This window comes from Cupriavidus sp. 05L411 (assembly GCF_056398045.1).
In genome coordinates this window covers 115,344-172,517 of the sequence record NZ_JBFTOQ010000002.1, presented here as the reverse complement: position 1 = coordinate 172,517, position 57,174 = coordinate 115,344, and the positions used below count along the sequence as shown (strand labels likewise).

Below are 57,174 nucleotides of genomic sequence, written 5' to 3'. Positions count from 1 at the left end.
GCGGCAGCCTTGAGCGTGAACTTTTCGCCCACATTGGGTGCGCGGCCATTGGGCATGAAGGCCTCGGCGTAGCCAGGCTGGTCCTTGAGTTCCGGCACGGCGGCGGCCCATTTGTGCGCCACCACCGGCGGCACGGCGTAGCCGCGCTCGGCGATCTCGATGGCGGGCTCCATCAGTTCGGCAAAGGGCAGCTTGCCAAAGCGCTCATGCAGCGCGGCCCAGCCGGCGATCACGCCCGGCACGGTGACGGCGTCCCAGCCGCGCACGGGGCGCTTGGCGATGCCGTTGGCATCCGTGCCGTACTTGCTTTTGAAATACTCAGGGTTCCATGCCGCCGGCGCCACGCCCGAAGCGTTCAGGCCATGCATTTCCTTGCCGTCCCACAGGATCGCGAAAGCATCGCTGCCCAGGCCGCACGAGACCGGCTCGACGATGGTGATGGCCGCCGCCGCCGCGATGGCTGCATCGACCGCGTTGCCGCCCTTGAGCAGCATGCGCAGGCCGGCCTGCGCCGCCAGCGGGTGAGAGGTGGACACCACGTTGCGCGCGAACAGCGGGATGCGCACGGAAGGGTAGGGATTGGTCCAGTTGAAGTTCTGCATGCTTGTCTCGGTTCGATGCGCTGGCAGCGCTTGGCCGCAATGCCGCGGCGGGCTTGCCAGCGTACGTACGTTATTCCACGGTGATCTTGCGATCCTTGATCAGCTTACCCCAGCGCGCGCTGTCCTTCTTGACCATCGCGGCGAACTGGGCCGGCGTGCCGCCAACGGGTTCCGCGCCCAGCTTGCCCAGGCGCTCCTTCACGTCGGGCGCCTGGATCGCCTTGTTGAACTCGGCGTTGAGGCGGTTCACCAGCTCGGCCGGCATCTGCTTGGGGCCATAGATGCCGAACCAGGTATCGGACTCGAAGCCGGGCAGGCCGGACTCGCTGGCGGTCGGGATCTCGGGCGCCAGCGGCGAGCGCTTCAGGCTGGTCACGGCCAGCGCCTTGAGCTTGCCGTCCTTCACGTGCGGCAGGCCCGAGACGATGCTGTCGAACAGGATCTGCACCTTGTTGGAGATCAGGTCGGGTACGGCCAGCGCGGTGCCGCGATACGGGATGTGCGTGATGAATACGCCGGCCTGCGCCTTGAAGGCTTCGGCGGTCAGGTGCACCACGGTGCCATTGCCGCTGGACGCGTAGTTCAGCTCGCCCGGATGCTTCTTGGCGTAGTCGATCAGTTCCTTGACGTTCTTCACCGGCAGGCTGTTCGGCACCACCAGCACGTTGGTGGCGATGGCCACCTGGCCGATCGGCGTGAAGTCGGTCTCGGTGTTGTACGGCAGGCGCGTGTTGATGTACGGCCCGATCGAATGCGTGCTGGTAGTCGCGATCAGCAGCGTGTAGCCGTCGGCCGGGGCCTTGGCGGCCATGTCGGAGCCGATAGCGCCGCCGGCGCCGGGCCGGTTGTCGACCACGATCTGCTGGCCCATGTTGGTGCCCACTTTCTGCGCGATGGCGCGAGCCAGCAAATCGGTCGCGCCGCTGGCCGGGAACGGTACGATCAGGCGGATCGGCTTGTTCGGGTAGGTGTCGGCGAGTGCCGGGACGGCGCTCAGCGCAAGTCCCGTGGCGAGGCTCGTGCCAAAGAGGCGCAGCCAGTGTTTCATGGTGATCTCCGGATCGGGGAAGCAAGGCAAACGCAGGCCGGGGCCGGCCCTCGGGCAACACACCCCGCCGCGGATGCTGCCAGGCGGTGCTGCGGATCAATTATTCCGTGCAGGTCATCATAATGAAAGCTAATATTTCTTTCTTATGTCTAAAGGTTTTCTTAAGTCTTGGTGCGCCGTCTTGGTGCGTCGAACAGGACATAGGCCAAGCCACACACCAAGCCGCACATCATGACGTTCTCCCCATGAGCACCATCCGTTTCCTGCGCACCTTCGTTGCCGTGGCCGACCACGGTTCCTTTGCCGCCGCCTCCGAGCGGGTGGCCCTGACCCAGGCCGCGGTCAGCCTGCAGATGCGCGCGCTGGAGATGGAGCTGCGCCGCGAACTGTTCGACCGGGGCGGCCGGGTGGTGGCGCTCAATGCCGGCGGACGCGAGCTGTTGCCGCAGGCGCGCCGCATGCTCGCGCTCTACGACGAGATGCGCTTACCCCCGGAAGCGCCGGACGCGATGGCCGGCGCGGTAGCGGTGGGCGCGGTGGTGTCGGTCATGGGCGGCCTGTCGCATGTGGTGGCGCGCATGAAGCGCGAGTACCCGGCGCTGGACGTGCGCCTGGTCAGCGCCAAGTCGATCGAGCTGGCGGCGCAGGTGGAATCCGGTGAGCTGGACGCTGCGATGCTGGTGGAAGGGGCGGGCCGCCTGCCCGGCACATTGGTATGGACGCCGCTTTACCAGGAGCCGCTGGTGGCGATTGCCGGGCGCGATAGCTTGGGCGCAAACGCACGCGAAGCGCTGGCGGCCAACCCCTTCCTGCGCTTCGACCGCGGACAGCGCACCGGCATGCTGGTTGAGCGGGCGCTGCGCCGCGCGCATCTGCGCGTCAATGAGTTCCTCGAGCTGAACTCGATCGAGGCGCTCGTCGAACTGGTGCGCCAGCAGGTCGGTGTGACCGTGGTGCCCTTGCTGCAGCGTGCGCGCTGGCTAGAGGACGAAGCGCTGCGCATCCTGCCGCTGGAAATCGGCGGCGCGCCGGTGCTGCGCACCATCGGCATGCTGGAGCGGCGCGACCAGGCGCGCCGCCACGTCACGGCGGCCGTGCGGGATGCCTGCGCAGGTCTGTTCGATGCCCCTGGCGCTGGCGAAAGGCACCTCGGGGGGCCTTGACTCTGCCCCTAAGGGCAAGCCTTACCCTTTGAGGCGCTTGCGGCAAGGTTCGCGCCCAAGGTTCGCGCCATAAGCCAAGCCAGGGCAAGCCGCCGGATGCCACTGGCGTTTCGTACTTTCGTACCAATGCAAGGAGGAACGGGGATGTTTATCGGAGAAATTGCCAGGCGCACGGGCGCGTCGCCGAAGGCGATCCGCCACTACGAATCGCTTGGCTTGCTAGGGCAGGTCACGCGCGCCGGCTCATACCGCGTCTACGCGGACGACGCGGTCAGGCAGGTCGGGTTGATCCGGCAGGCGCAGGCCCTGGGCTTTCGCCTGGCCGAGCTGCTCCCGGTGATGGATGCGGGCGCGGGGGAGCCGGACTGGCACCGGCTCGTGCAGCAGGTCGACAGCAAGCGTGCGAGCCTGCGCGAGGAAATCCACAGGTTGCGCAAGCTGGACGCCGAGCTTGGCGAGATCGGCGCGGAAATCCGTGCGTGCCTTGGCCGTGGCGAAGCGCGCGAAGCGGCTAGCGATCCACCGCACGACGCAATGGCGTGCCCGCGGCCTTGACTCTGCCTTAAGGGGCAAGCCTTACCCTCGCGGCGTCAACCTTTTGTGGAGAGCATAGCGATGCGGCAGCGAGTACTGGTGATCATGGGTCACCCTTCGAACGATGGCTTGTGCGGCGCCATCGCCAGGACCTATGCGGCCTGCGCCGAAGCCGCGGGGCACGAGGTCCGGCTGCTCAGGCTGGATGTGCTGAAGTTCGATCCCATCCTGCATGCGGGCTACAACGCCATCCAGGGCCTCGAGCCCGATCTGGTCGAGGCACAGGAAGCCATGGCCTGGGCGGGACACCTTGCGTTCGTCTTCCCGATCTGGTGGGGCGGCCCGCCCGCCTTGCTCAAGGGTTTCCTGGACCGCGTGCTGCTGCCCGGCTTCGCCTTCAAGTACCGCGCCGGCAAAGCGTTTCCCGAGCAGCTCCTGAAGGGCCGCTCGGCGCATCTGCTGGTGACCATGGATACGCCACCCTGGTATTTCAAATGGATCTACCGCATGCCGGGCATCCGCCAGATGCGCAATACCACGCTGGAGTTCTGCGGGATCAAGCCGGTCAGCACCATGGCGTTCGGCCCGGTACTGGGCTCGCAGCCCGGGCAGAGGGATGCCTGGCTGGCGCGAGCCGGCGCGCTTGCCGCCAGCATCCGGGCGCCGCAGCGGGCAAGGCATGAAAAAAGGTGCCTTGCGGCACCTTGAGGGTCTTCTCTGGCATTGTCGCTCGCGGCCGGCACGGATACCGGCCGCGGGACTTGCTCTCTTATTCTTCCTGGAAAGCTTCCTCGCGCTTGTTCTTGATCGACGGCAGCGCCACGATCAGGACCAGCACGGCGGCTGCGATCAGCAGGCCGAGCGACAGCGGGCGCGTCAGGAACACGCTGAACTCGCCGCGCGACAGCAGCAGGGACCGGCGGAAATTCTCTTCCATCATCGGCCCCAGCACGAAGCCCAGCAGCAACGGCGCCGGCTCGCACTTGAGCTTGATGAACAGGTAGCCGATCACGCCGAAGGCCGCGGTCTGGAACACGTCGAACGTGGTGTTCTGGACCGAGTACACGCCGATGCAGCAGAACACCAGGATGGCCGGGTACAGGTAGCGGTAAGGCACCTTGAGCAGCTTGACCCAGATCCCGATCAGCGGCAGGTTCAGGATGATCAGCATGAAGTTGCCGATCCACATCGAGGCGATCAGGCCCCAGAACAGCGCGGGGTTGCTGGTCATGACCTGCGGGCCCGGCTGGATGTTGTGGATGGTCATCGCGCCCACCATCAGCGCCATCACGGCGTTGGGCGGAATGCCCAGCGTCAGCAGCGGGATGAAGGAGGTCTGCGCCGCGGCGTTGTTGGCCGATTCCGGACCTGCCACGCCTTCGATGGCGCCCTTGCCGAACTCATGCGAGAACTTCGAGGTCTTCTTTTCCAGCGAGTAGGCTGCAAACGAAGCCAGCGCCGCACCGCCGCCCGGCAGGATGCCCAGCGCSGAGCCCAGGAACGTGCCGCGAAGCACTGCCGGGATCATGCGCTTGAAGTCTTCCTTGGTCGGGAACAGGTTGGTGATGTGGTCCGTGAAGGTTTCGCGGGCATCTTTTTGTTCCAGGTTCGCGATGATTTCCGCGAAGCCGAACACACCCATGGCGACCGAGACGAAGTTCAGGCCGTCGGTCAGCTCAGGCACGTCAAACGAGAAGCGCGCTGCACCCGAGTTCACATCGGTGCCGACCAGGCCCAGCAGCAGGCCCAGCACGATCATGGCGATGGCCTTGACCAGCGAGCCCGAAGCCAGCACCACGGCGCCGATCAGGCCCAGCACCATCAGCGAGAAGTACTCGGCGGGGCCGAACTTGAACGCCAGTTCCGACAGCGGCGCTGCGAACGCGGCCAGGATCAGGGTTGCCACGCAGCCGGCGAAGAACGAGCCTAGGCCGGCGGTGGCTAACGCCACCCCCGCTCGCCCTCGCCTGGCCATCTGGTAGCCATCGATGGTAGTCACCACCGACGACGATTCACCCGGCAGGTTGACCAGAATGGCGGTGGTGGAGCCACCGTACTGGGCGCCGTAGTAAATACCGGCCAGCATGATGAGCGCGGCCACCGGCGGCAGCGTGTAGGTCACCGGCAGCAGCATGGCGATGGTGGCCAGAGGCCCCAGGCCCGGCAGCACGCCGATCAGGGTGCCCAGCACGCAGCCCAGGAAGGCGTATGCGAGGTTTTGCAGGGTCAGGGCGGTCGAGAAGCCCAGGCCCAGGTTGGCTAGTAGTTCCATATGGCCGTCTCCTTATCCTGCCAAGAATGCCGGCCACACCGGCATCTGAAGATTGATGCCGTAGACGAAGGCGCCCAGGCTGATGATCACCAGGACGATGGCATTGACAACGGCACCCTTCCAGCTGAATTCATGGCTGGCCATCGACGACACCAGCACCAGCACCAGCACCGACAGCACCATGCCCAGCGGTTTGAGCATCAGGCCGAACAGCACCACCGAACCCAGGATCCACAGCAAGGTCTTGATGTCCCAGCGTGCGAGCTGGTCTTCTTCCTTCTTGGCGGACAGGGAACTCCACAGCACCAGCGCGCCCAGCAAGGCGAGCACGATGCCGAGCCAGAACGGGAAATACCCGGGGCCCATCTTCGCGGCTGTACCCATGGAATACCCGCGTGCGACCCAGGAAAAGCTGAATCCGACCAGGATGAACATCAGGCCGGAGGCAAAGTCCTTTTGGCTACGAATGCGCAAAATGATTCTCCTCGAAAAAACTGCTTGAAATCCGTGCGGCGATGGATGTTGCGGTGCGTCAAAAACGCGCGCGCGACCGTCCCGCCGCTGGCAGGGAGGAAATTAAGGGGAAGACCTTTCAGCTACCTTTCAGATGTCTGCAAAAATGGTCAATCTGCGGGTATCTCCCTAGGAGACATCCAGGGGCCGCCTGCTTCGTTGCCGGGTGCCGCTTTCACGTCTGCGCGGCAGAGTGGTCATAGGGCTGCGCTATCATCAACGGCTGCACTGCCGTGGCCGATGCGTGCGCAGCCCGTGGCCGATGCGGCACGGCATGGAAAGGGAAAAGGGAAAGCCGTTTTGGAAAGCATTGACCATGTCATCCTGATCGGCGCCGTCGTGATGTCGCTGGGCATTGTGGTGGGCGCCTTCTCGGCGCGCGTGGGCGTGCCCTTCCTGCTTGTCTTTTTATCGGTCGGCATGCTGGCCGGCGTGGATGGCCCCGGCGGCATCCGCTTCTCCAATACCTGGCTGAGCTTCCTGGTCGGCAACCTCGCGCTGGCGGTGATCTTGCTTGATGGCGGCTTGCGCACCCGGCTGGCCACCTTCCGGGTGGCGCTGAAACCCTCGCTGTCGCTGGCGACCGTAGGTGTGCTGGTCACGACCGGCCTGGTGGGCTTGTTTGCCGCCTGGGTGCTGGAGATCGACTGGAAGCTGGGCCTGCTGCTGGGCGCCATCGTCGGCTCGACCGATGCCGCGGCGGTGTTCTCGCTGCTCAATACCAGCGGCATCCGGCTCAAGGAACGGGTGGCGAGCGTGCTGGAGATCGAATCCGGCAKCAACGACCCGATGGCCATCTTCCTGACCCTCACCCTGATCGACTGGATCGCCGCGCCTGCGGGCCTGAGCCCCGGCGCGCTGTTGTGGCGCCTGGTGGTGCAGTTCGGGGTTGGCGGATTGCTCGGATTAGGCCTGGGCTACTGCATGGCCAACGTGATGGAGCGCATCCGCGTGGCCGAAGGCCTGCAGGCCATCCTGCTGTGCTCGGGCGGCGCCATGGTGTTCGCCATCGTGCAGACGGCGGGCGGCAGCGGCTTCCTGGCCGTCTACCTGACCGGCATCCTGGTGGGCAATCGCGACCGCGCGGTAGGCCCCGACACCATGCGGGCGATGGACGGCATGGCCTGGCTGTCGCAGTCCGCGATGTTCCTGTTGCTTGGCCTGCTGGTGGCGCCGCACCGGATCTGGGAAGTGGCACTGCCGGCGGTGGCGGTGGCGGCATTCCTGATGCTGGTGGCGCGCCCGGCGGCGGTCTGGCTGGCGCTGCTGCCGTTTCGCTTCAGCGCCCGGGAGAAGGGGTTCGTGGCCTGGATGGGCTTGCGTGGGGCGGTGCCTATCGTGCTGGCGCTGTTTCCCATGCTGCAGGGCATGCCTGATTCCGGCTTGCTGTTTCGCATCGCCTTTGCGGTGGTGCTGACCAGCCTGCTTCTGCAGGGCACCACCGTGCCGCTGGCGGCGCGGCTGGCGCGCGTGCTGCGTCCCGCCTATCCAGAGCCGCTGGCCCGCTCGCGGCTGCAGGGCACCCATGCGCCGGCGCTGGAGGTGATGCAGTTCAGAGTCGAGGCCGATTCGCCGGCTGAAAACCTGCGCGCCGACCAGCTCGAATTGCCGCCCCGTTGCCGGCTGCTGACCGTGGTGCGGGACAAAGCGCTGGCTGCGCCCGATCAGACCGTGCTGCGGGCTGGGGATATGGTGTCGATCCTGGCGCCGGGGACCAGCGTGCCGATGCTGGCGCTGTTGTTCCATCGGCCTGGGCCGGCACCTGCCTGGGGCAAGGCTAGCCATGATTTCCTGCTGTCCGGGGAGGCCATGCTGCGGGATGTGGCGGGGCTTTACGGGACGCGGGAGTTGAGTCCTGCCGAGGCGGCACGGACCCTGGAGGCCGCTATGCAGGAGGCCTTTACATCACCACCAGTGGAGGGTGACGCCGTCGAGATAGCAGGGCTGAAGCTGACGGTGACGCGGATGGACGGGCCGCGGATTATTCAGGTGGGGTTGTTGTTGCCGCGGGATGGGGAGGCTTGATGTGGTGGCTGTAACTGGAGCGGAGAAATCAGTTTCAGGTTCAAGGGCTTGGCTTGGCTGCAACTGCAACTGCAGTTTCACCACCCCTGCGGGGCGGCGACCTACTTTCTCGTCTTGCCAAGAAAGTAGGCAAAGAAGGCGCCCCATACGGCATAGGTGAACCTCCACGGCTCGCTTCGCATCGCGTTTGGGTGATTCCCGCCCCTTCGGGCGGGAATCACGGCTACCACATTTGGTTGATCTTGCCGCTGGTTGGCACCCCTCTCCCCCTGAGGGAGAGACAGCCGTCGTCATGGCGCGCGGCTTTGGCCTGTTCGGCGGCATCGGCAAATGCTCCGGGGGTATCAATCCACCTTGGCGCCCGACACCTTCACGATCTGCGCGTACTTCTTCAGCTCGCGCTGCACCAGTGCGCCGAACTGCTCCGGCGTGGTCGGTGCCGGCTGGGCGCCGATGCGGGCCAGTTTTGCCTTCATGTCGTCGGTCTTGAGAATGGCGACGATCTCGTGGTTGAGGCGGTCGACGATCTCTTTCGGGGTGTTGGCCGGGGCGAACACGCCGAACCACGTGGAGATGTCGAAGCCTTCCAGGCCGAGCCCCTTGCCGGCTTCCGCGATAGTGGGCAGCTCGGGCAGGGCGGCGGCGCGGGTGGCGGTGGTGACGGCGAACGCCTTGAGCTTGCCGGCCTTGATGTTGGCCGAGGCGGAGGCGAGGTTATCGAAGATCATGTCGGTCTGGCCGGACAGCACCGACAGCTGCGCGGGCGAGGCGCCGTTGTAGGGGATGTGGACCATGCTGACCTTGGCCATGCTCTTGAACAGCTCGCCGGACAAATGTCCAGCGCTGCCGTTGCCGCCCGAGGCGTAGTCCAGCTTGCCGGGGTTCTTGCGCGCGTATTCCACCAGCTCACGCACATTGTTGATATGCAGTTCGGCAGCCTTGCCGGGATGCATGACGAGTACGTTGGGCACGTCGGCCACCAGCGTGATCGGGCTGAAGTCCTTTACCGGGTCGTACGGCATCTTGGCGAAGAGGCTGGGGTTGATGGCGTGGGTGGCCACGGCGCCCATCACGATGGTGTAGCCGTCGGCCGGCTGCTTGGCCACGTAGTCGGCGCCGATATTGCCACCGGCGCCCGGGCGGTTTTCCACCACCACGGGCTGGCCCAGGCTGTCCTTGAGCTTGTCGCCGATGGCGCGCGCCACCGTGTCCAGCGGGCCGCCGGCCGGGTAGGGCACGACGAACTTGAGCGGCTTGGCCGGGTAGGCGGCTGCCGCTGCGGCGGCCGGCGCGGCGCTAAATGCGATAAGGGTGCCAATAGCGGGCAGGGCGGCGGCGAGCAGCGCCGCGGCGAGTTTTTTCTTGAGCATGGAGATACGTCGGGTTGGATCGGGAATCTGGTGCACCAGGCGCTGCGGCCTATTTCATGCCGATGCCGCGCGCCATCATCACCGCGCACAGCGGCAGCAGGATCAGCAGGTGGGCCTGGATCATGACCCAGCGCCGCGCGGACTTCAGCTCGGTGGGCATGGGCACGAAGTCCGGCAGGCTGCGCGCCTGGCGGCGCCACCGCTGGATGGCGAAGGTGGGCGGCAGCGAGCACAGCGCGATCACCACGAACACGGTGATCTTGGCGTGGAACCACGGGTTGTGCAGGTAGAACGGCGCGCCCTTGGCGCCGTAGAACAGCCGCAGCAGGCCGGTTGCCAGCACCGCCATGGCAGTGAGGAAGTAGAGCAGGTCGTAGATCGACAGGCGCTTGAGCACGGGCGGCGTCATGCCGGGGCGCAGCACGACCGCTTCGGCGGTCATCAAGGCGATCAGCAGGAAGATGAAGGTGTAGTGCAGGAAGGCCAGCAGGGCGTCGGTCAGCATCCAAACTCCTCTTGTGGTCAGGCATGCGCCGTACGCCGGCGCGCGCGGGGTCAAGGTTCTCGCTTTTTTTTTGCTACGGCAACGGCTACGGCAACAACGACGGCAAAAACGATGGCAATTACAACGACGACAAACTTCAGCTTGCGCGCCCGCGCGCCGCCACTGCAGGCACACAGGCGGCAAGCACCTTACAGCACGCCCTTGGCGCGCAGCGTGGCAATCTGTTCCGGCGTGTAGCCCAGCATGTCGCCAAGCACCGCGTCGGTGTGCTCGCCCAGCAGCGGTGGGTGGCGCATGGCCTCGGGCGGCGTCGCGCTCATCTTGATCGGGCTGCCCACCAGCTTGACCTCGCCGGCGCTCGGGTGCGGCAGGTCCACGCGCAGGCCGCGCGCCTTGACCTGGGCATCCTCGAACACGTCATCCAGCGTGTTGATCGGGCCGCAGGGCACGCCGGCGGCTTCCAGGTCGAGGATCCACTGGGCGCGGGTGCGCGGCTTGACCATGTCGGCGAGGATCGGCACCAGCACGTCGCGATGCGCAACCCGCTGCGGGTTGGTGGCGAAGCGCGGGTCGTCGGCCAGTTCGGGGCGCCCGCCGGCAACGACGAACTTGCGGAACTGGCCGTCGTTGCCCACCGCTACGATGATCCAGCCGTCGGCCGCCTGGAAGGTCTGGTAGGGGACGATATTGGGGTGCGCGTTGCCCCAGCGCCTGGGCGCTTCGCCGCTGGCCAGGTAGTTGGTGTTCATGTTGGCCAGCATGGCCACCTGCACGTCGAGCAGGGCCATGTCGATGTACTGGCCTTCGCCAGTTCGCTCGCGGTGGGCCAGCGCGGCCAGCACGGCGATGGTGGCGTACTGCCCGGTCATCAGGTCGGAGATGGCCACGCCGGCCTTCTGCGGGCCGCCGCCGGGCAGGTCGTCGCGCTCGCCGGTCAGGCTCATGAAGCCGCCCATGCCCTGGATGATGAAGTCGTAGCCCGGGCGCGCCGCGTAGGGGCCGGTCTGGCCGAAGCCGGTCACCGAGCAATAGATCAGGCCCGGCTTGATCGCCTTGAGGGAGTCGTAGTCCAGGCCGTACTTCTTTAGCTGGCCGACCTTGTAGTTCTCCAGCACCACATCGCTCTGGGCGGCCAGCGCGCGCACCAGTTCCTGGCCCTCGGGCGTGCTGATATCGCAGGTCACCGAGCGCTTGTTGCGGTTGGCGGCCAGGTAATAGGCAGCTTCCGCGGTATCGCGGCCTTCGCCATCCTGCAGCCAGGGCGGGCCCCAGGTGCGGGTATCGTCGCCGGCGCCGGGGCGCTCGATCTTGATCACGTCGGCGCCGAAATCGGCAAGGTTCTGGGCGCACCATGGCCCGGCGAGAACGCGGGTCAGGTCGAGGACGCGGAGGTGGCTTAAAGCTCCCATGGGGTGTATTGCGGATCCGGCAAGGGGTGGGCGAGGGAAGGCCGGGCGGCCCCGCCGTCTGGTCTGGGTGGCGGCTTGCACGGCAATCGGAGGCTGGCGCGAAACCAGGCTCGGGGGCGTCCGGCTGGGACAGCCAGCACTTTACCACCGGCAGGCCGCCGGGAGCACATCGCGGCCGGCCCGGATCGCGGCGGGGCGCGGTGTTGCGGGCGGCGCAAGGCGAATCCCCGGCGGAATGCCGCGCGCTCAGGCTTCCCCGTATAATCAACGGTTTGCAAAACCATCTTGACCGACAGCGCCCTGCCACGACGTGGGACGCCCTTGCCCAGAACATGAAAGTCTCCGACATCCGCAGCAAGTTCCTGCAGTACTTCGAATCGAAGGGCCATACCGTGGTCCGCTCGTCCAGCCTGGTGCCGGGGAACGATCCGACGTTGCTGTTTACCAACTCCGGCATGGTGCAGTTCAAGGACGTGTTCCTGGGCACCGACAAGCGCCCGTACACCCGCGCGACCTCGTCGCAGCGCTCGGTGCGCGCCGGCGGCAAGCACAACGACCTGGAGAACGTGGGTTACACCGCGCGTCACCACACCTTCTTTGAAATGCTCGGCAACTTCTCGTTTGGCGACTATTTCAAGCGCGAGGCGATCCAGTACGCGTGGGAGCTGCTGACCAAGGTCTACCAGCTGCCGGCCGAAAAGCTGTGGGTCACGGTGTACGCGGAAGACGACGAAGCCTATGACATCTGGGCCAAGGAAGTCGGCGTGCCGCCCGAGCGCATCGTGCGCATCGGCGACAACAAGGGCGCGCGCTACGCCTCCGACAACTTCTGGCAGATGGCCGACACCGGCCCCTGCGGCCCGTGCTCGGAAATTTTCTACGACCACGGCCCTGACGTGTGGGGCGGCCCCCCGGGATCTCCCGAGGAAGACGGCGACCGCTACATCGAGATCTGGAACCTGGTGTTCATGCAGTTCAACCGGGACGAGCAAGGCAATATGCCGCGCCTGCCCAAGCCCTGCGTCGACACCGGCATGGGCCTGGAGCGCATCGCCGCGGTGCTGCAGCACGTGCACAGCAACTATGAGATCGACCTGTTCCAGGCACTGATCAAGGGCGCTGCGCGCGAGACCGGCACCACCGATCTCAACAACAACTCGCTGAAGGTCATCGCCGACCACATCCGCGCGTGCTCCTTCCTGATCGTCGACGGTGTGATCCCTGGCAATGAAGGCCGCGGCTACGTGCTGCGCCGTATCATCCGCCGCGCCATCCGCCACGGCTACAAGCTGGGCCGCAAGACCCCGTTCTTCCACAAGCTGGTGGGCGATCTGGTGGGTCAGATGGGCGAGGCCTATCCGGAACTGTCCGACGCCGAATCGCGCGTCGTGGAAGTGCTCAAGGCAGAAGAGGAACGCTTCTTCGAAACCATCGAGAACGGCATGTCCATCCTTGACTCGGCACTGGCCGACGTCAAGGCCAAGGGCGGTACCGTGCTCGACGGCGAACTTGCCTTCAAGCTGCACGACACCTTTGGCTTCCCGCTGGACCTGACGCAGGACGTGTGCCGCGAGCAGGAAATGACGGTGGACGAAGCCGCCTTCGACGCGGCCATGAACCGCCAGCGCGAGCAGGCCCGCGCCGCCGGCAAGTTCAAGATGGCGGCCGGCCTGGAGTACAAGGGCGACAAGACCACCTTCCACGGCTACGAAAAGCTGGGCGTGGATGGTGCGAAGATTACCGCGCTGTATGTGGACGGCGCATCCGTCGACACGATGCAGCCCGGCCAGACCGGCGTGATCGTGCTGGATAACACGCCGTTCTACGCTGAGTCCGGCGGCCAGGCCGGCGACCAGGGCGAACTGAAGAGCGGCAGCGCAGTATTCAGCGTGGTCGATACCACCAAGGTGCAGGCCGATGTGTTCGGCCACCAGGGCACCCTGGCGGGCGGCGCGCTCAAGGTGGGCGACAGCGTCACCGCGCAGGTGGATGCGCCGCGCCGCGCGCGCACCGTGCGCAACCACTCGGCCACCCACCTGATGCACAAGGCATTGCGTGAAGTGCTGGGCAGCCACGTGCAGCAGAAGGGCTCGCTGGTCGACGCGGACAAGACCCGCTTTGACTTCTCGCACAACGCGCCGATGACCGACGAGCAGATCCGTCGCGTCGAGGAGATCGTCAACGCCGAGATCCTGCAGAACGCAGCCACCGGTGCTGAAGTCATGCCCTTCGACGACGCGGTCAAGAGCGGTGCGATGGCGCTGTTCGGCGAGAAGTACGCCGACGACGTGCGCGTGCTGTCGATCGGCAGCTCCAAGGAACTGTGCGGCGGCACCCACGTGACCCGCACCGGCGATATCGGCGTGTTCAAGATCGTGGTGGAAAGCGGCGTGGCAGCGGGCATCCGCCGCGTCGAAGCCATCACCGGCGACAACGCGCTGCATTACCTGCAAGCATTGGACGCCAAGCTGAACGAAGCCGCCGCCGCGCTCAAGGCGCAGCCGTCCGAACTGGTGCCGCGTATCGGGCAGGTGCAGGAACAAGTGCGTGCGCTGGAGAAGGAACTGGAGCGCCTCAAGAGCAAGCTGGCTGCTTCGCAAGGCGACGAGCTGGCGGCGCAGGCCATCGACGTCAAGGGCATCAAGGTGCTGGCCGCACAGCTCGACGGCGCCGACGTCAAGACGCTGCGCGAAACCATGGACAAGCTCAAGGACAAGCTGGGCACCGCGGCCATCGTGCTAGGCGCGGTGGCCGACGGCAAGGTCAGCCTGATCGCTGGGGTGACCGCCGATGCCACCGCCAAGGTCAAGGCCGGCGAGCTGGTCAACTTTGTCGCGCAGCAGGTCGGCGGCAAGGGCGGCGGCCGTCCGGACATGGCGCAAGCTGGCGGCACGGAGCCGGCCAACCTGCCGCAGGCGCTGGCGGGTGTCGGCGAGTGGGTCGCGGGCAAGGTTTGAGGCAGATCTGAGGCATTCGCCGAAGCCGAGGAACGGGCCAAAACCGCGTGCCATGACGACGGCTGTCTCTCCCTCTCCCCTCAGGGGGAGAGGGCCGGGGAGAGGGGTGGCTTAGCTAGGGGCCACTTGAAGCGAAGCCCATGGTTGTTTCCAACATGGCGGCGTGACGAGCGCCCACCCTCTCCCCCAGCCCCTCTCCCGCAGGCGGGAGAGGGGAGACCACCTGCACAGATTCACCTTTGTCAGCAGTCTGAGGCGCCCCAGGCGCCTTTTTTCACGTCGACTCGCGGCTCAGCTTCCCCACCAGCGTCAAGATGTCGATGGGCAACGGAAACACGATCGTCGAGCTCTTGTCGCCGGCAATCTGCGTCAGCGTCTGCAGATAACGCAGTTGCATCGCTTGCGGTTCCCTTGCCAGCATCTGCGCGGCTTCCAGCAGCTTCACCGAGGCCTGCAACTCGCCCTCGGCATGAATGACCTTGGCGCGCCGTTCGCGTTCGGCCTCGGCCTGGCGCGCGATGGCGCGGATCATGGTTTCGTTGAGGTCGACGTGCTTGATCTCCACGTTGGAGACCTTGATGCCCCAGCTATCGGTCTGGGCATCGAGCGCTTTCTGGATGTCGATGTTGAGCTGCTCGCGCTCGGCCAGCATCTCGTCGAGCTCATGCTTGCCCAGCACCGAGCGCAAGGTGGTCTGCGCCAGCTGGCTGGTGGCCTCGAGGAAGTTCGCCACCTGGATGATGGCGCGCTCCGGGTCGATCACGCGGAAATACACCACCGCATTCACCTTGACCGACACGTTGTCGCGCGAGATCACGTCTTGCGGCGGCACGTCCATCACCACCGTGCGCAAGTCCACGCGCACCATCTGCTGCACCGCCGGGATCAGGATCACAAGCCCCGGGCCCTTCACTTTCCAGAAGCGCCCCAGCATGAACACCACGCCGCGTTCGTACTCGCGCAGCACGCGGATCGAGGAAACAATGAGCAAGGCAATGATGAAGACCAGACCGCCTGCGCTGAATCCAAATGCCATGATCATGCTCCTTGGGTGGGTGGGGGAATCGGGGTGGCGCTTGCCTGCGCGCCGTCCATGGCGCGGACCTCGAGCAGCAGCCCGTGGCGTCCGATGACCAGCACGCGCTGGCCGTGCGTCATCGGCATGGCACTGTGCACCTGCCAGCGTTCGCCGCGTATTTCGGCCCAGCCGTCATCCCACAGATCCTCCAGCACCACGCCGGGCATGCCGATCATCGCGTCGCCGCCATTGATCGAGGGCATGCGACGGGCGCGCCAGAGCAGCGTCCAGACGGCGAACAGGAACACCGCGCTGGCCAGCGCCAGGCTGCCGATCAGCCACAGCGGAATGYCGAAGCCGGGCACATTTGTATCGATCAGCATCACCGCGCCGAAGATAAAGGCGATGATGCCGCCCACGCCCAGCGCGCCAAAGGTGGGCAGGTATAGCTCCGCCACCATGCAGCCGATGCCCAGTGCGATCAGCCCCAGGCCCGCGTAGCTGACGGGCAGCATATGCAGCGCGAACAGCGCCAGCAGCAGGCAGATCGCGCCGCCAATGCCGGGCACCACCATGCCCGGCGTGGAGAACTCGAAGATCAGGCCGTAGATGCCGGCCATCATCAGGATCAGCGCCACGCTGGGATCGGTGATGACCTCCAGGAAGCTGTCGCGCCAGTCCGGCTCCAGCACCTGCACCGGCGCGTGCGCCGTGCGCAGCACGCGCTCCGCGCCGGCGGCCTGGATGTGCTTGCCGTCCACGGCGCGCAGCAGTGCAGGCAGGTCGGGCGCGATCAGGTCGGCGACCTTCTGCGCGACGGCCTCGCTGGCCGACAGGCTGACCGCCTCGCGCACCGCGCGTTCGCCCCACTCGGCATTGCGCCCGCGCAATTGCGCCAGGCCACGGATATAAGCCGAGGCGTCGTGCATCTGCTTGCGCTCCATGGTGTCCTGCGGCGGCGCGCCGGCAGGGGCGGAGGCTGGGGCCGCCTCCGGTTTTTGCGGCCCGCCAATGCCGATCTGCACCGGGCTGGCCGCGCCCAGGTTGGTGCCTGGCGCCATCGCGGCGATATGGCTGGCGTAGAGGATGTAGGTGCCGGCGCTGGCCGCGCGCGCGCCGCCCGGATAGACATAGCTCGCCACCGGTACCGGTGAGGCCAGGATGCCCTGGATGATCTCGCGCATCGACAGATCCAGCCCGCCCGGGGTGTCCATTTCCAGCACGATCAACTGCGCGCCGGCATCGCGCGCGCGCGCCATGCCGCGCTCGATGAAGCTCGCGCTGGCCGGGCCGATCGCGCCTTTGAGCGGGATGACGAAAACGGGCGGGACGGCGCCGGCGGGCGCGGGCGCGCTCGCCTGCGCATTGGCCGGCGTGGCGGGGACCAGCGGTGTCGCCACCAAGGCAACGAGGGCTAGCCAGAAGGCCGTTGCAAGCCATCGCAGGAGCATCGGGACATGCTTCATGGCAATGACGCCGGCACGTGGAGTGCAAACGCGGCGCCACTTCCAGTGTAGGCGACCGGGCACATCTTGCCCGGTGTGGCGGCAGCTGGTGGACTCAGGCGGCCGCGGCCAGTCCTGACCGCGGGGCGCGGAACGTGTCGGCCAAGGCGCCCAGCGCAGTATTGGCCATGGCCGGATGCCAGGCCAGCAACGTAGTGACTTTCCCGGCTTGGCCGAGGTCGTGGAGGCTGATCTTGGGCAGGTCGCGGTACAGGCCAAGTACCGAGTGCGGCACAATCGCCACGCCAATGCCGGCTGCCGCACAGGCAATGATGGCGTGATACGAGCCCAGCTCCAGCACCCGGCGCGGCGGGCTGCCGCTGGCGCCGAACCAGGCTTCGAGCCGCCCGCGGTAATTGCAGCCGGACTCGAACGACAGCATGGTGCGGGTTTCCAGGTCGGCCGCGCTGTGGATGGGGGCATGGTGCTCGCGGGCGATCAGCACCAGTTCTTCCTCGAACGCCGGCAGCCACGCCAGCGCCGGATCGTCCAGTGGCTGGGCCACAAAGGCGCAGTCCACCTCGAAGCGCGCCAGCGCCTGCAAGGCCTGGCGCGTGGGGCAGGTCACCAGCTCCAGCTCCACGTCCGGCCACGCCTGGTGATAGGCGGCCAACACGGCGGGCAGGCGGCTGGCCGCCGTGCTCTCCATCGACGCGATGCGCAGGCGGCCTTGCGGCCTGGCCGGCAGCACGGCCTGGCGGGCTTCTTCGGCCAGGTCCAGCACACGGCGGGCGTAGTCGAACAAAGTCTGTCCGGCCGGCGTCAGCACCATGCGCTTGCCGTCACGCAGGAACAGATCGACCCCGAGCGAGGCCTCTAGCTGGCGGATGCGGGTGGTGACGTTGGACTGCACGCGGTGCAGGCGGGTGGCGGCGCGGGTGATGCCGCCTTCCTCCACGACGGAGCGAAAGATTTCCAGGGAAGCCAGGTCCATTGCGATTCCCTTACGGGTGTGATGATGCCGTGACGACGAACAAACGATCATCTCTGGAAAAGATGATTGAGTTCTCAATTATTCATTTTTCGGTTCGCTGCTCGGAGCGTAGCATGCGCCTATGAAATCCACATCCACACTGGCACCCCCCGACGCCGCCGCGCCGGCGCAGGCACAGCCTGGCGTCTGGGCCGTGGCCCTGGCGGGGCTGGTGGCGCTGGGCGTGGCGATGGGCGTTGGCCGCTTCGCCTTTACGCCGCTGCTGCCCATGATGCTGCACGACGGCAGCGTCACGCTGGGCGAGGGCGGCTGGCTGGCCACGCTGAACTACCTGGGCTACTTCGCCGGCGCGGCCGCTTGCCTGTTCATCCGGCCCGACCCGGCGCGCATGGTCCGGCTCGGCATGGCGGCTACCGTCGTGCTGACGTTTGGCATGGCTGCGCCCGGCGGCATGGCGGCCTGGGGCCTGTGGCGCGCCGCGGCCGGCGTGGCCAGCGCGATGGTCATGGTCTACGGCTCGGCCTGGTGCATGCACCGGCTGGCCGAACTGGGCCGGGCGTCGCTGGGTGGCGTGATTTTTTGCGGGCCGGGCATCGGCATCGTCATCACCGGCGTTTCCGTCTTTGCCATGGTGAGCGCCGGCTGGCGGGCCAGTTGGGGCTGGCTGGCCTTCGGCGTGCTGGCGGTGCTGCTGGTCAGCGCGGTCTGGCAAGTCTTCACACCCGCGCCGCGCACCGCGCACGCAGCCGGCCCTGCCGCACCGGCGCAAGCGGCACCCCGGCTGGGCCGCGAGACCTGGCTGCTGACCTTCGCCTACGGCCTGGCGGGCTTCGGCTACATCATCACGGCCACGTTCCTGCCGGTGATCGCGCGCCAGGCCATGCCGGGGTCGCTGTGGGCAGACCTGTTCTGGCCCATCTTCGGCGTGGGGGTGACCATCGGCGCTTTCGTCGCCTCGCGCGTCAGCACGGAGCGCGACAATCGCCGGCTGCTGGCCTTTACCTATGTGATGCAGGCGATCGGCGTGGCCATCGCGGTGGTCTGGCCAACGGTGGCGGGTTTCGCGCTGAGCAGCATGCTGGCCGGGTTGCCGTTCAATGCGCTGGTGTCGTTCGCCATGCGCGAGGCGCGCCGGTTGTGGGGCACACAGGCGCAGCGCCTGATGGGCTTGATGACCGCCAGCTACGGCCTCGGCCAGATCGTCGGGCCGCCGCTGGCCACGGCGCTGGTGGCACGTACCGGCGGCTTCGCCGCCTCGCTTGGCTGCGCAGTGGCGGCCCTGTTGCTGGGTGGCGCGATCTTCGCCTGGATGAGCCGGCAACAACGCAGTTAATCCGGCCTCTCCAAGGCGCCGGGGCGCGTCCTGACGCAGCGCCTGCCTTGCGCTACAGTATCGCCTTTGCCGCCCCCGGCGCCGGTTGGCTGAACCGGCGCGCGGCACCCGCGCGGCGCAGGAGCCGAACCATGTCCTTTGCCTTGCAGCCCGCCCGTGCCGCGGGCGCCACTCAACCCGTCACGCAAGCCGAGTCGCGCATGCGCGTCGACCTGGCGGCGGCTTACCGCCTGTGCGCCCGGCAGGGTTGGGACGACCTCATCTACACCCATATCTCTGCAGCCGTGCCGGATGAGCCCGATCACTTCCTGATCAATCCGTTCGGCTTCGCCTTCGACGAAATCCGCGCCAGCGACCTGGTCAAGATCAATGGCCGCGGCGAGGTGGTGGGAGACAGCACCCATGCGGTCAACGTCACCGGCTTCGCGCTGCATGGCGCGGTGCATGCTGCACGCCCCGACGCGGTGTGCGTGATGCACCTGCACAACAGCGCTGGCGTGTCGGTATCGGCCCAGGCCTGCGGCCTGCTGGCGCTCTCGCAGCACGCTTTGCGCTTCTATGGCCGGATTGCCTATCACGACTACGAAGGCCTGGCGTTCACGCCCGCCGAGGGCGCGCGGCTGACCGCGTCGCTCGGCCGGCATCCCGCCATGCTGCTGCGCAACCATGGCACGCTGACGGTTGGCCGGACCGTGGCCGAGGCGTACGTGCTGATGGCGACGCTCATCAAGGCCTGCGAGATCCAGCTTGGCGCGCAGGCTGGCGGACAGGTCGTGCAGCCGCCGCATGCGCTGGCACAACGGGCGTCCGAGCAGCTTGACGACGGCGGCGCCGTCGAGGGCGAACTGGAATGGCCGTCGCTGTTGCGCAAACTCGATAGAATCGATGCTTCGTACCGCGATTGACTTTGACGGGTGCTGGCAGATCCCTCCGCGCATCGCCAGGGCAATCCGCAACGGACCACGAAAAACAAAACGACAACAGGAAACAGGAAACAAGCCATGCCGACCTACCACGTAGAACTCTTCGAAGGCCGCACCATCGAGCAAAAGCGCAAGCTGGTCGAGGAAGTCACCCGCGTCACCTGCGAGACGCTCGGCTGCTCGGCCTCGGCCGTGGATATCATCATCACCGACATCAAGCGCGAGAACTGGTCCACCGGCGGCCAGCTGTGGGCTGACAAGAAGTAAGCCACGCGCAGCTACGCAACAGACAGCCCCATAGCAGAAACCGCCCCGGGCCAAAGGCCACAAGCCCCGACGCCCATGGCACGCGCCACGCCACCCGCCACGGATCTCCCATGCAGCATTTCGCCTCCGACAACTACGCCGGCTTCTGTCCGGAATCGCTCAAGTATTTCCTCGAAGCCAACGGCAGCGGCCACGAGCAGGCCTATGGCGACGATTCGTGGACGCAAAAAGTCTGCGACCGGATCCGCGACCTGTTCCAGACCGATTGCGAGGTATTTTTCGTCTTCAACGGCACCGCGGCGAACTCGCTGGCGCTGTCCGCGCTGTGCCAGTCCTACCACTCGGTGATCTGCCATGAACTGGCACATATCGAGACCGACGAGTGTGGCGGCCCGGAGTTTTTCTCCAACGGCTCCAAGCTGCTGACCGCGCCTGGCGCCAACGGCAAGCTCACGCCCGATGCGGTGGAAGCGCTGGTGACGCGCCGCTCCGATATCCACTATCCCAAGCCCAAGGTGGTGTCGCTGACGCAGTCGACCGAGGTCGGCACGGTGTACACGGTGGAGGAAGTGCGAGCCATTGCCGCCATCGCCAAGCGCCGCCACTTGCGCGTGCACATGGACGGCGCGCGCTTTGCCAATGCCGTGGCATCGCTCGGCGTGCATCCGTCGGAGATCACCTGGCGCGCAGGGGTGGACGTGCTGTGCTTTGGCGGCACCAAGAACGGCCTGCCGGTGGGCGAGGCGGTGGTGTTCTTCGACCGCAAGCTGGCCGAGGACTTTGCTTACCGCGTCAAGCAGGCCGGGCAACTGGCGTCCAAGATGCGTTTTATCTCGGCCCCGTGGCTAGGCTTGCTCGAGAACGATGTGTGGCTCGGCAACGCTCGCCATGCCAACGCCATGGCGCAGTTGCTGCACGAGCGAATCGCCACCATCCCCGGCGTGCGCATCATGTTCCCGACCGAGTCCAACGCCGTCTTTGCCGAGCTGCCGCTCGCGGCCATCGAGGCGCTGCGTGCCAAGGGCTGGCGCTTCTATACGTTTATCGGTGCCGGCGGCTGCCGCTTCATGTGCTCGTGGGACCTGCAGCCGGAAACCGTCGAGGCGCTGGCCGCGGATATGCGCGTGGCCTGCGGCGCGTGAATGCCGCCGCCCTTATAAAATGACAACATAACAAGACGACAAAAAAGGAGCTCCCGCATGGCCGTTTACCGATACTGTCCGCAATGTGGCTCGCCGCTGGAATTGCTGCCGCATTCCGGCCGCGAACGTGATGCCTGCATCCAGCCAGAGTGCGGCTTTGTCCACTGGAACAATCCGCTGCCCGTGCTGGCCGCGGTGGTGGAATATGAAGGCAAGCTACTGCTGGCGCGAAATGCCGCGTGGCCGGAAAAAATGTTCGCGCTGGTGACCGGCTTCATGGAGCGCGACGAGACGCCGGAGCAGGGCGTGGCGCGGGAGCTCAAGGAAGAAACCAACCTGGACGCGCACTCGGTATCGCTGATCGGCGTGTACGAGTTCATGCGCAAGAACGAGCTGATCATCGCCTACCATGTGCAGGCGAGCGGCACCATCGCGTTGTCCGAGGAGCTGGCCGACTACAAGCTGGTGGCGCCCGAGGATATGCGGATCTGGTCGGCGGGCACGGGCTTCGCGGTGGCCGACTGGCTGGCCTCGCGTGGCCATCCGGTGCGGTTCTTCGATCGCCAGACTGGCGAGGACATTCCCGACCCGCGCCGGCGCGATGGCCTGGGACAGCCGGGCATTTCGCTACAATACCGGCCATAATCATCAGTCATCGATGTGACAGCGGCAGGCACGGTCCCAATGGCCTATGGCTACTAACGGCCACAACGGGCCATGCCGGGCCCTGAGCGCACAGAACCAAGGAAGAGAGGAATGGAGTTCCAGAAAGAAGTGGATGCGCGCGGGCTGAACTGCCCGCTGCCGATCCTGCGCACCAAGAAGGCGCTGGCTGACATGCCCAGCGGCGATGTTCTCAAGATTCTCGCCACCGATCCTGGCGCCACACGGGATTTCCAGGCGTTTGCCAAGCAGACCGGCAACGAGCTGCTGTCGCACCAGGAAGTGGACAAGGTCTTCGTGTTCTACATGCGCCGGCGTTAAATCAACGACAGCTTGACGCGGGCGCGCCCCGCGCCAAATGAAAAAAGCCGCATTTCTGCGGCTTTTTTCTTGGTTCCAGATCTTCAGGTACTCAGATGCTATTGGTGCGCGCGCGCAGGTAGGTGCTGAATTCGTCCATCACCTCCGGGTGCTTGAGCGCAAACTCCACGGTGGCCTTCAGGTAGCCCAGCTTGCTGCCGCARTCGTAGCGCACGCCCTTGTAGCGGTAGGCCAGCACCTGTTCCTGGCTGAGCAGGGACTGGATSGCATCGGTGAGCTGGAACTCGCCGCCSGCRCCCGGCTTGAGGTTGCGGATATGRTCGAAGATSCGCGGSGTCAGGATRTAGCGTCCAACCACGCCCAGGTTGGAAGGTGCGTTCTCCGGCGCTGGCTTCTCGACGATGTCCGACACCTTGATCACGCCTTCGTCCCATTCGCGGCCATCCACCACGCCGTAGGAGCGGCTCTGCTCCGGCGCGATCTCTTCCACGCCCAGCACCGAGCAGTTGTAATGGCCGTACAGGTCCACCATCTGCTTCATGACCGGCGGATCGCCATCCAGCAGGTCATCGGCCAGCATCACGGCGAACGGTGCGTCGCCCACCAGCTTTTCCGCGCAGAGCACGGCGTGTCCAAGGCCGAGCGCCTCGGGCTGGCGCACGTAGAAGCACTCCACGTGCGACGGCTTGATCGAGCGCACCAGGGTGAGCAGGGCCTGCTTGTTCTTTGCCTCGAGCTCCGCTTCGAGCTCATAGGCCTTGTCGAAGTGATCTTCGATGGCGCGCTTGGAGCGGCCGGTGACGAAGATCATCTCGGTGATGCCGGCAGCCATGGCTTCTTCCACGGCGTACTGGATCAGGGGTTTGTCGACCACCGGCAGCATTTCCTTCGGGCTTGCCTTGGTAGCCGGCAAAAAACGAGTGCCGAGACCGGCTACCGGGAAGACAGCCTTGGTGACGCGGGTTTCCATATCGGTTTTCCTTATCAATTCGGTGTAGACAACCCTGCTGGTGATGCAAAGCTCATGCCGGCAAACGCTGTAGTTGATCCTGCAGCTTGACCAGCGTCTGTTCGAAATCCGACAGACGCTGGGTTTCTTGCGCGACGACGGCGGGCGGTGCCTTGGCGACGAAGCTCTCGTTGGACAGCTTGCCACGGCACTTGCCGAGTTCGGCGCTGATGCGCTCTATTTCCTTGGACAGGCGCACGCGTTCCGCGGCCACGTCGATTTCGATCTTCAGCAGCAGATGGTTGCCGCCGACGATGGCCACCGGCGCGCCGGCACCTTCCGCCATCAGGGCATTCTGATCTTCGAATACCTTGACCTCCGAAAGTTTCGCCAGCGCCTGCACATAAGCCTGGGCCGACGTCAGGAACGCGCTGTCGCCCTCAGCGTACAGCGGAATGCGCTGGGCCGGCGAGATGTTCATTTCGCCGCGCAGGTTGCGGCAGGCGTCGACCACGGCCTTGAGCTGCGCGGTCCATTGCTCGGCGGCCTCGTCGATCTTTGCCATGGCGGGCAGGGGATAGGCCTGCAGCGCCAGCGTCTCGCTGCCGTCGCCCTTGGCGCGTCCGGCCAGCGGCGCTACCTTCTGCCACAGCTCTTCGGTGATGAAAGGGATGATCGGGTGGGCCAGGCGCAGCACGGTTTCCAGCACGCGCAACAGCGTGCGGCGGGTGGCGCGCTGCTGCGCGGGCGTGCCATTCTGGATCTGGACCTTGGCCAGTTCCAGGTACCAGTCGCAGTACTCGTCCCAGACGAACTTGTAGATGGCGCTGGCGATATTGTCGAAGCGGTACTCGGCAAAGCCCTTTTCCACTTCGGCTTCCACGCGCTGCAGCAGCGACACGATCCAGCGGTCCGGCTGCGAGAAATGCAGGTAGCCGTCGGGGCCGCAGTCGTTGCTGCACGGGCCCATGCCGCAGTCGTGCCCTTCGGTGTTCATCAGCACGAAGCGCGTGGCGTTCCACAGCTTGTTGCAGAAGTTGCGATAGCCTTCGCAGCGGCCGGTGTCGAAGTTGATGTTACGGCCCAGCGTGGCCAGCGAGGCGAAGGTGAAACGCAGGGCATCGGCGCCAAACGCCGGAATGCCCTCGGGGAATTCCTTCTTGGTCTTTTTCTCGATCTTGGGCGCGTCCTTGGGACGGCGCAGGCCGGTGGTGCGCTTCTTGAGCAGCGGCTCGAGCTCGATGCCATCGATCAGGTCGACCGGATCCAGGGTGTTGCCCTCGGACTTGCTCATCTTCTTGCCTTCCGAATCCCGCACCAGACCGTGCACATAGACGGTATGGAACGGCACCTTGCCGGTGAAGTGCTTGGTCATCATGACCATGCGCGCCACCCAGAAGAAGATGATGTCGTAACCGGTAACAAGTGCCGACGACGGTAGAAAATGTTGCAACTCCGGCGTCTCGGCGGGCCAGCCCAGCGACGAGAAGGGCACCAGGGCCGAGGAGAACCAGGTGTCGAGCACATCGTCCTCGCGGCGCAGCGGGCCGGTGCTGCCGGCTGCGCGCGCCTGGGCCTGCGCCTCTTCCTCGGTACGGGCGACGAAGCACTTGCCGGCCTCGTCGTACCAGGCCGGGATCTGGTGGCCCCACCACAGCTGGCGCGAGATGCACCAGTCCTGGATGTTCTCCAGCCACTGGTTGTAGGTGCTGTTCCAGTTATCGGGGATCAGCTTGATCTCGCCGCTCTGCACGGCGTCCAGCGCCACTTCGGCAATCGAGCGGCCCGGGTGGAAGGTGCCTTCCGGCGCCGGCTTGCTCATGGCGACGAACCACTGGTCGGTCAGCATCGGCTCGATGGCGCTGCCAGTGCGCTCGCTGCGCGGCGTCATCAGTTTGTGCTTCTTGACCTCGGCCAGCAGGCCCTGGGCATCCAGGTCCACGACGATGCGGGTGCGCGCCTCGAAGCGGTCCAGGCCGGCATAGGCGGCGGGCGCGTCGGCGACGATCTTGGCGTCGAGCGTCAGGATGGACAGCTGCGGCAGCTTGTGGCGCTGGCCAACCGCATAGTCGTTGAAATCATGGGCGGGCGTCACCTTGACCACGCCGGTGCCGAATTCGCGGTCGACGTAGTCGTCGGCGATCACCGGGATATCGCGGCCGGTGAGCGGCAGGCGCACAAACTTGCCGATCAGGTGCGCATAACGCTCGTCCTCCGGATGCACCATCACGGCCACGTCGCCCAGCATGGTCTCGGGGCGGGTGGTGGCCACCGTCAGGTGGGTCAGGCCGTGCACGGTATCGGCTTCGGCCAGCGGATAGCGGATGTGCCACATCGAGCCATCTTCCTCGACGTTGTCCACTTCCAGGTCGGACACCGCGGTGCCCAGCACCGGATCCCAGTTGACCAGGCGCTTGCCGCGGTAGATCAGGCCTTGCTCGAACAGGCGCACGAAGACTTCGGTGACCGCCTTGGACATCTCCGGCGACATCGTGAAGTACTCATGGCTCCAGTCGATCGAGGCGCCCATGCGGCGGATCTGGCGCGTAATCGTCGAGCCCGACTCTTCCTTCCACTCCCACACCTTTTCGACGAACTTCTCGCGGCCTAGCGCATGGCGCGATACGTCTTGCGCTTCCAGCTGGCGCTCCACCACGATCTGGGTGGCGATGCCGGCGTGGTCGGTGCCCGGCACCCACAGGGTGTTTGCGCCGCTCATGCGGGCATGGCGGGCCAGGCCGTCCATGATGGTCTGGTTGAAGGCATGGCCCATGTGCAGCGTGCCGGTCACATTGGGCGGCGGCAGCTGGATGCAGAAGTCCGGACGGTCCGGGTCGAGGGTCGGCTTCGCGATGCCGCGCTTCTCCCACTCTGGGCCCCACTTGGCCTCAATGGCGGCGGGTTCGAAGCTCTTGGCAAGGGACTGGTCTTGGGCGGTCATGCTCGGATGTCGATGATTACGTCGGATTCTGCGGGCCAGGCGGGCAGGGGCAACGCGCCGGGAAAACATCAAATTATAGGGGAGGCGGGTGGGGGGCGCGCGATTTCGGCCCGGGCTCGGCCGCGCGGCGTCATTTTGCAGGTGCTTTGTCCTGCCTGAAAGTGCTCTGCTTACCTCTCGCGAGGGGATCCGCCGCGCTTTTTTGCGCCATTTTGCGTGGTTCCCGGCCCGCTGCCGGACGATCCCCCTGTCCGGCGGCCGGGGCCGCGCGGGCACGGGGGGCGCCCCGGTATAATTCGGGGCACTCCACAAGGCCTCCCCGATGTCCGACCTGCTTGCCAATCTCAATGCTGAACAACTAGCCGCCGTCACTTTGCCTGACGAGCCGGCGCTGATCCTGGCTGGCGCGGGCAGCGGCAAGACGCGTGTGCTGACCACCCGCATCGCGTGGCTGATCCAGAACGGCCGGGTGTCGCCCGCCGGCCTGCTGGCGGTGACCTTTACCAACAAGGCCGCCAAGGAAATGATGACGCGGCTGACGTCGATGCTGCCGATCAACACGCGCGGCATGTGGATCGGCACCTTCCACGGGTTGTGCAACCGCATGTTGCGCGCGCATTACCGCGATGCCGGCCTGCCGCAGACCTTTGCCATCCTCGACAGCCAGGACCAGCTCTCCGCCCTCAAGCGCCTGCTCAAGTCGCTGAACGTGGATGACGAGAAGTACCCGGCCAAGAACCTGCAGTACTTCATCAACAACGCCAAGGAGCAAGGCCTGCGCCCGGCCGACGTGGAGGCCAACGACGACTTCAACCGCCGCTTCGTCGATCTCTACGCCGCCTACGATGTGCAGTGCCAGCGCGAAGGCGTGGTCGACTTCGCCGAGCTGCTGCTGCGCTGCTACGAGCTGCTGCGCTACAACGACGCGATCCGCCAGCACTACCAGCACCGCTTCCGCCATGTGCTGGTGGACGAGTTCCAGGACACCAACGTGCTGCAGTACCAGTGGCTCAAGATGCTGGCSGGCTTCGGCACGCAGAACCCGGCSGCGGTGTTCGCGGTSGGCGACGACGACCAGAGCATCTAYGCGTTCCGTGGCGCCAATGTCGGCAACATGCGCGATTTCGAGCACGAGTTCCGCGTGCGCCACATGATCAAGCTGGAGCAGAACTACCGCTCCCACGGCCACATCCTGGATTCGGCCAACCACCTGATTGCCCACAATTCGCGCCGCCTGGGCAAGAACCTGCGCACCGATGCCGGCCACGGCGAACCGGTGCGGGTGTACCAGGCCGGCACCGACGGCCAGGAAGCCGGCTGGATCGTGGAGGAAATCCGTGACCTGATCGCGCAGGGCATGAGCCGCTCGGAAATCGCCATCCTCTACCGCAGCAATGCACAGTCGCGGGTGATCGAGCACGCGCTCTTCTCGGCCAGCATTTCCTATCGCGTGTACGGCGGCTTGCGCTTCTTCGAACGTGCCGAAATCAAGCACGCGCTGGCTTACCTGCAGTTGCTGGAAAATCCGCGCAACGACGCTGCCTTTGGCCGCGTGGTGAATTTCCCCACGCGCGGCATCGGCGCTCGCTCGCTGGAAGCCCTGCAGGATGCGGCGCGCCAGTACAACTGCTCGCTGGCCGAAGCCGTGGCCTTCRTGCCCGGCAAGGCCGGCAGCACGCTGGGCGCCTTTGTGCGGCTGATCGAGCAGATGCGCGCCGAGACGCGCCGCATGACGCTGCCGGAAACCGTCGAGTACGTGACCAACACCAGCGGCCTGATCACGCACTATCGCGCGGAAAAAGAAGGCCAGGACCGCATCGAGAACTTGCAGGAACTGGTGACGGCGGCGCAGGCGTTCGTGACGGAGGAGGGCTTTGGGCTGGACGCGCTGGCCAGCGCGATTCCGGTCGGGCGCGATGGCGCGCAGCCGCTGCCCGCGCTGGCCGAGGGCGACCAGGCCCAGCAGGTGCTGGATCCCGAGGCGCTGCCGGCGGTGATGACCCCGCTGGTGGCCTTCCTCACCCATGCCTCGCTGGAAGCCGGCGACAACCAGGCGCAGGCGGGCCAGGACGCCGTGCAGATGATGACGGTGCATGCCGCCAAGGGGCTGGAGTTCAACGCGGTCTTCATCACCGGGCTGGAAGAAGGGCTGTTCCCGCACGAGAACAGCGCCACCGAGGCCGACGGGCTGGAGGAGGAGCGTCGCCTGATGTACGTGGCCATCACGCGTGCGCGCGAGCGGCTCTATCTCTCGTTTGCACAAAGCCGCGTGCTGCATGGGCAGATGCGCTACCACGTGCGCTCGCGCTTCTTCGAGGAGTTGCCCGAGGAATCGCTCAAGTGGCTGATGCCGCCTGCGCAGGCCTATGGCGGCGGCGGTTCACAGCGCCGCCAGCAGAACGAGGGCGGCTGGGGCCGCGACTGGTTCAAGAAGGCGGAGGACGTTCCCTATTCGGGCACCCAGCCTACCGGCGGCATGGACACCGGCAACGGCTATGCGGACGCCAAGCGCCAGGCCGGCTCCGGCTTGCGTATCGGCCAGAGCGTGTTTCACAACAAGTTTGGCGAAGGCGTGATTGCCGGGCTCGAAGGCGAGGGCGATGCCGCCCGCGCGAATATCAAGTTCAAGCGCCACGGCGCCAAATGGCTGGTGCTGTCGGTCGCCAAGCTGGACCCGATCGACTGAGCGGACGGGCGGTCAGGCAGCGTGACGGAGATTAGTCCAGCTGGATGTTGCCTTCCTTGATCACCTTGCCCCATTCGGTGGTCTGGGCCTGGACGAACTTCGCCGCCTCGGCCGGCGTGCCGGCCACGATCTCCCCGCCCAGGCTGGTCACGCGCTCGCGATTCTCCTGCAGGTTGATGACCTTGCGGATCGCATCCGACAGGCGCTTGACGATTTCCGGCGGCGTGCCCGCCGRCAAGAACACACCATTCCACTCGTAGACCTCATAGTGCGGCACGCCTGCCTCGGCCAGCGTCGGCGTGTCCGGCAGGATGGCCGTGTGCCTGGCGCCGGTCACGCCCAGCACGCGCAGCTTGCCCGCGCGCACATGCTGCAGGCCCGACGCCGTGTTGGCGAAGAACACCGGCACCTGCCCGGCAATCACATCGGCCATGGCCGGGCCGCCGCCCTTGTATGGTACGTGCAGCAGGTCCAGCTTCATGCGCTGCGCGAACAGCGCGCCCGCCAGGTGCTGGGCCGAGCCGTTGCCCGAGGACGCATAGGCAATGCTCCCCGGCTTGGCGCGTGCCATCGCGATCAGCTCCTGCGTGGTCTTGGCCGGGAACCGCGGGTTCACGACCAGCATGTTGGGATACAGCGCCAGCACCGAGACCGGGATGAAGGACTTGACCGGGTCGTAGGGCAGCCGCTTGTAGAGCGAGGGGTTAGCGGCAAACGAGGCGGCGTCGAGCAGCACCGTATAGCCGTCCGGGGCGGACTTGGCGACCAGGTCCGTGCCGATCTGGCCGCCTGCGCCGGGCCGGTTGTCCACCACGATGGTCTGGCCCAATTCCTGGCCCAGGCGCGGCGAGATCAAGCGGGCCATGGTGTCGGCACCGCCGCCGGGCGCATAAGTGACGACCAGCCGGATGGGCTTGGCCGCGGGCCAGGCCTGTGCGTGCGCAAGGCTGCTGGTGCCGGCGGCGAGCCAGCACAGGGCGGTGGCGCAAAGACGGATCGGGAATCGCATGGGTCTCCTCGGAATGTGTAGGTCTGGGGGCTGCGCCGGCCCGCGCTTGCGGCGGCGCGCGCGGGTTCAGCGAACTTCGGCGCGATAGTGGAAATCGTCGGCATTGCCCAGCGTCTGGCGGAACTCCACGCGCCGGCCCGCCAGGTCAAATGCCACGCGGCTGACCGCCAGCGCGGGATGGCCCACTGGGAGGCTCAGCTGAGCGGCCTCGCGCGCGCCAAGCCGGGTGAAGCGCAGGTCGTCGACAGCGCGGCCGACCGTGACGCCGCAACGCTCGGCATACATTGGGTAGAGCAGGGGCGCGAACTCGGCCGGCTTGAGCGTGGCCAGCGCGCCGAACAGCGGCGCCGGCAGCCAGATGGTCTCGAGCAGGCGGACCTGGCCTTCCCAGCCGCGCTGGCGCAGTACGCGCAACACCGGTGTGCCCGCAGCCAGGCCAAGCTGCACGGCGACATCCGCCGGCGCCGCCAGCGTGCGCAGCGACACGATGCGCGATTCGGGAATCTCCGAGCCGGCATCGCCAAAGCGGAAGAACCGCGCCATGGTGGCGCCGGTCAGCGCGCCGCGCACAAAGGTGCCTCGGCCATGCACGCGTTCCAGCAAGCCTTCGTCCACCAGTGCCTGAATGGCGGCGCGCATGGTGCCCAGCGCCACGCCGTAGTGCTCCGCCAGTGCGCTCTCGGCCGCAATGGCGGTGCCGGAAGCCCATTCGCCGGCCAGGATGCGGCCCTTGAGCGCGGTCGCGATGCGGGCCCAGCGTGGTGCCGCCAGGCTGGCTGGCGTGGCGTCGAGGCCGGCTCCCGTCGGGGCGGGCAGGGCGGAACGGTCTGGCATTCGTGTCTCCATGCGTGCCCCGGCGGCGGTGCCTTTCCGGGGAGAGAGTGGACTCTAGTCATCTATAGGACTAGAGCATAGAATGGAGGGGCGCAGGTGTCAACCGGCGCTACCATTCATGGCGGCATGCGCCGTTCCTTGGGCCTGAACATGTTCCAGATTGATTCCCATTTTCACGTGTTTTCCGCTAATGCCCCCGCCGTGGGCGGGGCGCGCTACCGGCCCGCCTACGGCGCCAGCCTGGCGCAGTGGCAAGCCATCTCCGGGGCCCATGGCGTGCGCGCGGGCGTGGTGGTACAGCCAAGTTTTTTCGGCTGCGACAACAGCGAGCTGGAAGCAGCGCTGGCGGCTTCGCCCGCGCTGCGCGGTGTTTGCGTGGTGGGCCCGGAGGCATCCGCTGGCGAGCTGGCGCGGCTGCACGGCCTGGGCGTGCGCGGCCTGCGCTGGAATATGGTGGGGCGGCACGACGACGCATCATGGCGCGATGCGCGCTGGCCCGCGCTGCTGGAGGCGGCCCACGCGCTGGGCTGGCACCTGGAGCTGCACACCGATCCGGGCCGGCTCAACGAGCTGCAGGCCTGGTTGCCGGCGGTGCCGATCGCATTGGTGCTGGATCATTTCGGCAAGCCCGCGCCCGGCCCGCAGGCAGACATGCCGATGCTGGCTTGCGCCGCACACTGGCGTGGGCAGAGGGAGGTCTACGTCAAGCTGAGTGCGCCGTATCGCGTGGCGGCGGACCTGGCCGGCGTGGTGGCTGGCTGGCACCACTGCCTGGGCGAGCAAGGCTTGCTATGGGGATCGGACTGGCCTTGGACCAATCACGAGGCCGAGGCCGGCTATGCCGGCCTGCAGCGCAAGGTGTGGGAGTGGCTGGGCCCGCTGTGCGAGGCGCCGGACCGCAACGCGGCCCGGCTGTTCGGCCTGCGAGCCGCGTGACCCGGGTGACCGGCGTGACCCGCCTTCAGGCGGCCAGGTCCGGCCTGCCGGCGGCTTCTTCCGGCACGACATTGAAGCAGCCGCGGTAGGTGGCGTAGAACGAGCAATACATGATCGCCAGCATCAGCAGCGAGTACGGCGTGACCAGGAAGGACAGCACCGCTTCAGCCCCTAATGCGCCGAACAACGCCTCCAGGAAAAAAGGCACCGCCACCAGCAGGACCGCGAACACCACGCCATAGGCCAGGAACGCGCCACGGTTGCGCCAGCACGCGGTCCAGCTGAAGAACAGTGCTTTGACCGGCGGCACGTTGTGCCACGCGGTGAGCAGCGGCGCAAACCAGAACAGCATGGCAATCGGCGTGTACAACGCGGCCCCGATCATCAGCGCGAAGTAAAGCTGCCGCACGGATTCCGCTGACGGCGCTTCTTCCTTGAGCAGGATCGGCACCAGCGTGCTGATGTCCACCAGGCTGCCCGCGATGAGGCTCAGCACGAAGACCAGGCCTGCGTAGATGCCACCCAGCACCAGCAGGTTGCGGCTTGCCTGCTTGCCGTTGCCGCGAAATCCCGCCAGTAATACGGTCGGCAGCACGCGCTTGTTCAGGATCACCTCGCGGCAGGCGGTCATGATGCCGACCGACAGGCCCGGGGTGACTACCAGCAGCGCGATGATGCCGATCAACGGCACGAACACGGCCAGTTGCGCCGCGATCAGGTAGACAAATAACAGCATCAGGAAGGCGAGCGGGTTCTTGCGGAACAGCCAGACACCCTGGCGGAACCAGACATAACCTTCCTTGGCGGAGACTTCCAGTAATTGCATGACGGTCAGGTCCAGGGCAGCGCGGCGGCTTCGATGCGCCGGCGCAGGATGCGTTCAAAGTGGGTCGGGTCATGCGGTTGCAGCATGTCGGCCTCGCGTGGCAGGTAGAAGTCCCACAGGCGGGAAATCCAGAAGCGCAGTGCGCCAGCGCGCAGCATGTCGCGCCAGTGCTGCGCCTCGATGGGGCCCAGCGGCCTCACGGCATGATAAGCCCGTAGCAAGGCCTGGCAGCGGGCGGCGTCGAGCGCGCCGCTGGCCAGGTCGATGCACCAGTCGTTGACGGTGACGGCCAGGTCGAACAGCCACTTGTCGTTGCCGGCGAAGTAGAAATCAAAGAACCCCCCCAGTTTCTCCTGCCCGGCGGGGCCGTCCTCGAACAGCGCGTTGTCACGGAACAGGTCGCAATGGCAAGGGCCGCCGGGCAGCGCCGCGTAGTCCGCGCCGCCGAAGAAAGCGGTCTGGTGGGCCAGTTCCTCGCGCAACAACGCTTGCTGGCCGGCATCCAGGAAGGGCAGGATCTCGCCTTCCGTTTGCTGCCACCACGGCAGGCTGCGCAGGTTGGGCTGCTGGCGCGGATAGTTCTGGCCGGCAAGGTGCATGCGGGCCAGCATGTCGCCGACTTGTGCGCAGTGCCCCACGCCTGGCGCTAGCTGCGAGCCGCCCGGCAGGCGCGTGACGATGGTCGCCGGCTTGCCCTTGAGGGCCCGCAGGATCTCGCCGTCGCGGCCCGGGATGGGCGCTGGCACCCGGATGTCGTGCGCGGCCAGGTGGGCCATCAGGTGCAGGTAATACGGCAGTTGCTCGAACGTCAGGCGCTCGAAGATGGTCAGCACGTACTCGCGCGTGACCCCATCCTGTTCCATGGTCAGGAAGAAATTACTGTTCTCGATGCCCGAGGCAATGCCGCGCAAGTCGCGCATTTCGCCCAGGTTGTAATCAAGGAGCCAACTGGCGATCTCGTCCGGCGAGACCGTGGTGAATACGGCCATACTCTTTGTGTGAATCGAAACGGATGGCGGCGGGCGCAAGCAGAGCTTGGCTTTCGCGGCATGGATGCCGGAAGCGCCGGCGCGGCCCCGCCGTGATCATCTGGCGGGGTCGTGTGAAATCGGAAAACAGAAAACAAGAAGCAGAAAGCGAAAACCAGGACCCGCGAGCCGGCGTGCTAAAACCCGGCACGCCGATGCTCAGAATTGCAGCACTTTGACCGATGGCACGCGGTTCGTGTCGTGGTCCCGGATCTTCGGCGAGCTGTCTTCCGGCTTGCTCATCTGGTATTTGGTGCCCATGCCGGACTTGACCTCGATATCGGTGGCCTGGCCTTTGTTCTTGTATTCCCGGATCTGGGTGCCATCCCGCTCATTGAGCTGGAAGCTCGGTTCGCGCGGCTGGTTCAGCTGGGTCTTGGCCGGCGAGGTGATCGGCCGGTCGTTGATCTGGTTCAGCTCTTGCTGGGTCAGCGCGCCGCCTGCCTGCTCGGCCGGCTGCGCCATCACCGCGGCCGGGGCGCCAAGCGCCACCAATGCCGCAAAAGCCAGCGCGCGCAGGGCGGCCGGACGGGGGGCTCCAAGCGGCTCCGGCGCTTGCGCGCGGGCGGTGGCCAGGAGTGAGGGGGAGGTCATTGAAGGCTCCTGCGCGGTGCAGCAGGCCGGGGGCATGCTGCGCCACAAATGGCGCTGCAGCCCGGCGGCGCCGGGCTTTGGCAGTGTGTCAGGCTTCCATTCTAGCAATTCCTGCCCGCGCCGGGCCCCCCGCGGTGACCCTGCGGGCACCTTTGCGGGGCGGGCGGCGCGTCCGGAAGCTGCCTGGCGGGCTTGTTCTACCTGGCTTACAGGTAGAACATCTCTTCCTTGGGCGGGATCGGGTTGTCGCCACCGCGCTGCTCGTAGTACTCATATACCGCTTCGAGCACTTCGTGCGGCTCGTCCACGATCTTCATCAGGTCGAGGTCATGCTCGGCGATCAGGCCCATCGGCAGCAGGGTGAAGCGGAACCAGTCAAGCAGGCCCTTCCAGAAGCGGCTGCCGAACAGCACCACCGGCACGGCGCGGGACTTGCCGGTCTGCACCAGCGTCAGTACTTCGGCCAGCTCATCCAGCGTGCCGAAACCGCCCGGCATCACGATAAAGGCGTCCGAATTCTTGACGAAGGTGACCTTGCGCGTGAAGAAGTGGCGAAAGCGCATGGCGATGTCCTGGTAGGGATTGCCTTGCTGCTCGTGCGGAAGCTCGATGTTCAGGCCTACGCTGGCCGACTTGCCCGCGTGGGCGCCCTTGTTGGCCGCCTCCATGATGCCCGGGCCGCCGCCCGAGATCACCGCGAAGCCGGCGTCGGAGAACAGGCGGGCGATCTCGATGGTGCGCTGGTAGTAAGGCGAATCCTCGCGCAGGCGCGCGCTACCGTAGATCGATACCGCCGGGCGGATCTCCGAAAGGTACTCGGTCGCCTCGATGAACTCTGCCATAATCGTGAACATTTGCCACGAAGCGCGCGCCTTCTTTGCAGTCGCGCGGTCTTCGTCGGCCAGCGCACGCAGGCTGGGAATCATCTTGCGTGGGTTGGCGCGGATGCCGGCGGCGGGAGACGTATCTCCCGGGCCATCGGCAGCGGTGCTGACCGTCACGTTCACGTCCATATCGGCCGCGGTGGTAATACTGCCTTGCGCGGCCTGCTTGAGGGCCGCCGCCGGGTTATCGGCGCCGGCTGCGTCGGAAGGGGGGGCGGCGTTCGCACCGCCTGCGGCGGCACCAGTCAATTTTGAGTCCATGGGAATGTCGGATAGTCCAAAAACACTCTTGCTCGTCGATGGGTCGAGCTATCTGTATCGTGCGTATCACGCTCTGCCGGACCTGAGGAACGGTGAGGGCCTGCCCACAGGGGCAATCTACGGCATGATCAATATGCTGCGCAAGCTGCGCAGCGATTTCCCGGCAGAGTATAGCGCCTGCGTGTTCGACGCCAAGGGTAAGACCTTCCGCGACGACCTGTATCCGGCCTACAAGGAGCATCGCCCGTCGATGCCCGAGGACCTGGCCAAGCAGATCGAGCCGATCCACGAAGCGGTGCGTGCGCTGGGCTGGCCCATCGTGGTGGTGGAAGGCGTGGAGGCGGACGACGTGATCGGCACGCTGGCGCGCCGGGCCACCGCCGAAGGCATGCGCACGGTGGTTTCCACTGGTGACAAGGACCTGGCGCAGCTGGTCGACGACCATGTCACGCTGGTCAACACCATGAGCGGGGAAATTCTCGACCCGCCCGGCGTGGCCGCCAAGTTCGGCGTGCCGCCGGCGCGCATCGTCGACTATCTCTCGCTGATTGGCGACGCCGTGGACAACGTGCCCGGCGTGCCCAAGGTGGGCCCCAAGACCGCGGTCAAATGGCTGACCGAGCACGGCACGCTCGACGATGTCATGGCCAATGCCCCCGGCATCAAGGGCGTGGTGGGCGAGAACCTGCGCAACACGCTGGCGTGGCTGCCCAAGGCGCGCGAGCTGGTGACGGTCAAGACCGATTGCGACCTGACTAGCTCGTTGGCCGACTTCCACCAGCTCGAGGGTGGCAGCGAGGACAAGGACAAGCTGATTGACTTCTTTGCGCGCTATGGCTTCAAGACCTGGCTGCGCGAGGCCACCGGCGAGAGCCTGCCCAACCCGCGCGCCCAGGCACGCGCAAGCGCGGCGGCGCCCGCGGCTGGCGGCGCCGCGGCGGGAGCCGACGCGGGTCCGGCCCAGGGTGGCCTGTTCGACAGCGCCCCGGCCCCGGCCCAGATCCGCTACGAAACCGTGGCCACCGATGCGGCGCTGGAGGCCTGGATGCGGCGCATCGAAACCGCGCCGCTGGTGTCCATCGATACCGAGACCACGTCGCTGGACCCGCTGCAGGCCCAGCTGGTCGGCATCTCGCTGTCGATCGAGCCGGGTGAAGCCTGCTATATCCCGGTGGCGCACCGCGGCCCGGATGTGGTGGGCCTGGAAGCCAATGGCCAGCTCACGCGCGAGGCCGTGCTGGCGCGCATGCGCGCCTGGCTCGAAGACCCGTCGCGCGGCAAGGTCGGCCAGAACCTGAAGTACGATTCCCATGTCTTTGCCAATCACGGCGTCAGCCTGCGCGGCATCGTGCACGACACCATGCTGCAAAGCTACGTGCTGGCGTCCCACCGCAATCATGGCATGGACAGCCTGGCCGAGCGCCTGCTCGGCCTGAAGACCATCAGCTACGAGGAAGTGTGCGGCAAGGGCGCGAGCCAGATCGGCTTTGACCAGATCGACATCGCGCGCGCCACCGAGTACGCGGCCGAGGATGCCGACGTCACGCTGCGCCTGCATCGCAACATGTATCCGCAGGTCGAGGCGTTGCCGGGGGTGCATTACGTCTACGAAAAGATCGAGATGCCGGTCTCGGTGGTGCTGCAGAAGATCGAGCGCAACGGCGTGCTGATCGACGCCGAGCGCCTGGGCGCGCAAAGCACGCAGCTCGGCCAGCGCATGCTGGCGCTGGAGCAGGCCGCGTACGAGGCTGCGGGCCAGCCTTTCAACCTGGGCTCGCCCAAGCAGATCGGCGAGATCCTGTTCGGCCAGATGAAGCTGCCGGTGGTCAAGAAGACCGCCAGCGGCGCGCCGTCCACCGACGAAGAGGTGTTACAGAAGCTGGCCGAGGATTACCCGCTGCCCAAGCTGCTGCTGGACTACCGCGGCCTGGCCAAGCTCAAGTCCACCTACACCGACAAGCTGCCGAAGATGGTCAACCCGGCCACTGGCCGCGTGCATACCAGTTACGGGCAGACCACCGCGGTGACCGGCCGGCTGGCTTCCACCGAGCCCAACCTGCAGAACATCCCGGTGCGCACCGAGGAAGGGCGGCGCATCCGCGAGGCCTTTATCGCCGGGCCGGGCAACGTGATCGTGTCGGCCGACTACTCGCAGATCGAGTTGCGCATCATGGCTCATATCTCTGGCGACGAGAACCTGATGCGCTCGTTCGCCGAGGGCGAGGATGTGCACCGTGCCACCGCCGCGGAGATCTTTGGCGTGGCGCCGGATGCCGTCAGCAGCGAGCAGCGCCGCTATGCCAAGGTCATCAACTTCGGCCTGATCTACGGCATGAGCGCTTTCGGCCTGGCCGGCAACCTTGGCATCGAGCGCGAGGCCGCCAAGCACTACATCGACCGCTATTTCATGCGCTATCCCGGCGTGGCGCGGTACATGGAAGAAACGCGCCAGACCGCGCGCGAGCAGGGCTTCGTCGAGACCGTGTTCGGCCGCCGCCTGTGGCTGCCGGACATCAATGGCGGCAACGGCCCGCGCCGCCAGGGCGCCGAGCGCGCCGCCATCAACGCGCCGATGCAGGGCACGGCCGCCGACCTGATCAAGCTGTCGATGATCGCGGTGCAGGACTGGCTGGAACGCGATGGCCTGGGCACGCGCCAGGTCATGCAGGTGCACGATGAACTCGTGCTGGAAGTGCCGCAGGCCGAGCTGGAACTGGTCAAGGTGAAGTTGCCGGAACTGATGTGCAACGTGGCCGAACTGCGTGTACCGCTGGTGGCCGAGGTTGGCGCCGGCAGCAACTGGGAGGAGGCGCACTAAGCTTGCGGGGCGGCCTTCGTGGCCGCCCCGGGATTGCACCCGTCCCGGTATTCCTGCATCCTGGTTTCGATTGAAGCGACCGCTGAATCGGTGAATGGCGTCTTGCCAGTTGTGCTGCTGTGCAGCAGACTGATGAAACGCCGAGGTCACTGGCTCGCGTCAGGCCCCGCAAAAGAATATCGACGACACTGGGTAGATCATGAGCACAGAGGGAAGGGCGCATCGCATCATCGTAGTCGGAGGAGGAGCAGGCGGGCTGGAGCTGGTCACGCGGCTGGGCGACAAGCTCGGCAAGGGCGGGGCCGCGCAGGTGGTACTGGTGGACCGCTCCCCCACGCATATCTGGAAACCGCTGCTGCATGAAGTTGCCGCCGGCAGCATGGATCCTCACACCCATCAGCTTGAATACGTGGCGCAGGCCCGCTGGCATCATTTCGAATTCCAGCAAGGCGAGCTGACCGGCATCGACCGGGATCGCAAGACGATCTCGGTGGCGGCCTGTGTCGATCTCGACGGCACGGAGCTCTTGCCCGCACGCGATCTTTCCTATGACACCCTGGTGCTGGCGATTGGCTGCGTCACGCATTTCTTCGGCGTGCCTGGCGCTGCCGAGAACGCCATCGCGCTCGACACCGTGGACCAGGCGGAGCGCTTCCGCCGCAAGCTGATCTCGGCCTGCGTGCGCGCCCAGAACGGGCGCGGGCGCATCGGCGAGGACGGCCGCCCGCGCGTGGACGTTGCCATCATCGGTGCCGGCGCCACCGGTGTCGAGCTCTCCGCCGAGTTGCGCAATACCGCGCACGTGCTCAGCGCCTACGGGCTGCATCAGCTCGATCCGCGCCGCGATGTGCGCATCCACGTGGTCGAGGCCGGCCCGCGCATCCTGCCCGCGCTGTCCGAGCGCGTGTCCACCGAAACCACCAAGCTGCTGCACAAGCTCGATATCGAAGTCCTCACCGCTGAGCGCGTGACCGAAGTCACCGGTGACGCGGTGCTGACCGCCAGCGGCAAGCGCATCGACGCCGACCTGACGGTGTGGGCCGCCGGCATTACCGCGCCGGCGGTGCTGTCCACCCTGGGCCTGCCGGTCAGCCGCATGGGCCAGATCATCGTCAAGCCCACGCTGCAAAGCGAGGCCGATCCCGATATCTTTGCCTTTGGCGATTGCGCCAGCTGCCCCTGGCCAGAGAAGCAGGGCGCGGTGCCCCCGCGCGCGCAGGCCGCGCACCAGCAGGCCACGTTCCTCTACGGCGCGTTGCGCGCGCGCCTGGACGGCAAGCCGCTGCCGTCGTTTGGGTTCAAGGACCTGGGCTCGCTGGTGTCGCTGGGGCATTTCAGCGCGGTCGGCAGCCTGATGGGCGGCCTGATCGGCGGCTCTATGTTTATCGAAGGGCTGATGGCGCGCGTGATGTACAGCTCCCTGTACCGCATGCACGTCATGGCGTTGCACGGCGCCGTGGGCATGGGACTGGATACCGTGACCCACTGGCTGCGCAGCAAGACCAGCCCGCGCGTCAAGCTGCACTGACACGGGCCGGTGCGGGGCGAATCGCCCCGCTTGCCGGCTGCGTGCGCTGAACTCCATGTTTGCTTAGAATCGGATCTCGCCACGGCGGCGGTGCCACCCCGTGCGCTGTCCATCCAGATTCGCCATCCACGCCAGACAGGAGACCGCATGCTGAAGCCAGAAGTTGAAAGCCTCGTACCCAGCCAGTCCTTTGACCGCCGCGCCTTCGTCAAGACGGCGCTAGGTTCGGCTTTTGCCGCAGCAGCCTTGCCCGTGATGGCACAGGCCATCAAGACCGATTTCGCAGGCCTTGCCGCCGGCGAGGTGACGATTCCCTCGGGCGGCTTCAACATGCCGGCGTACCGCGCCCAGCCGGAAGGCAAGACCAACCTGCCGGTGGTTCTGGTGGTGAGCGAGATCTTCGGCGTGCATGAGCACATCGCCGACATCTGCCGGCGCTTTGCCAAGCTGGGCTACCTCGCCATCGCGCCGGAGCTGTTCGCGCGCCAGGGCGACCCGAGCAGCTTCGGCACCATCCAGGAATTGCAGGCGAAGCTCATTTCCAAGGTGCCCGACGAGCAGGTGATGGGCGATCTCGATGCTGCCGTGGCTTGGGCCAAGGGCAACGGCGGCAATACCAGCCGGCTCGCCATCACCGGCTTTTGCTGGGGCGGGCGCATTACCTGGCTGTACGCCGCGCATAGCCAGCAGATCAAGGCCGGTGTGGCCTGGTATGGCCAGCTGGTAGGCGAGCCAACCCCGATCAAGCCGCGCAACCCGATCGACCTGGCCGGCCAGCTCAAGGTGCCGGTGCTGGGCCTCTACGGCGGCAAGGACACCGGCATCACGCAGGAACAGGTCGAGAAGATGAAGGCGGCGCTGGCGGCATCGAGCGACCCCTTTGCCAAGGCTTCCACCTTCGTGGTCTACCCGGAATCCGGCCATGCCTTCAACGCGGACTACCGCCCGAGTTACCGGGAAGCCGATGCCAAGGACGGCTGGCAGCGCTGCCTGGCCTGGTTCAAGCAGCACGGGGTTTGAGGCGCGGCCCGCCCTGGCGCGCGTTTGCAGCAGGGCCCGGCATCGCCACGCCCGCGGCACAAGGCCGACTTGTGCCGCGGGATTTGCAAAACCGGCTGCAATCTACGTACAATGCGGGCTTCGTTTCTTGCAACAGTGTTGCGTTTGAGGTCGATGCCGCTCTCCAAGAGCGGAATACCGATCCCAGGAGCCCATCATCGATTCCACGCTTGTCTACATCCTGCTTGCCGCCACCATCTCGGGGGTGGGCAGTATCTTTGGCGCGGCGCTGTTGTCGCTGACCGTGGCTTCGCGCGTGGTCGAGCGCATGGTGAGCTTTTCGGTAGGGGTGCTGCTGGCCACGGCGCTGCTGCATTCCCTGCCCGAGGCGTTCGAGTCCGGCGCCGATCCGCGTGCCTTGTTCGGTACCTTGCTGGCCGGCCTGCTTGGCTTCTTCCTGCTGGAAAAAGTCGCGCTGCTGCGCCACTCGCATCATCACGAGGGCGATGGGCACCACCATCACCACGGCCATGACCGAGAGGAAGCTGGTCGTAGCGGCATGACCATCCTGGTCGGCGATACCTTCCACAATTTCGCCGACGGCATCGTGATCGCCGCGGCCTTCCTGGCGGATCCGCATATTGGCCTGGTCACCGCGCTGGCCATCGCCGCGCACGAGATCCCGCAGGAGGTGGGCGATTTCATCGTGCTGCTCAACGCCGGGTTCTCGAAGGCGCGCGCCTTTGCCTTTAACCTGCTGTCCAGCCTGGCGGCCATCGCCGGCGGCGTGGTGGGGTATTACCTGCTCGACCAGATGAGCGGCTGGATTCCCTACGTGCTGGTGATTGCCTCAAGCAGCTTCGTCTATATCGCCGTCAGCGACCTGATGCCGCAGATGCAGCGCAAGCCGCGCTGGCGCGAATCGATCATCCAGGTCGTGCTGGTCGCCACCGGGATCTGCGCCATCTTCTTCATCACCAATGGCGTGCACGAAGCGCATGGCCATGGTCATGGCCATGCACATGGCGTGGCGGCTGCCGCCAGATAAGCTGGCCCGGGCGGCTTGCGCCGCTCGCCATCAGGACCCGCTTGCCACTGGCCGCGCCGGGTCGGCGCACCACTCGCTCCACGAGCCCGGATAGAGCGCGGCGCCCGGCATGCCCGCCACTTCCAGTGCCAGCAGGTTGTGGCAGGCGGTCACGCCCGAGCCGCACTGCATGATCGCTTCGCTGGCCGGCTTGCCGCCCAGCACTTGCCCGAACTCCTGGCGCAACGCGCTAGCCGGCTTGAAACTGCCGTTCCCCCCCAGGTTGTCCTTGAAGAAGCGGTTGGCGGCGCCGGGGATATGCCCACCCACGGGGTCCAGCGTTTCGTTCTCGCCACGGAAGCGGTCTGCCGCACGGGCGTCCACCACCAGCCGGGTCGGGTTTGCCAGGTTCGCCAGCACGGCGTCGGCGTCCACCGTGGCCACCAGCGCCGCCTTGCGCGTCAGGTTGCCCGGGGTTTCGGGCTCCGGCGTGTTGCCCGCCTCGAGCGGCAGGCCTGCCGCCACCCACGCATTCTTGCCGCCATCCAGCACGGCCACCGCGCTGTGGCCCAGCCAGCGCAGCAGCCACCAGGCGCGCGCCGCATACATGCCGCCCTGCGCGTCGTAGGCAATGACCTGGGTGTCATCGTTTACGCCCAGCACGCGCAGGCGCGCGCTCAGCGTGGTCGGGTCCGGCAGCGGGTGCCGGCCGTTGGTGCCGGTTTTCTCGCCGGACAATTCATTGTCCAGGTGCAGGTAGAAAGCGCCGGGCAGGTGGCCCACGTGATAGGCCTCGCGTCCGGCGGCCGGGTTGGCCAGGTCGAAACTGCAGTCGATCACGACGCTGTGGCGGCTGCCGTCGTCGCGCAGCGCGCGCAGGTCCTGGCTGGAGATCAGGGTGGTGAACATGGCGTAACCTTGGGTTGGGATAGTCGCGCCGCAACGGCACGGGCGGGCGCGGGCGGCGGGGTGAGCACGGTCCGCGACCCCCGATGCTACACCTCGGGGTGCACTTCCGCCTCGGCCGACTTGACCGGGGTATCGGCGGTTGGCTGCCGGTTGGAGCCTTCGCGCGCCCGGGTCAGCGTGGTGGCAATACCGCTGGCAATGATGAGTGCCATGCCAACCCAGGACAGCCAGTTGAGCTGGTCGCGCCAGACAATCATGCCCCACAGGCTGGAGAACACGATGCCGGCGTATTGCAGGTTGGCGGTGAGCAGCGTGTTGCCGCGCTTGTAGGCGCGCGTCATCGCGGTCTGGCCGAGCGTGGCCAGGATGCCGATAGCCAGCAGCAGCCCCGCGCCGCGCCAGGTGTGGGTGCTCGGGCCGGTGTACAGCATCCAGGCCAGGCCTACCACCATCCCGACTGCCGAGAAATAGAACACGATGCGGCCTTCGGGCTCGCCCAGCTGGCCGAGCTGGCGCACTTCGACATAGGCCAGCGCGGTGAACATGCCGGAGATCAGGCCGATCAGGCCGCCGGTGAGCTGGTTATGGCCGACGGAAGGCTGCAACAGGCAGATTACGCCGCCGAACGACATCAGGATGGCCCCGATCAGCTTGCGGTCCGCGCCGCCGGTGCCGGTCAAGGCTGCGCCGGCGCCCAGGATCAGCGCGATCCAGACCGGCGACATGTAATTCAGGGTCATCGCCGTGGCCAGCGGCAGCATGGTGATCGAGGTGAACCACAGCAGCAGGGCGGTCACGCCGAACAAGCTGCGCTTGATATGCATGGCCATGTGCGGTGTGCGCACCGAGGTGCCGGATGAAGCCAGCACCGTCCACATGATGATCACACCGATCAGGCTGCGGTAGAACACGATCTCGCCCGTGCCATAGATCTCGGATGCCAGCTTGACGCCCACCCCCATTAACGAGAAGGCGAAGGCGGCGAACAGCATCCAGAGCGATTGCATGGTGGGGCGAAAGGAAGAATGGACAGCGCGCGAAGCGGCTCCTGGCGGGGGCGCGGAACTGGATCGCGAAAGGCTCCGCATGGGGCGGATGGCCGGCAAGGCTGGCGGCGAGGCGCCGGGCGCACACCGGAAGCGGCGATTGTATCAGCGAGTGTGCACCGCACCAAAGGCAAAACGGACCGCCTGGGCGGTCCGTTTTGCTTGCGTCTGCGCTGCGCTATCGATGCCGCGGCCCGCTGGGCCTTGGCTGGCGGGTCAGTCCGTGAAGGACATGGCGCGGCGATACCATTCATGAAAGTGCTGCATACCGTCTTCCATGGGCGACTGGTACGGGCCGGTCTCGCTGACGCCGCGTTTGGCCAGCGCCCGGCGCCCGGCATCCATGCGCTCTGCGATCTCATCGTCCTCGACGCAGGTTTCCATGTAGGCGGCGCGCTCGGCCTCGACGAACTCGCGCTCGAACAGCGCGATTTCCTCGGGGTAGTAGAACTCCACGACGTTGCGCGTCTTGTTCGGCCCGAGCGGGTGCAGGGTGGAGACCACCAGCACGTTCGGATACCACTCCACCATGATGTTGGGGTAGTAGGTGAGCCAGATCGCGCCGTACTTGGGCAGCACGCCGTTGTTGAAGCGCAGCACGGCCTCATGCCACTTCTGGTACGTAGGGCTGCCCGGGCGCTTCAGGCCCGCGTGCAATCCGACCGTCTGGACGCTGTGCCAGTCGCCGAACTCCCAGCTCAGGTCGTCGCAGGAGACAAAGCTCCCGAGGCCTGGGTGGAACGGCACGACGTGGTAGTCCTCCAGATAGACCTCGATAAAGGTCTTCCAGTTGTAGTTGCACTCGTGGATCTCGACGTGGTCGAGCAGGTAGCCTTCGAAATTCAGGTCTTCGGCCACGCCCAGGCGTGCCAGGTCGGCCCGAACGTCGCGCTGCCCCTCGAACAGCAGGCCGTTCCAGTTCTGTAGCGGCGAGCGGTTCAGATGGACGCACGGACGCTCGGCGAAATGCGGCGCGCCGAGCAGTTCGCCCTTCAGGTCGTAGGTCCAGCGGTGCAAGGGGCAGACAATGCTCTTCGCATTGCCGCGGCCATTGAGCATGATGGCCTGCCGATGGCGGCAGACATTGGACATGAGCTCGATCCCGTCGGCATTCCGCACCAGGATGCGGCCCTCGTCCTCGGCGGCCAGCGCCTGAAAATCGCCCGTTTCGGGGATCATCAGTTCGTGGCCGACATAGCCCGGGCCCTTCTTGAACAGCAGTTCCAGTTCTTGTTGATGCAGTGCCTCGTCGATGTAGACGTTTACGGGCAACTGCGTATCAGCCGGCACCAGTTTCAGCGCGGTGCTGAGATTGGACATTATCCCCACTCCCTATGACAGGCGAAAGCAGTGAACAACCCAACCATCGAAAAAGAAATCGATATGGGAAAGACAGTCAGTCGCGCCCTGGCCCGCTTCCGGACCGACGGATGGAGATCGCGCTGACGAACCGCGGATTGTACCCGAGCGAAAAAGTTAAGGGACTGATTATTTAGCCTTTTTAGCGAAAAAGTCGACCCGGGTCGTCATGGAGGTGTCGTTCGGGGCGCATTCGGAAAGACGACCCAAGCGCACAAGTCACTTTCCGGCAACGCTGTCCATGCCCCCTGTTGCATGGGATGCGGGCAATGTCCCGCTTTGGCGTAAAATCCCAGCTTCCCCAGATTCAATGTCCGCAATGCCAAAGACTACGAGCTCCCCGGCCCAGGCCGATCCGGCCGCGACCGACCAGCGGTCCGCCTCCGCGCCGCCCGCCTCCTACGAGGCCGCCATGGCCGAACTGGAGGCGCTGGTCGCCAGCATGGAGGGCGGCGCCTTGCCGCTGGAAGATTCTTTGGCCGCGTACAAGCGCGGGGCCGAACTGGTCAGGTACTGCCAGCAGATGCTCGAACGCGTGGAACAACAGGTTAAAGTGCTGGAGGGCGATGTGCTCAAGCCCATGGCCGCCGACGCCGGAGACCTGGAATGAGCGAATCGCATCAAACTATCGAAGCCGGCGAATTCGCTGCCTGGATGCGCGCCACGGGCGCCAGGACCGAGGCCGCGCTCGACGCCGGGCTGCCGGCTGTGGAAACAGTGCCTTGCACGCTGCACGAAGCCATGCGGTATGCTGTGCTCGGCGGTGGCAAGCGGGTTCGCCCCTTGCTGGTGCACGCGGCCGGTGAAGTAGCGGGCGCTGCCCCCGAGGCCTGCGACGCGGCAGCCAGCGCGGTGGAGATGATCCACGCGTACTCGCTGGTGCATGACGATATGCCCTGCATGGACGATGACGATTTGCGTCGTGGCCGTCCCACCGTGCACAAGGCCTACGATGAAGCGACGGCGCTGCTGGTGGGCGACGCGCTGCAGACCCAGGCCTTCGTGGTGCTGGCCGAATCGTCCTCGCTGGCCTCGCTCGACGCTGCCGCGCGCCTGCGCCTGGTAGCGGAACTGGCCCGGGCCTCCGGCTCGGTGGGCATGGCAGGCGGGCAGGCGATCGACCTGCAGCATGTCGGCCAGGCCATGTCGCTGGAAGAACTGGAAGGGATGCACCGCATGAAGACCGGTGCGTTGCTGCGCGCCAGCGTGCGCATGGGGGCTTACTGCGGTGCCGTGGACGAAGCCGGCCTGGCCGCGCTTGACCGCTACGCCGCAGCCGTGGGCCTGGCGTTCCAGGTGGTGGACGATATCCTCGACGTGACCGCGGATACCGCCACGCTGGGCAAGACCGCCGGCAAGGACGCGGCAAACGACAAGCCGACCTACGTGTCGCTGATGGGGCTCGAGCCTGCACGCCAATTGGCGCAGCAGCTTCGGGCCACGGCGCACGAAGCGTTGGCGGTGTTCGGCGCGCGCGCCCGACGCCTGGGCGAACTGGCCGATCTCATCGTGCTGCGCTCGAATTGAATGGATACGCAGGAAAAACTGACAACCGGGCACAAGAATCCGGCCGCCGAACGGACATCATGACCTACGCACTGCTCAAAACTATTGACGACCCCGCAGCCCTTCGCAGGCTGGACCGCCGCCAGCTCAAGACGCTGGCCGACGAACTCCGCGCCTACGTGCTTGAATCGGTGTCGCAAACCGGCGGCCACCTGTCGTCCAACCTGGGCACGGTCGAGCTGACCATTGCCCTGCACTATGTGTTCAATACACCGGACGACCGCGTCGTCTGGGACGTGGGGCACCAAAGCTATCCGCACAAGATCCTGACCGGTCGCCGCGACCGCATGCATTCGCTGCGCCAGTGGGGCGGCATCTCGGGCTTCCCGCGCCGCTCGGAGAGCGAGTACGACACCTTTGGCACCGCGCATTCCTCCACCTCCATCTCGGCCGCGCTGGGCATGGCGCTGGGCGCCCGCACGCTGGGCGAGAAGCGCGTTTCCATCGCCGTGATCGGCGACGGCGCGATGACCGCCGGCATGGCTTTCGAGGCCATGAACAACGCCGGTGTCTACAAGGACCTGCCGCTGCTGGTGGTGCTCAACGACAACGACATGTCGATCTCGCCGCCGGTGGGCGCGCTCAACAGCCACCTCGCGCGGCTGATGAGCGGCAAGTTCTACGCGGCCACCAAGAAGGGCATCGAGCGCGTGCTGTCGGTTGCCCCGCCGGTGCTTGAGTTCGCCAAGCGCTTCGAGGAACATGCCAAGGGCATGATGGTGCCGGCGACGCTGTTCGAGGAATTCGGCTTCAACTACATCGGCCCGATCGACGGCCATGATCTCGAATCGCTGGTGCCGACGCTGCAGAACATCCGCCAGCGCGCCCTCGAAGGCGGCGGCCCGCAGTTCCTGCACGTGGTCACCAAGAAGGGCCAGGGCTACAAGCTGGCCGAGGCCGACCCGATCCTGTACCACGGCCCCGGCAAGTTCAACCCGGCCGAAGGCATCCGCCCGTCGACCAAGCCCGCCCGCAAGACCTACACGCAGGTGTTCGGCGAATGGCTGTGCGACATGGCCGCCGCCGATCCCAAGCTGGTGGCGGTGACGCCGGCCATGCGCGAAGGCTCCGGCATGGTCGAGTTCGAGAAGCGCTTCCCCAGCCGCTACTACGACGTGGGCATCGCGGAGCAGCATGCCGTGACGTTCGCCGGCGGGCTGGCGTGTGAAGGGCTCAAGCCCGTGCTGGCGATCTACTCGACGTTCCTGCAGCGCGGCTATGACCAGCTGATCCACGACGTGGCGCTGCAGAATCTGCCGGTGGTGTTCGCACTCGACCGCGCCGGCCTGGTCGGCGCCGACGGCGCTACCCACGCGGGTGCCTACGACATCGCGTTCCTGCGTTGCATCCCCAACATGATGGTGATGACGCCGGCCGACGAGAACGAGTGCCGCCAGTTGCTGACCACCGCGTACCARCAGGATTGCCCGACCGCCGTGCGTTATCCGCGCGGCGCGGGCACTGGTGTGGCGACCGAGGCCGCGCTCACCGCGCTGCCGGTGGGCAAGGGCGAGATGCGCCGCACGGGCGGCGCGCGCGCCGGTCAGCGCGTGGCCTTCCTGGCGTTCGGCTCGATGCTGCATCCGGCGCTGGGTGCGGCCGAGGCGCTCGACGCCTCCGTGGCCAACATGCGCTTCGTCAAGCCGCTCGACGAGGCGCTGGTGAAGAAGCTCGCGAGCGAGCATGACTACCTTGTCACCGTCGAGGAAGGCTGCGTGATGGGCGGCGCTGGCAGCGCCGTGCTCGAAGCGCTGGCCGCCGCCGGCATCGCCATGCCGGTGCTGCAGCTCGGCCTGCCTGACCGCTTCGTCGATCATGGCGACCCGGCCTTCCTGCTGTCGCAGTGCGGGCTGGACGCCAAGGGCATCGAGCAATCGGTGCGCGAGCGCTTCAACCTGGCGCAGCCTGCCGTCGCCACCCGCGTGGCCTGAGCCAACGGCGCGCCCGCGGCTTGCGGGCGCGCCGGTATTCCTGATGGTTTCCTGATGCCATCACCCGTGCTCCCCGTACGGGTATCGCCCCCCTCGTGGGCAGTCAAAGACAAATTCCCTTAGAATCCAAGGTTCTGTGTTCGCAGCTGCGGGAGGCCATCGGCTTTGCCATCCCCGCGGTTTCACACTCGTTGCGCGGCAAGGTTGACTGCGAAAAATGCCGCGACCGTAGAGGAAACCTGATCGATATGAATGACATCAATCCCGCCTTTGTGATGCCCGACGTGCAGTCGAGCCTCGACACCCGCCAGATCCCCATCCAGCGGGTTGGCGTGAAGGGCGTGCGTTACCCGCTGTCGCTGAAGACGCCGGCCGGCGTACTGGCCACCGTCGGCACCTTCAATCTCGACGTGCATCTGCCTGCCGACCAGAAGGGCACGCACATGTCGCGTTTCGTCGCGTTGCTGGAAGAAGAGCGCGAGCCGCTGGAACTGGCGAGCTTCCGCACGCTGCTCGACAAGATGCTGGTCAAGCTGGAAGCCGAGGCTGGCCGCATCGAAGTGATCTTCCCGTATTTCATCAACAAGACCGCGCCGGTATCCGGCGTGCAATCGTTGATGGACTATGAAGTCACGCTGATCGGCGAAGTGCGCAACGGCGCCACCAAGGTCTTCCTGAAAGCCCTGGTTCCGGTCACCAGCCTGTGCCCGTGCTCGAAGAAGATCTCACAGTACGGCGCGCACAACCAGCGCTCGCACATCACCATGAACGTCGAACTGGCGGCCGACCTGCCGGTCGAGGCGCTGGTGCGCATGGCCGAGGAAGAAGCCTCGTGCGAGTTGTGGGGCCTGCTCAAGCGCCCGGACGAGAAATTCGTCACCGAGCGCGCCTACGAGAACCCCAAGTTCGTCGAGGACCTGGTGCGCGATATCGCCATGCGCCTGAATGCGGACGATCGGATCGTGGCCTATGTGCTGGAGGCCGAGAACTTCGAGTCCATCCACAATCACAGCGCCTACGCCGTGATCGAGCGCGACAAGCGCGCGCAGTAAGCCCGCCGTGCCGCAGTAAAAAAGCCACCGTGAGGTGGCTTTTTTACTGCATCGAGGCGTTCGCTTCAGGCGGCGGGGCGCTCCGGCAGCCGGATGTCCGACAGCTCCCAGCGCGGCGTCACGCCGTAGCCGTAGTCGCGCTTGGCCAGCTCCGGCGCGGCTTGCAGGCGCATGGCGCCGGCGAAGGCGATCATGGCGCCGTTGTCCGTGCAGAAGGCCAGGTCCGGATAGTAGACCTCGATCTTCTTCTGCGCGCCAAGCTGGTTCAGCCGCTCGCGCAGCTGCCGGTTGGCGCCCACGCCGCCGGCCACCACCAGGCGCCGGTGCCCGGTCTGCTTGAGGGCGGCCATCGACTTGGCGGTCAGCACGTCGACGATGGCATCGACAAAGGAGCGTGCCAGGTTGGCCCGGTCCTGCTCGCACACATTGCCCAGCTTGCGGGTTTGCGTGAGCACGGCGGTTTTCAGGCCGGCGAAGGAGAAATCGAGGGTGCCCGAATGCAGCATTGGACGCGGCAGGGCGTACGTGCCGGGCACGCCGAACTCGGCCAGCCGCGAGACTTCGGGGCCGCCCGGGTAGCTCAGGCCGAGCAGCTTGGCGGTCTTGTCGAACGCTTCGCCGGCGGCATCGTCCAGGGTCTCGCCCAGCAAGGCGTAATCGCCGATGCCGCGCACTTCCATCAGCTGTGTGTGCCCGCCCGAAACCAGCAAGGCAACGAACGGGAATGGCGGCGGATTGGGTGTCAGCAGCGGCGACAGCAGGTGGCCTTCGAGATGGTGCACGCCCAGCATCGGCACGTTCAGTGCGAAGCCCAGGGCATTGGCCACCGATGCACCCACCAGCAGCGCGCCGGCCAGGCCAGGGCCTTGGGTGAAGGCAATCGCATCGATGTCGGCGCGGGTGCGGCCGGCTTCGTCGAGCACCTGCTGCAACAGCGGCAGCACGCGGCGGATATGGTCGCGCGAGGCGAGTTCAGGCACGACGCCGCCGTAGTCGCGGTGCATGGCGATCTGCGAATGCAGGGCGTGGGCGAGCAGGCCGGATTGCGTGTCGTAGAGCGCGAGGCCGGTTTCGTCGCAGGAGGATTCGATGCCGAGGACAAGCATGGGAGAGGCAAGGCCGGCATCAGCGAGGCCGGCAAATCAAGGGGTTGGAGCGGGCTGACGACCATCGGGCCGGCAGCCGGGCATGAGGCCAGCAGGGTAGCACAGCGGCGCTGGCCATGCTTTTCGCTACAATCGCCGCTTCTTCCGCAGGCACTAATCAGGCATTCATTGGGCAAGACAGACATGGGCAGCAAGCAGACCACAGAGACCGGCCAGGCCGGCGCGCGCGCAGGGCGCTTCGACGTGGCGGTGCTTGGCGCCGGGGCCGCCGGCATGATGTGCGCCGCTGTGGCGGGGCAGGGTGGCGCCAGCGTGGTGCTGATCGACCACGCTACCAAGGTGGCGGAGAAAATCCGCATCTCCGGTGGCGGGCGCTGTAATTTCACCAACCTGCAGGCGGGGCCGGCCAATTTCTTGTCGGCTAATCCGCACTTCTGTCGTTCCGCGCTCGCCCGCTACACGCCGCAGGATTTCCTCGCGCTGATGCGCAAGCATGAGATCGATTGGCATGAGAAGCACCGCGGCCAACTCTTCTGCAACGACAGCGCCGAGCAGGTGATCGAGATGCTGCGTGCCGAATGCGGCGCGGGCAACGTGCACTGGCGCACCGGCTGCGGCGTGGACGAGGTCAGGCGCGAGGGCGACGATTTCCTGCTGATGACGGCAAGCGGGCCAGTGCGTGCCGGCGCGCTGGTGGTGGCCACGGGCGGCCTGTCCATCCCGAAGATCGGCGCCACCGATATCGGCTACCGCATTGCCCGCCAGTTCGGGCTGGGCGTTGTCGAGACACGCCCGGCGCTGGTGCCGCTGACGTTCGACGGGCAGGGCTGGGCGCCATTCGTGCCGCTAGCGGGCGTGTCGATGGAGGTAGACATTGCGACGGGAAGCGGCAAGACGGCCGGCGCCTTCCGCGAGGACTTGCTGTGGACCCATCGCGGCCTGTCCGGCCCGGCCGTGCTGCAGATTTCCAGCTTCTGGCGCCCTGGCACGCCGATCACCATCGACCTGTTCGACGGCAACGACGCCAGTGAATGGCTGCTCGAGCAAAAGGGTGGCAGCCGCAAGCACCTGGCCAACCTGCTCGCCGAGCGCCTGCCCGCCCGTCTGGCCGACGCCTGGTGCGCGGCGGCCGGCCTGAACGGCGCGCAGTCGCTGCACGATATGCCGGACAAGGCACTGCGCCGGCTCGGCGCGGCGCTCAACAGCTGGCAACTGGTGCCGGCAGGCACGGAGGGCTACCGCAAGGCGGAGGTCACACTCGGCGGCGTGGACACGCGCGCGCTGTCGTCGGCCACCATGATGGCGCGCACCGTGCCCAACCTGTATTTCATCGGCGAGGTGGTCGACGTCACCGGGTGGCTGGGCGGGTACAACTTCCAGTGGGCGTGGGCATCCGGCGTGGCCGCCGGGCAGGCCGTGGCGGAGAATGCAAGGGCCATGGCGGCGGGGACGGCCCGAGTGTCGTAAGCAGCATGCCGGCAAAAAAACCGCCATACGGGCTTGACAGCGGTTGTGCTACACTTGTAGCTTTCGTAAAACCGCTAACAGCTGCTACTTATTTCAGCAAAATGACCACGATCCACCTTAAAGAAAACGAGCCGTTTGAAGTTGCCATGCGTCGTTTCAAGCGCACCATCGAGAAAAACGGCTTGCTGACTGAATTGCGGGCTCGCGAGTTTTACGAAAAGCCGACGGCGGAGCGCAAGCGCAAGAAGGCTGCCGCCGAGAAGCGCCACTACAAGCGCATCCGCAGCCTGATGCTGCCGAAGAAGATGTACTGAGCGTACCCTTCGCGTTCCGCATCAAAACCCGCTGTGGGCAAGGCTCCGGCGGGTTTTTGCATTGGCGGCCCGACGGCCGGCGTTGCGCCCGGCCGGCACCGTCCCGCCCTCACTTTCCTGGAATAATGCGATGTCCCTCAAAGCCCGTGTAACCGAAGACATGAAGGCCGCCATGCGTGCCCGCGAGACCGAGCGCCTCGGCACCATCCGCCTGTTGTTGGCCGCTATCAAGCAACGGGAAGTGGACGAGCGCATCGAGCTCGACGACGCCGCCGTGCAGGCCGTGATCGAAAAGCTGATCAAGCAGCGCAAGGACTCCATCTCCCAGTTCACCCAGGCCGGCCGCACCGACCTGGCTGACAAGGAAAGCGCGGAAATCGACGTGCTCAAGGTCTACATGCCGGCGGCCCTGTCGGATGCGGAAGTGGCCGCCGAAGTGCAGGCTGCGGTCACGGAAACCGGCGCCACCGGCCCGCAGGACATGGGCAAGGTCATGGCCGTGCTCAAGGCCAAACTGGCCGGCCGTGCCGACATGACCGCCGTCTCCGGTCTGGTCAAGGCCGCGCTGGCGGGGCGTTGATCGGGGCGGGGCGCTAGCTGGCACTTGGCGGCCGGAGGCTGCGGAGTATGCTTAAAGGCACTTTTCGCCCGGCACCCCTCGCTGGCGCTGGCTGCAATCCGTTGCGTCTGCACTACAATGTAGTGTTAAGAGGCCGGAAAGCGCTGTGCCGGTCACGCACTTCATGAACCAGATATCGCCGCCGCCCTGTTCCACGGGCAGTTCGGCCATAGGACGACAAGCCGGGTGATTCCGCAATCCTTCATTCAGGACCTGCTCAACCGTGTCGACATAGTCGATGTGGTGGGCAAGTACGTGCAGTTGAAGAAGGGTGGCGCCAACTTCATGGGGCTCTGCCCCTTTCACAACGAGAAGTCGCCGTCGTTCACGGTCTCACCGACCAAGCAGTTCTATCACTGCTTTGGTTGCGCGGCGCATGGCTCGGCCATCGGCTTCCTGATGGAGTACTCGGGGCAATCCTATCCCGATGCTGTGCGCGAGTTGGCGCAATCGGTCGGCCTGTCCGTGCCCGAGGAGCGCGACCGGCTGCCGCCGGCCCAGCGCGCTGAAGTGCAGGCGCGCTCGCTGGCGCTGTCCGATGCCATGACCCGCGCGACCGAGTTCTACCGCAAGCAATTGCGCAGCGCGCCGCAGGCGATCCAGTACCTCAAGAGCCGCGGCCTGACCGGCGAGATCGCGGCGCAGTTTGGCCTGGGCTATGCCCCGGACGACTGGCAGGGGCTGGAGTCGGTGTTTGGCAATTACCGCGACGATGCGATCGCCGGGCCGCTGGTGGAAGCCGGCCTGATGATCGAAAGCGCCGAGAAGCGCGACGCCGACGGCAAGCCGCGGCGCTACGACCGCTTCCGGGACCGCATCATGTTTCCCATCCGCAGCACCAAGGGCCAGGTGATCGGCTTTGGCGGGCGCGTGATGGGGCAGGGCGAGCCCAAGTACCTGAATTCGCCGGAAACGCCCCTGTTCAGCAAAGGCACCGAGCTATATGGCCTGTTCGAGGCCCGCCATGCGATCCGGGAAACCGGCTATGTTTTGKTGGTCGAAGGCTATATGGACGTGGTGGCCCTGGCGCAGCTGGGGTTTGCCAACGCCGTGGCCACGCTGGGCACGGCCTGCACGGCGGTGCATGTGCAAAAGCTGTTGCGCCAGACCGATGCCGTGGTGTTCTCGTTCGACGGCGACGCCGCCGGGCGCCGCGCGGCGCGCCGGGCGCTGGAGGCCTGCCTGCCGTACGTGGCGGACAACAAGACCATCCGCTTCCTGTTCCTGCCCGCCGAGCACGACCCGGACAGCTATGTGCGCGAACAGGGCACCGACGCGTTTGCCGCCCAGGTGCGCGATGCCATGCCGCTGTCGCGCTTCCTGCTGCAGGTGGTGTCGGAGGGGCAGGAGCTGCGTCAGGCCGAAGGGCGCGCACGCGCCCAGTACGAGGCCAAGCCGCTGCTGCAGTCCATGCCCGCAGGCGGCCTGCGGCTGCAGATCGTGCGCGAGCTGGCCGATGCCACCGGCACCACGCCGGCCGAAATCGAAGCCGTCTGCGGGCTGGCGAGCGACCCGGCGCGGGTCGGGCGCTTTGCCCAGCCGCGGCCGCGCACCAAGCGCCAGGCCCCCACCGGGCTGGAGCAGCGGGTGCTGCAGTTGCTGATGCGCTACCCGCAGCTGTCGAGCCGGCTCGATGCCGATAGCCGGGCACTGCTGCTGGAAGACGAGCAGGCGGACGCCGAGGTGCTGGCGCACTTGGTGTGCGCGTGTGACGAGTTGCAGGGCGAGGTGAATTTCGCGGCCTTTAGCGAGCATCTCGCGCAGTCGCCGTACGCCGAGGTCTACGCCAATGTGCGCGCCGCGGTACTGCGCGAAGAGATCGATGAGGAACCTGCCGAGCAGGAGTTCGATACCGCCATCGCCAAGCTGCTGGCGGGGCCGTTGCGCCGCGAGCTCGACATGCTCCAGCAGTCGGTGATCATGGGCACCGCGGATGAGCAAGGCAAGAGCCGCATGCGATGGCTGGTCAGCGAGATCAATCGCCGGCGGCAGTTGGGTTGAATCAGATTGACCGTCCGGTAGGTCGGGCAAGGTGAGTGGTGACAAATAAATGAAGGTTTGGCGCGGCCTGGCTACGCTTAAGCCTTGATTTTTCAGGTGAAAACCTCACCTGTTGGGAAGCCGGCTAATTGCTAGTGCTACAATAGCCGGTTTGGATAGCGAGATCTTTCTCTCCCCTTCTGGTGAAAGTGAGCGTGCCAATGGCAAAGGCCAAAGCAACCGAAAAGGTTTCCACTAAAACTCCCCAATCAGGGAGCGGCAAGGCGTCCGTGAAAACAACGGCGGCTGCGAAGACAGCCGCGCCAGTCAAGGCGCCAGCCCAGCCTGTGCCTGCTAAGACAGCTCGGAGCGCCAAGGCGCCCGCAGCGTCCACTTCCACCGGGATCCGCCTATCCGAAGACCTGAAGCCCTCGACTTCGGCACACGAGAGCGGCGATAGCGCCAATACAAGCGGCAAGAACGCCGCATCTGTACCTGTGAAAGGCAAGAGTATTACCGTGGCGAAACAGCAGAATACCGAAGTCGAGAGCAAGAAAGCGGCAGCGACCAGCGCCAAGACCGGAGACGCCAAGCCAGGCGCCGCCGAGCCCGAGGCCACGCCGAATGCCACAACTTCCGCCCCCGTTGCATCCGAGCGTCCCGCCGCTCCGGCAGTCAAGCCGGAGCCGAAGAAGCGTGGCCGCAAGCCCAAGGCCGGAGCGCAGCACGACGACAGCACACCAGACGACGTGACTGAAGAGCTTTACGAAGACGAGATCCCCGCAGCGGCAACGCCGACTGCCGCGCCCAAGAGCGACAAGCAAAAGGCTCGCGACCGCAAGGCCAAGGAAAAGGCTCTGCTGAAGGAGTTCGCCTCGACGCAGCAGGGTACCGAGGAAGAACTGGAAGTACGCCGCCAGAAGCTCAAGGCGCTGATCAAGCTCGGCAAGTCGCGCGGCTACCTGACGTACGCGGAAATCAACGATCACCTGCCGGACGACATGGTCGATTCGGAAACGATCGACACGCTGGTCGCCACGCTCAACGACATCGGCATCGCCGTCTACGAACAAGCGCCGGACGCCGAAACGCTGCTGCTCAACGACAACGCACCGTCGGCCACGAGCGAAGAAGAAGCCGAGGAAGAGGCGGAGGCGGCACTTTCCACCGTTGACTCCGAGTTCGGCCGCACCACCGACCCTGTGCGTATGTACATGCGCGAGATGGGCACGGTGGAGCTGCTGACGCGCGAAGGCGAAATCGAAATCGCCAAGCGCATCGAAGCCGGCCTGAAAGACATGGTGATGGCGATCTCCGCCTGCCCGGTCACGATCTCCGAGATCCTGGCCTTGGCCGAGCGCGTTGCCAGCGATGAAATCAAGATCGACGAGTTCGTCGACGGCCTGATCGACCCGAACGCCGCGGACGTACCCGTGGCCCCGCCGGCTCCGGCCGTGGTGGCGGCTGCCGAGGAGGACGAGCCGGAGTCTGACGGCGAAGAATCGGACGAAGACGAGGATGACGATGCCGGCGGCCTGGCTGCCTCGGCACGCCAGCTCGAAGAACTGAAGCTGGCCGCGCTGGAAAAATTCCGCGTGATCGCCGAGCAGTTCGACAAGATGCGCCGCTCGTTCGAGAAGGAAGGCTACAAGTCCAAGTCCTACGTCAAGGCCCAGGAAGCCATCCTGAACGAGCTGATGAGCATCCGCTTCACCGCCCGCAACGTCGAACGCCTGTGCGACACGCTGCGTGGCCAGGTGGACGAAGTGCGCAAGCTCGAGCGCTCCATCCTGAAGATCGTTGTGGACAAGTGCGGCATGCCGCGTGCGGATTTCGTCGCCCGTTTCCCGGGCAATGAGACCAACCTCGAGTGGATCGACACGATTATCAAAGACGGCAAGTCGTACAGCACCATCGTCGAACGTAATGTGCCGGCCGTGCGCGAGCTGCAGCAAAAGCTGATCGACCTGCAGATGCGCGTGGTGCTGCCGCTCAAGGAGC

Annotated in this window: 48 protein-coding genes (2 of these 48 running past the window's edge); 26 read left to right on the top strand and 22 right to left on the bottom strand. The window is 66.1% G+C overall.

All coding sequences use genetic code 11. From position 1 onward, the window contains the following. Both ggt and AC1DQR_RS02995 read right to left on the bottom strand, forming a co-directional pair. A protein-coding gene (gene ggt, locus AC1DQR_RS03000) for a gamma-glutamyltransferase (protein ID WP_416049325.1) crosses the window boundary here: on the bottom strand, positions 1-602 show its 5' end (the start). 1,024 nt of this gene lie to the left of the window's left edge; 602 of the gene's 1,626 nt are visible here — the first part of the coding sequence; the start codon lies at positions 600-602; its stop codon lies beyond the left edge, outside the window. Between the two features lie 70 nt (positions 603-672). After that, entirely contained in the window at positions 673-1,650 is a 978-nt protein-coding gene (locus tag AC1DQR_RS02995; protein ID WP_150984157.1) for a Bug family tripartite tricarboxylate transporter substrate binding protein, read from the bottom strand. Positions 1,651-1,895: 245 nt separating this feature from the next. On the opposite strand from AC1DQR_RS02995, the gene AC1DQR_RS02990 reads away from it, so the two are divergent. The 3 genes from AC1DQR_RS02990 (at position 1,896) to AC1DQR_RS02980 (ending at position 4,055) form a co-directional block, all read left to right on the top strand. After that, positions 1,896-2,813: a LysR substrate-binding domain-containing protein gene (locus tag AC1DQR_RS02990; protein WP_416049324.1), complete on the top strand. Its 918-nt coding sequence runs from the start codon at positions 1,896-1,898 to the stop codon at positions 2,811-2,813. A 144-nt stretch (positions 2,814-2,957) separates the two neighbouring features. After that, positions 2,958-3,368 (top strand): MerR family transcriptional regulator, encoded by a 411-nt coding sequence (locus AC1DQR_RS02985; RefSeq protein WP_150984159.1) that lies wholly within the window; start codon positions 2,958-2,960, stop codon positions 3,366-3,368. Between the two features lie 60 nt (positions 3,369-3,428). Continuing rightward, on the top strand, positions 3,429-4,055 hold the full coding sequence (locus tag AC1DQR_RS02980) for an NAD(P)H-dependent oxidoreductase (protein ID WP_477132494.1): 627 nt from the start codon (positions 3,429-3,431) through the stop codon (positions 4,053-4,055). A gap of 61 nt (positions 4,056-4,116) precedes the next feature. Here the strand turns inward: AC1DQR_RS02980 and AC1DQR_RS02975 are convergent, their stop codons facing one another. After that, complete coding sequence (locus AC1DQR_RS02975) at positions 4,117-5,619, bottom strand: tripartite tricarboxylate transporter permease (protein ID WP_174422528.1); 1,503 nt, start codon at positions 5,617-5,619, stop codon at positions 4,117-4,119. Positions 5,620-5,631: 12 nt separating this feature from the next. Further along, positions 5,632-6,093, bottom strand: coding sequence for a tripartite tricarboxylate transporter TctB family protein (locus tag AC1DQR_RS02970; RefSeq protein ID WP_043348382.1), 462 nt, complete (start codon positions 6,091-6,093; stop codon positions 5,632-5,634). A gap of 339 nt (positions 6,094-6,432) precedes the next feature. On the opposite strand from AC1DQR_RS02970, the gene AC1DQR_RS02965 reads away from it, so the two are divergent. Then, positions 6,433-8,157 (top strand): potassium/proton antiporter, encoded by a 1,725-nt coding sequence (locus tag AC1DQR_RS02965; protein WP_477132493.1) that lies wholly within the window; start codon positions 6,433-6,435, stop codon positions 8,155-8,157. Positions 8,158-8,501: 344 nt separating this feature from the next. On the opposite strand, the gene AC1DQR_RS02960 is transcribed toward AC1DQR_RS02965, so the two are convergent. The 3 genes from AC1DQR_RS02960 to AC1DQR_RS02950 form a co-directional block, all read right to left on the bottom strand. After that, on the bottom strand, positions 8,502-9,527 hold the full coding sequence (locus AC1DQR_RS02960) for a tripartite tricarboxylate transporter substrate binding protein (protein ID WP_416049321.1): 1,026 nt from the start codon (positions 9,525-9,527) through the stop codon (positions 8,502-8,504). A gap of 49 nt (positions 9,528-9,576) precedes the next feature. After that, on the bottom strand, positions 9,577-10,032 hold the full coding sequence (locus AC1DQR_RS02955; RefSeq protein WP_416049320.1) for a DUF2214 family protein: 456 nt from the start codon (positions 10,030-10,032) through the stop codon (positions 9,577-9,579). A 188-nt stretch (positions 10,033-10,220) separates the two neighbouring features. Continuing rightward, on the bottom strand, positions 10,221-11,441 hold the full coding sequence (locus AC1DQR_RS02950) for a CaiB/BaiF CoA transferase family protein (RefSeq protein ID WP_416049319.1): 1,221 nt from the start codon (positions 11,439-11,441) through the stop codon (positions 10,221-10,223). Between the two features lie 332 nt (positions 11,442-11,773). On the opposite strand from AC1DQR_RS02950, the gene alaS reads away from it, so the two are divergent. Further along, positions 11,774-14,398 (top strand): alanine--tRNA ligase, encoded by a 2,625-nt coding sequence (gene alaS / locus AC1DQR_RS02945; RefSeq protein WP_477132492.1) that lies wholly within the window; start codon positions 11,774-11,776, stop codon positions 14,396-14,398. A gap of 274 nt (positions 14,399-14,672) precedes the next feature. Here the strand turns inward: alaS and AC1DQR_RS02940 are convergent, their stop codons facing one another. The 3 genes from AC1DQR_RS02940 to AC1DQR_RS02930 form a co-directional block, all read right to left on the bottom strand. Next, positions 14,673-15,434: a slipin family protein gene (locus AC1DQR_RS02940; protein ID WP_183036254.1), complete on the bottom strand. Its 762-nt coding sequence runs from the start codon at positions 15,432-15,434 to the stop codon at positions 14,673-14,675. A 2-nt stretch (positions 15,435-15,436) separates the two neighbouring features. Continuing rightward, entirely contained in the window at positions 15,437-16,882 is a 1,446-nt protein-coding gene (locus AC1DQR_RS02935; protein WP_477132491.1) for an NfeD family protein, read from the bottom strand. Positions 16,883-16,976: 94 nt separating this feature from the next. Then, the gene (locus AC1DQR_RS02930) at positions 16,977-17,855 is read right to left on the bottom strand and encodes a LysR family transcriptional regulator (RefSeq protein WP_416049316.1); all 879 of its coding nucleotides are present in this window, start codon (positions 17,853-17,855) and stop codon (positions 16,977-16,979) included. A gap of 121 nt (positions 17,856-17,976) precedes the next feature. Between AC1DQR_RS02930 and AC1DQR_RS02925 the strand changes: the two genes are divergently transcribed. The 6 genes from AC1DQR_RS02925 to AC1DQR_RS02900 all read left to right on the top strand — a co-directional run bounded on the left by AC1DQR_RS02925 (position 17,977) and on the right by AC1DQR_RS02900 (position 22,504). Further along, the gene (locus AC1DQR_RS02925; protein ID WP_416049315.1) at positions 17,977-19,188 is read left to right on the top strand and encodes a YbfB/YjiJ family MFS transporter; all 1,212 of its coding nucleotides are present in this window, start codon (positions 17,977-17,979) and stop codon (positions 19,186-19,188) included. Between the two features lie 131 nt (positions 19,189-19,319). Continuing rightward, a complete protein-coding gene (locus AC1DQR_RS02920) occupies positions 19,320-20,093 on the top strand; it encodes a class II aldolase/adducin family protein (protein ID WP_416049314.1) in 774 nt (257 codons plus the stop codon). A 96-nt stretch (positions 20,094-20,189) separates the two neighbouring features. After that, positions 20,190-20,378: a 4-oxalocrotonate tautomerase gene (locus tag AC1DQR_RS02915; protein ID WP_043348354.1), complete on the top strand. Its 189-nt coding sequence runs from the start codon at positions 20,190-20,192 to the stop codon at positions 20,376-20,378. Between the two features lie 110 nt (positions 20,379-20,488). Beyond that, on the top strand, positions 20,489-21,520 hold the full coding sequence (locus AC1DQR_RS02910; protein WP_416049313.1) for a threonine aldolase family protein: 1,032 nt from the start codon (positions 20,489-20,491) through the stop codon (positions 21,518-21,520). Between the two features lie 57 nt (positions 21,521-21,577). Beyond that, positions 21,578-22,165, top strand: a complete 588-nt coding sequence (locus tag AC1DQR_RS02905) for an NUDIX hydrolase (protein ID WP_253928729.1) — start codon at positions 21,578-21,580, stop codon at positions 22,163-22,165. Positions 22,166-22,276: 111 nt separating this feature from the next. Continuing rightward, complete coding sequence (locus tag AC1DQR_RS02900) at positions 22,277-22,504, top strand: sulfurtransferase TusA family protein (RefSeq protein WP_043348346.1); 228 nt, start codon at positions 22,277-22,279, stop codon at positions 22,502-22,504. 91 nt (positions 22,505-22,595) lie between these two features. Here the strand turns inward: AC1DQR_RS02900 and galU are convergent, their stop codons facing one another. Further along, positions 22,596-23,474: a UTP--glucose-1-phosphate uridylyltransferase GalU gene (gene galU / locus AC1DQR_RS02895; protein WP_174422517.1), complete on the bottom strand. Its 879-nt coding sequence runs from the start codon at positions 23,472-23,474 to the stop codon at positions 22,596-22,598. 52 nt (positions 23,475-23,526) lie between these two features. Next, positions 23,527-26,394, bottom strand: coding sequence for a valine--tRNA ligase (locus AC1DQR_RS02890; RefSeq protein ID WP_477132490.1), 2,868 nt, complete (start codon positions 26,392-26,394; stop codon positions 23,527-23,529). Positions 26,395-26,716: 322 nt separating this feature from the next. Here AC1DQR_RS02890 and AC1DQR_RS02885 point away from each other — a divergent pair, with 322 nt between their 5' ends. Then, positions 26,717-29,080, top strand: a complete 2,364-nt coding sequence (locus AC1DQR_RS02885) for a UvrD-helicase domain-containing protein (protein WP_477132489.1) — start codon at positions 26,717-26,719, stop codon at positions 29,078-29,080. Positions 29,081-29,111: 31 nt separating this feature from the next. Here the strand turns inward: AC1DQR_RS02885 and AC1DQR_RS02880 are convergent, their stop codons facing one another. Together AC1DQR_RS02880 and AC1DQR_RS02875 are read right to left on the bottom strand one after the other, a co-directional pair. After that, positions 29,112-30,089 carry a tripartite tricarboxylate transporter substrate binding protein gene (locus AC1DQR_RS02880; RefSeq protein ID WP_477132488.1) on the bottom strand — a complete coding sequence of 326 codons (978 nt, stop codon included), beginning with the start codon at positions 30,087-30,089 and terminating at the stop codon, positions 29,112-29,114. A 66-nt stretch (positions 30,090-30,155) separates the two neighbouring features. Next, the gene (locus tag AC1DQR_RS02875) at positions 30,156-30,923 is read right to left on the bottom strand and encodes a GntR family transcriptional regulator (RefSeq protein WP_416049310.1); all 768 of its coding nucleotides are present in this window, start codon (positions 30,921-30,923) and stop codon (positions 30,156-30,158) included. Between the two features lie 126 nt (positions 30,924-31,049). On the opposite strand from AC1DQR_RS02875, the gene AC1DQR_RS02870 reads away from it, so the two are divergent. Further along, entirely contained in the window at positions 31,050-31,859 is an 810-nt protein-coding gene (locus AC1DQR_RS02870; protein ID WP_416049309.1) for an amidohydrolase family protein, read from the top strand. Positions 31,860-31,884: 25 nt separating this feature from the next. Here AC1DQR_RS02870 and AC1DQR_RS02865 read toward each other — a convergent pair whose 3' ends face one another. The 4 genes from AC1DQR_RS02865 to AC1DQR_RS02850 form a co-directional block, all read right to left on the bottom strand. Continuing rightward, the gene (locus AC1DQR_RS02865) at positions 31,885-32,685 is read right to left on the bottom strand and encodes a BPSS1780 family membrane protein (RefSeq protein ID WP_006159000.1); all 801 of its coding nucleotides are present in this window, start codon (positions 32,683-32,685) and stop codon (positions 31,885-31,887) included. A 5-nt stretch (positions 32,686-32,690) separates the two neighbouring features. Further along, complete coding sequence (locus tag AC1DQR_RS02860) at positions 32,691-33,674, bottom strand: homoserine kinase (RefSeq protein ID WP_416049308.1); 984 nt, start codon at positions 33,672-33,674, stop codon at positions 32,691-32,693. Between the two features lie 198 nt (positions 33,675-33,872). Beyond that, entirely contained in the window at positions 33,873-34,307 is a 435-nt protein-coding gene (locus tag AC1DQR_RS02855; protein WP_043348323.1) for a hypothetical protein, read from the bottom strand. A 206-nt stretch (positions 34,308-34,513) separates the two neighbouring features. Then, complete coding sequence (locus AC1DQR_RS02850; protein WP_253928737.1) at positions 34,514-35,452, bottom strand: LOG family protein; 939 nt, start codon at positions 35,450-35,452, stop codon at positions 34,514-34,516. Positions 35,453-35,456: 4 nt separating this feature from the next. Between AC1DQR_RS02850 and polA the strand changes: the two genes are divergently transcribed. The 4 genes from polA to AC1DQR_RS02830 all read left to right on the top strand — a co-directional run bounded on the left by polA (position 35,457) and on the right by AC1DQR_RS02830 (position 41,845). Beyond that, positions 35,457-38,270: a DNA polymerase I gene (gene polA / locus AC1DQR_RS02845; RefSeq protein ID WP_416049307.1), complete on the top strand. Its 2,814-nt coding sequence runs from the start codon at positions 35,457-35,459 to the stop codon at positions 38,268-38,270. Positions 38,271-38,469: 199 nt separating this feature from the next. Beyond that, positions 38,470-39,798, top strand: a complete 1,329-nt coding sequence (locus tag AC1DQR_RS02840) for an NAD(P)/FAD-dependent oxidoreductase (protein WP_416049306.1) — start codon at positions 38,470-38,472, stop codon at positions 39,796-39,798. Between the two features lie 147 nt (positions 39,799-39,945). Then, positions 39,946-40,818, top strand: coding sequence for a dienelactone hydrolase family protein (locus AC1DQR_RS02835; RefSeq protein ID WP_416049305.1), 873 nt, complete (start codon positions 39,946-39,948; stop codon positions 40,816-40,818). 193 nt (positions 40,819-41,011) lie between these two features. Beyond that, positions 41,012-41,845 (top strand): ZIP family metal transporter, encoded by an 834-nt coding sequence (locus AC1DQR_RS02830; protein WP_174428240.1) that lies wholly within the window; start codon positions 41,012-41,014, stop codon positions 41,843-41,845. Positions 41,846-41,875: 30 nt separating this feature from the next. On the opposite strand, the gene AC1DQR_RS02825 is transcribed toward AC1DQR_RS02830, so the two are convergent. The 3 genes from AC1DQR_RS02825 to AC1DQR_RS02815 all read right to left on the bottom strand — a co-directional run bounded on the left by AC1DQR_RS02825 (position 41,876) and on the right by AC1DQR_RS02815 (position 45,099). Continuing rightward, positions 41,876-42,733 carry a sulfurtransferase gene (locus tag AC1DQR_RS02825; RefSeq protein ID WP_416049304.1) on the bottom strand — a complete coding sequence of 286 codons (858 nt, stop codon included), beginning with the start codon at positions 42,731-42,733 and terminating at the stop codon, positions 41,876-41,878. An 86-nt stretch (positions 42,734-42,819) separates the two neighbouring features. Next, the gene (locus AC1DQR_RS02820; protein WP_253928743.1) at positions 42,820-43,740 is read right to left on the bottom strand and encodes a DMT family transporter; all 921 of its coding nucleotides are present in this window, start codon (positions 43,738-43,740) and stop codon (positions 42,820-42,822) included. A 255-nt stretch (positions 43,741-43,995) separates the two neighbouring features. Next, positions 43,996-45,099 (bottom strand): aromatic ring-hydroxylating oxygenase subunit alpha, encoded by a 1,104-nt coding sequence (locus tag AC1DQR_RS02815; RefSeq protein WP_416049303.1) that lies wholly within the window; start codon positions 45,097-45,099, stop codon positions 43,996-43,998. A 358-nt stretch (positions 45,100-45,457) separates the two neighbouring features. On the opposite strand from AC1DQR_RS02815, the gene AC1DQR_RS02810 reads away from it, so the two are divergent. The 4 genes from AC1DQR_RS02810 to folE2 all read left to right on the top strand — a co-directional run bounded on the left by AC1DQR_RS02810 (position 45,458) and on the right by folE2 (position 49,687). Then, positions 45,458-45,748, top strand: coding sequence for an exodeoxyribonuclease VII small subunit (locus AC1DQR_RS02810; protein ID WP_043348298.1), 291 nt, complete (start codon positions 45,458-45,460; stop codon positions 45,746-45,748). Further along, the gene (locus AC1DQR_RS02805; RefSeq protein ID WP_416049302.1) at positions 45,745-46,665 is read left to right on the top strand and encodes a polyprenyl synthetase family protein; all 921 of its coding nucleotides are present in this window, start codon (positions 45,745-45,747) and stop codon (positions 46,663-46,665) included. Before AC1DQR_RS02810 ends, AC1DQR_RS02805 begins: the two co-directional genes overlap by 4 nt. A gap of 59 nt (positions 46,666-46,724) precedes the next feature. After that, on the top strand, positions 46,725-48,635 hold the full coding sequence (gene dxs / locus AC1DQR_RS02800) for a 1-deoxy-D-xylulose-5-phosphate synthase (protein ID WP_416049301.1): 1,911 nt from the start codon (positions 46,725-46,727) through the stop codon (positions 48,633-48,635). A 248-nt stretch (positions 48,636-48,883) separates the two neighbouring features. Further along, positions 48,884-49,687, top strand: a complete 804-nt coding sequence (gene folE2, locus AC1DQR_RS02795) for a GTP cyclohydrolase FolE2 (protein ID WP_477132487.1) — start codon at positions 48,884-48,886, stop codon at positions 49,685-49,687. A gap of 65 nt (positions 49,688-49,752) precedes the next feature. On the opposite strand, the gene tsaD is transcribed toward folE2, so the two are convergent. Continuing rightward, on the bottom strand, positions 49,753-50,793 hold the full coding sequence (gene tsaD, locus AC1DQR_RS02790; protein ID WP_416049300.1) for a tRNA (adenosine(37)-N6)-threonylcarbamoyltransferase complex transferase subunit TsaD: 1,041 nt from the start codon (positions 50,791-50,793) through the stop codon (positions 49,753-49,755). 183 nt (positions 50,794-50,976) lie between these two features. Between tsaD and AC1DQR_RS02785 the strand changes: the two genes are divergently transcribed. The 5 genes from AC1DQR_RS02785 to rpoD form a co-directional block, all read left to right on the top strand. After that, positions 50,977-52,260: a BaiN/RdsA family NAD(P)/FAD-dependent oxidoreductase gene (locus tag AC1DQR_RS02785; protein WP_416049299.1), complete on the top strand. Its 1,284-nt coding sequence runs from the start codon at positions 50,977-50,979 to the stop codon at positions 52,258-52,260. Positions 52,261-52,361: 101 nt separating this feature from the next. Next, the gene (gene rpsU, locus AC1DQR_RS02780) at positions 52,362-52,574 is read left to right on the top strand and encodes a 30S ribosomal protein S21 (protein ID WP_043348281.1); all 213 of its coding nucleotides are present in this window, start codon (positions 52,362-52,364) and stop codon (positions 52,572-52,574) included. Between the two features lie 130 nt (positions 52,575-52,704). Then, positions 52,705-53,154, top strand: a complete 450-nt coding sequence (locus tag AC1DQR_RS02775) for a GatB/YqeY domain-containing protein (protein WP_477132486.1) — start codon at positions 52,705-52,707, stop codon at positions 53,152-53,154. Between the two features lie 225 nt (positions 53,155-53,379). Continuing rightward, entirely contained in the window at positions 53,380-55,194 is a 1,815-nt protein-coding gene (dnaG, locus tag AC1DQR_RS02770) for a DNA primase (protein WP_477132485.1), read from the top strand. Between the two features lie 476 nt (positions 55,195-55,670). Continuing rightward, positions 55,671-57,174 carry the 5' portion of an RNA polymerase sigma factor RpoD gene (gene rpoD / locus AC1DQR_RS02765; protein WP_477132484.1) on the top strand. Its footprint extends 773 nt past the window's final position, so the window shows 1,504 of its 2,277 coding nt (coding positions 1-1,504); it begins with the start codon at positions 55,671-55,673; its stop codon lies off the right edge, out of view.

Coding starts and splice junctions, on each gene's coding strand:
- AC1DQR_RS02950 (WP_416049319.1), bottom strand. CDS start 11,441: ATGGGAGCTTTAAGCCACCTCCGCGTCCTCGACCTGACCCGCGTTCTC.
- AC1DQR_RS02785 (WP_416049299.1), top strand. CDS start 50,977: ATGGGCAGCAAGCAGACCACAGAGACCGGCCAGGCCGGCGCGCGCGCA.
- AC1DQR_RS02990 (WP_416049324.1), top strand. CDS start 1,896: ATGAGCACCATCCGTTTCCTGCGCACCTTCGTTGCCGTGGCCGACCAC.
- AC1DQR_RS02820 (WP_253928743.1), bottom strand. CDS start 43,740: ATGCAATCGCTCTGGATGCTGTTCGCCGCCTTCGCCTTCTCGTTAATG.
- AC1DQR_RS02875 (WP_416049310.1), bottom strand. CDS start 30,923: ATGCCAGACCGTTCCGCCCTGCCCGCCCCGACGGGAGCCGGCCTCGAC.
- AC1DQR_RS02870 (WP_416049309.1), top strand. CDS start 31,050: ATGCGCCGTTCCTTGGGCCTGAACATGTTCCAGATTGATTCCCATTTT.
- folE2 (WP_477132487.1), top strand. CDS start 48,884: ATGAATGACATCAATCCCGCCTTTGTGATGCCCGACGTGCAGTCGAGC.
- AC1DQR_RS02920 (WP_416049314.1), top strand. CDS start 19,320: ATGTCCTTTGCCTTGCAGCCCGCCCGTGCCGCGGGCGCCACTCAACCC.
- AC1DQR_RS02835 (WP_416049305.1), top strand. CDS start 39,946: ATGCTGAAGCCAGAAGTTGAAAGCCTCGTACCCAGCCAGTCCTTTGAC.
- AC1DQR_RS02960 (WP_416049321.1), bottom strand. CDS start 9,527: ATGCTCAAGAAAAAACTCGCCGCGGCGCTGCTCGCCGCCGCCCTGCCC.
- rpsU (WP_043348281.1), top strand. CDS start 52,362: ATGACCACGATCCACCTTAAAGAAAACGAGCCGTTTGAAGTTGCCATG.
- AC1DQR_RS02810 (WP_043348298.1), top strand. CDS start 45,458: ATGCCAAAGACTACGAGCTCCCCGGCCCAGGCCGATCCGGCCGCGACC.
- AC1DQR_RS02815 (WP_416049303.1), bottom strand. CDS start 45,099: ATGTCCAATCTCAGCACCGCGCTGAAACTGGTGCCGGCTGATACGCAG.
- AC1DQR_RS02775 (WP_477132486.1), top strand. CDS start 52,705: ATGTCCCTCAAAGCCCGTGTAACCGAAGACATGAAGGCCGCCATGCGT.
- AC1DQR_RS02995 (WP_150984157.1), bottom strand. CDS start 1,650: ATGAAACACTGGCTGCGCCTCTTTGGCACGAGCCTCGCCACGGGACTT.
- AC1DQR_RS02890 (WP_477132490.1), bottom strand. CDS start 26,394: ATGACCGCCCAAGACCAGTCCCTTGCCAAGAGCTTCGAACCCGCCGCC.
- tsaD (WP_416049300.1), bottom strand. CDS start 50,793: ATGCTTGTCCTCGGCATCGAATCCTCCTGCGACGAAACCGGCCTCGCG.
- AC1DQR_RS02925 (WP_416049315.1), top strand. CDS start 17,977: ATGAAATCCACATCCACACTGGCACCCCCCGACGCCGCCGCGCCGGCG.
- AC1DQR_RS02825 (WP_416049304.1), bottom strand. CDS start 42,733: ATGTTCACCACCCTGATCTCCAGCCAGGACCTGCGCGCGCTGCGCGAC.
- AC1DQR_RS02860 (WP_416049308.1), bottom strand. CDS start 33,674: ATGGCCGTATTCACCACGGTCTCGCCGGACGAGATCGCCAGTTGGCTC.
- AC1DQR_RS02805 (WP_416049302.1), top strand. CDS start 45,745: ATGAGCGAATCGCATCAAACTATCGAAGCCGGCGAATTCGCTGCCTGG.
- polA (WP_416049307.1), top strand. CDS start 35,457: ATGTCGGATAGTCCAAAAACACTCTTGCTCGTCGATGGGTCGAGCTAT.
- AC1DQR_RS02930 (WP_416049316.1), bottom strand. CDS start 17,855: ATGGACCTGGCTTCCCTGGAAATCTTTCGCTCCGTCGTGGAGGAAGGC.
- AC1DQR_RS02910 (WP_416049313.1), top strand. CDS start 20,489: ATGCAGCATTTCGCCTCCGACAACTACGCCGGCTTCTGTCCGGAATCG.
- AC1DQR_RS02915 (WP_043348354.1), top strand. CDS start 20,190: ATGCCGACCTACCACGTAGAACTCTTCGAAGGCCGCACCATCGAGCAA.
- AC1DQR_RS02840 (WP_416049306.1), top strand. CDS start 38,470: ATGAGCACAGAGGGAAGGGCGCATCGCATCATCGTAGTCGGAGGAGGA.
- AC1DQR_RS02955 (WP_416049320.1), bottom strand. CDS start 10,032: ATGCTGACCGACGCCCTGCTGGCCTTCCTGCACTACACCTTCATCTTC.
- AC1DQR_RS02985 (WP_150984159.1), top strand. CDS start 2,958: ATGTTTATCGGAGAAATTGCCAGGCGCACGGGCGCGTCGCCGAAGGCG.
- AC1DQR_RS02850 (WP_253928737.1), bottom strand. CDS start 35,452: ATGGACTCAAAATTGACTGGTGCCGCCGCAGGCGGTGCGAACGCCGCC.
- AC1DQR_RS02900 (WP_043348346.1), top strand. CDS start 22,277: ATGGAGTTCCAGAAAGAAGTGGATGCGCGCGGGCTGAACTGCCCGCTG.
- AC1DQR_RS02980 (WP_477132494.1), top strand. CDS start 3,429: ATGCGGCAGCGAGTACTGGTGATCATGGGTCACCCTTCGAACGATGGC.
- AC1DQR_RS02865 (WP_006159000.1), bottom strand. CDS start 32,685: ATGCAATTACTGGAAGTCTCCGCCAAGGAAGGTTATGTCTGGTTCCGC.
- AC1DQR_RS02940 (WP_183036254.1), bottom strand. CDS start 15,434: ATGGCATTTGGATTCAGCGCAGGCGGTCTGGTCTTCATCATTGCCTTG.
- AC1DQR_RS02855 (WP_043348323.1), bottom strand. CDS start 34,307: ATGACCTCCCCCTCACTCCTGGCCACCGCCCGCGCGCAAGCGCCGGAG.
- alaS (WP_477132492.1), top strand. CDS start 11,774: ATGAAAGTCTCCGACATCCGCAGCAAGTTCCTGCAGTACTTCGAATCG.
- AC1DQR_RS02905 (WP_253928729.1), top strand. CDS start 21,578: ATGGCCGTTTACCGATACTGTCCGCAATGTGGCTCGCCGCTGGAATTG.